The organism is Methylocystis sp. Uni0008 (assembly GCF_056838045.1).
Genome location: NZ_CM166370.1, coordinates 2,984,252 through 3,041,922, shown reverse-complemented (window position 1 = coordinate 3,041,922; position 57,671 = coordinate 2,984,252). Strand labels below are relative to the sequence as shown.

Genomic DNA, 57,671 nt, shown 5'->3' with positions numbered 1-57,671 from the left:
CCTGTGCGGATCGATCTGCGCGCGCAGGCGCCGGCCCAACTCGCGGGCGACGCGACGCTCGGCTTCCGCATCGAGCGCGACGCCGACCGCGCGAAAGACGCCGTCGAGATCGCCCTTCCTGTAAAGGGCGATCGCGACGCGACGCGCCGTTTCGAACTGGTCGAGATCGCGCCGGGCGAAACGAAGACGCTGCCTCCCGCAGGCGAGCAGGCGCGGCCTGGCAGCTTCTCGCGCGAGATGATCGTCGCCGCCGACCCGTCGGTCGTGAAGCTCGTCGCCGGATTGAATGCGCTCGTCGAATATCCCTATGGCTGCACCGAGCAGCGCCTGTCGCTCGCGCGCGGCGGGCTCGCGCTGAAAAGCTTTGGACCGATCCTGGCGGCGGCGGGGCTCGAAGATCGGGTCTCCGCCAATGTGAAATCGACGGCGCAGATCATCGATCAGGCGATCGACGCCGACGGGCTCGTCGCCTTCTGGCCGCGCGCACGCGGCACGGTTTCGCTCACCGCCTGGGCCTATGATTTTCTGGCGCGCGCCGAACGCGCCGGAGAGCCCATCGACAAGACGCTGCTGGATCGTCTCGCCAATATCCTGAAACTATCGCTGCGCTCGGATTATCCGCGACTGCTTTCGGGCGATGAATTGCGCGAGCGGGTCGAGGCGCTGTCGGCCCTGGCCGAAGGCGGCAAGCTCGACGAATCATATGTTGCCGAATTCGCGCGCCGCGCCGACTTTCTGCCCAATGTCAGCGTCGCGCAGATGGCTTCCGCAGCCGCGCTTCTCCCCAATGTCGACCAGCGCGCCGTCGCGTCGCTGATCGACACGATGTGGAGCCGCGTGAAATTCGCCAGCCGCAACGGCGTGCAGGTCTATGCGGGACAGGCGACGGAAAGCGCCTTGCCGATCATCCTGCCGTCCGAAACGCGCAGCATCGCCGAAATGCTGCGCGCGGCGGCGCTGACGGCTTCCGGAGATCCGCGCGCCAATGCGCTGCGCGACGCGCTGTTGCGGCTTGGCGAAGGCGACGGCTGGGGAACGACCAACGCCAACGCAGCCGCGGTCGAAGCGCTCGCCGAAGGCTGGCGGCGGCCGGCAGCGGCGATCGCGGTGAGCTTCAACGACGGCGGGCAGGATCGCGCGCTGACGCTCGACGCCAATAATCCTGTCGCCCGCTACGCATCGAAGAACGATGCGCCGCTGAAGATCGCCAACGGCTCCAACGCGCCGCTCGTCGCGATGATCGAGACGAGCTACACGCCGACCGAGCCGGGCGCGAAGGCCCAGCCGACCAGCGACGGATTCACCATCACACGGCAGAGCTGGCGCGTCGAAAGCGGCAAGCCGCCGGCGAAGATCGAACTGCAGGAGGACGTTCTGCAGGTGAAACAGGGCGACCTTGTCGAGGAAACGGCGGAGGTGGTCAATCCCGAGGATCGCACGCATATCGCGATCTCGATCCCGCTCGCCGCGGGCTTCGAGCCGCTCAACCCGAACATCGCGACGGCGCCCGCCGAAGCGCAGCCGTCGTTTGCGCCGACGCTGCAGCCGAGCTGGGTCTCCTTCGGCGACGACCGCGTGTTCTACGCCTACGATTCGCTTCCCAAAGGAACCTACCGTTTCGCCTTCCGCTTGCGCGCGCAGACGGCCGGCGCCTACACGCAGCCGCCCGCGCTCGTCGACGCGATGTACAAGAAAGGGCTTCGGGCGACGAGCGCCGGCGCGCGGGTGGAGATCGGGAAATAGGCGCATGTCGAGCGGATTAGCGCGAAGGATCGCCGCTGGTCTCATCGCGGCATTTGTCGCCGGCGCCGCGTGGCTGTCGCACGCGGCGCTGTCGCGCGCCGAACTCGTCTCTCCGCGTCCAAGCTCGATCGTTTACGATCGCAACGGCGCCTTCCTGACGCAGATCGGCGAGAGGACTCGCGACGCCGCGACGGGAGCGGCGCGCGTCGATTACGGCTATTGGCCTCTGCCGGCCGTCCCGCGAAAAATCGCCCGCGCGACGCTCGCCCTCGAAGACCGCCGCTTCTACGATCACCCCGGCGTCGATATACGCGCGCTGCTGCGCGCCGCATGGCGCAATCTGACCGCGCGCGGCAGACGCGAAGGCGCCTCGACGATCGCCATGCAGGTCGCGCGCATGCAGAACGAGAGGCCGCGCACGCTCGCCGAGAAGCTGATGCAGGCGGGAACGGCGCTCGCCATCGTCGCGCGTCACGGCCATGACGCGACGCTCGCCCATTATCTGCGGCTCGCGCCCTATGGACTCAACGGACATGGCGTCGCCTACGCCGCGCGCTTTTATTTCGACAGGCCGGTCGACGATCTCTCCTGGGCGCAGGCGGCGCTGCTCGCCGCCATTCCGCAATCGCCGGGGCGGATGAACATCACGCGCGAGAGCGGCCTCAGACTGGCGACGGCGCGGGCGCGTCATGCGCTCGCGCGGCTCGAAGAGGAAGGCGCGCTTGACGCCGCGCAGGCGGCGCTGGCGCGCGCCGAGCTCGATCATATGCTTCCGCTCGACGCCAAGCGCCGTCCCGAGACTCTGCATCTGGCGCTCCGCTACGAGGCGCTCGCGCGCGAGGGATTGGCGCGGCCTATTGCAGAAAGCGACAGGCGCATCCATGCGACGATCGATATGGCGGTCGAGCGGGACGTCCTGCATCTCGCGCGCCGCTATCTATCGAATTTCCGCAGCCGCGGCGCGCGGCAAGTCGCGGTCATGGTCGTCGAACGGGGAGCCAACGCCGTCATCGCCGACGTCGGCTCATCGGACTACAATGATCCGCAGGCGGGCGCTTTCGATTTCACGCGCGTGCGGCGCTCGCCCGGCTCGACGCTAAAACCCTTCATCTATGCGCTGGCCTTCGAGCGCGGCGTTCTCAAGACCACGGATCTTCTGAACGACATTCCCGAAGGCGCCTCGGGCGTATCGAACGCCGACGGACTCTATCTCGGACCGATGACGCCGCGCCAGGCGCTCGCCAATTCCCGCAACGTGCCGGCGACGAATCTGCTGCGTCGCGTCGGGCTTGAAGCGAATTTCAATTTCCTGCGCGACCTCGGCCTGCATGATCTCGAAACGCCGGCGGAGAGTTTCGGAATTTCAATGGCGATCGGCGCACTACCGACCCGCCTCGAGGATGTGATGCGCGCCTATGCCGCCCTCGCGGACGACGGGATGATGCGCGAGCTTGCGTTCACCCGGGATGAGGCGCGGCGTCCGCCGCGTCGCGTGCTCTCCATCGACAGCGCGCGGCTGATCGCCTCGATGCTCGCCGATCCGCAGGCGCGGCTTCCGTCTTTTCCACGTTACGGACCGCTCGAATATCCGTTCGCCGTCGCGGTGAAGACCGGAACGTCGCAAGCCTATCGCGACGCCTGGACGATCGCCTTTTCGCATAAATTCATCGTCGGCGTATGGATCGGTCGCGGCGACGCCGGCGCCATGCGCGCGATGACGGGCGTTTCATCGGCGGCGCGGCTCGCTCATGCCGTGCTCGCCAAGCTGCATGACGCGAGGCCCGGCGACATCGCGCCGGAAACCTTCGCGCCGCCGCCCGGCCGCGTCGCGATCGACCTTTGCCGCGCGGGCGATGGCGGCGACTGCGCGCAGACGCTGCGCGAATGGGTGAAGCCGGAAGACGCCGATTGGAGCCAGACGCAACATCCGCGTCCTCATCCCGAGGAGCCGCGAAGCAGCGTCTCGAAGGATGTTCCGGCAACAGCGCTCTGCGCGCCGGCCGCCTTCGAGACGCGCCTTTCAGGCGCGCCTCAGGGTGAGGAAGCGGATCATAGGTGCGACTCTGGAGCACTGAGCGTCGCGCCGCTCGTGATCGCGACGCCGGAACACAACACGCATATCTGGCGAAACCCCGAGCAGCCCGAGCGCCTGAACCGTCTCGCGCTGAAACTCGCGCCGTCAGGCGCTAATGCGCAGATCGTCTGGACGATCGACGGCGAACCTTTCGCCACGGCGCAAGCGGACGAGACCGTGTTCTGGCCGATGACGCCGGGCGCGCATCGGATTCAGGCGCGGCTGGCGCTCGCGCCTATCGCGTCGCGCGCGGTCAGAATCGTGATCGAGTGATGCTTGGGCGTGCGCCACTCGTCGTCGCCCTCCAGATCCCGGCGTGCCCGTCGATCCGTACTATACGGCGGGATCTCCCGCCTTCGATTCTTCAATTATTCTCACGAGCAGGCGATCCAGTTTTTTCTTTCGCAACCACGTCAGCACGGGCTTCGCCCTTGGATCTTTCTTTCGACACCGAAGTGTTTATGCTTGTTCTAGTGGAAACGAAAAAATTTCCAAATAAATTAATCGAAGCGGCAATAATTCCGGCCCCTGAAAAAAGTATAATTTTTGCCAATTGAAAATTTTTAAATTCGTGCATGTATTCCATCTGTGTGTAAATTGCCTGCACGGGCTCGCTCAGTGAATTGAAAAGCGCCCCCTCGACAGCCATGAACAACACTATGAAGATAAAACCCCAGGTTAATAGCTTTCGAGGCGTTGTGCGCGCGGCAACAACGCGCTGTCGGAATGCGTCCCGCGCGAGATACATGAAAAAAACCATTACCAAATATCCATATAACGTAGTATAGAGGTATAAGCCATTCTAACGAGCAGATCTCTGTCATATTCACTACATTTAACGTGACTAAATCTTGAAGGCGCGTAAGAGATGAAAGCCATCTCAAATTTGAAAAGCATAGATCTAGCCCTGGCGATATAAAGATTGGGAGAATGAGGCCAAGAACTGTCATGGTCAAAATAAAATATCCCAGGTTCCGCTCCTCGCGCGTGCGAGAAGCTATCTGGTCGACCAACGATTCATTGCTCTTATCTATCATGTAGACTTAACCGTGCAGAAAACCGATGGGCACTATCAGGAGCAGCGGCGTCTCGCGAAAGTCCGGAAGTCGCCAGGGGTGACGCGGCAGCCGCGTAACCATCCGGCCAGCCAGGCTCAGCAAGCAGCGAACCGCATGCCTGCAAGCGCTCCCTATTCGCCAGCTTGAGAATGGAGGACGCACATTGAGCGCTGCGTCGAATTCGTAATTTTGAGGCGCCTTAGGCTTTCGTCCGCGCATGCGCCGAATCTCCGCCGCTACTTCAGCCGCCTGCATCATGCGCCGCCTTCCCCTGAAAATGGAGTCGATAGACCGGCTGCCCCGGGATGAAGCCGGACGTCTCATGCCGCACGACGATCTTCGTCGCCGCGTCCGGCCCGATCGTATCGCCGTCCTTGATGACAGGCCCCACCTCGATCAGATAGCCGGCGAGATCGAGCATCAACCCGTTGAGTTGGCGCGGGTCGCCCTTAAAACCTCCGGCTTCGATTTCCATGAGGCCGAAGGCGGCGAGTCCGCGCGTCACGCCCGACACGCCGCCGTCGGCGTCGCGGCTGAGCTTGATCGCGACGCAAAACGGAATCGGCGGCTTCCGGTCGCCGGGCGCGATGGTTTCCGCGACAAGCGGCGCCGGCCAGAGCGAGTCGGAACGCGCCCAATGAACGGCCAGAGCGTCTTTTGTCGCGTCAATGACTGCGGCGACCAGCTGCCCGTGCAAGGCCGCGCGCCGTTTGGCGTCCGCGCCGCCGCTGAGACTCGCCAGCAAATGGGCCTTGTGTTTCGAGACTGCCTCCCAAGCGTCGTCAGGCCATTGCCACGCGAATTGCACGCAAGGGTCATCTGGACGCCTCCAAAAACCTCTGGCCAAATCGGCGTTGAGTTGATTCACTTGGTCATGTCGCAAGGGGATCGCGGCCATGGCGAAGGGAACGCCCGGATTTTTTGATGTCGACGAACGGCTGGCTGAGCTGTCGGCGAAGGGCGACGATCTGGAGCGCGTGAAGGCGCTTGTCGATTTCGAGATGTTCCGGGCGGCGCTGGAGGCGGCAGTCCCGCGGGCCGACCGCTCCAAGGGCGGGCGTCCGCCATTTGATCATGTATTCATGTTCAAGGTGCTGATCCTGCAAGCAATGCATTCTCTGTCGGACGAGCGCTGCGAATATCTGATCAAGGACCGCCTGTCGTTCATGCGCTTTCTCGGATTGGGTTTGGCCGACGCGGTTCCCGACGCCAATACGATCTGGACGTTCCGCGAGGCGCTGAAGAAGGCAAATGCGGCCGACCGCTTGTTCGAGCAGTTCGACGCAGCGCTGCGCGAGGCCGGCTTTCTCGCGATGTCGGGCCAGATCGTCGACGCCACGATTGTCGCCGCGCCCAAGCAGCGCAATACGAACGGCGAGAAGCAGGCGATCAAGGACGGCCGCATTCCAGAGGGCTGGAAGGACAAGCCGGCGAAGCTCGCACAGAAAGATCGCGATGCGCGTTGGACGGTCAAATATACGAAAGCCAAAGTGCGGGAGGAGGACGGCTCTGTTCCGCCGGTCGATCTCGCCATCCCCGCATTCGGATACAAGAACCATGTGTCGATCGACCGGGCGCATGGGCTGATCCGCAAATGGACGGCGACGCACGCTGCCGCGCATGACGGCGCGCGGCTGGAGGATGTGCTCGACAAAACCAACACGGCGAGCGAGGTCTATGCGGACACGGCGTATCGCTCGGCGAAGAATGAAGCGATGCTGTCGCGGCGCGGCTTCGTCTCGCGCATTCATCGCAAGAAGCCCAAGGGCAAGCCGATGCCGGAGCGAACGCGCATCGCCAATGCGCAGAAGTCGAAAGTGCGCAGCGCCGTCGAACATGTGTTCGCGCATCAGAAAGGGCTGATGGGCCTGTTCGTGCGAACAATCGGCCTGGCGCGGGCGCGGCTCAAGATCGGGCTCGCCAATCTCGCCTACAACATGCGCCGCTTCGTCTGGCTGCGCGAGAGAGGGGCGCCTGCGTAGCAAAATTAGCGGCAAAGACGGCGCCGCTCACCGGGCGACGCCGCTTTCGAAGCCCATGAACCGATTCTCCCCGGAAGGATGGCCTCGAGCCGCCTCACGCCCAACACCCAGTCACGAAAAGCCAGGTTATTGGAGGTGCCCAGCTTTCGAAATCGGGCACGGCGCGTCGACCTTCCCCACCCCGAACCATGTCGAAGAATGTGTCACTAACCTTGCGGGCATGTTTCAATCATGTTTTCAGTCTCGCGGACCATCCATGACACAATCTGGGAGCGGGTTGCATTCCCTCATGGAACACGTAATGTTTAGAGATCCCTGACTCGGATTCCCGAAGTGATAAAGAAAGTCGACCCATATTACTTCATTGTGATTGTCATCCCGATGAACGACCCAGTAGCCGCTGCTTTTATCATACTCAATATGTTTATTCCTGTTTTTTGAAATGTAGTCCTTAGATAGACTGACGTCTGGGTATTTTTTTAGAAAGAGCTGCACGTCTTGAGAATTTTGAACTAGTGCAATTGCCGCTTCATCTGACTGAAGCAGTCTACTATCCTCGCAAAAATAACGATCTCTAGCATCACTATATATTTGCACAGCAAACCCGACAGCGAGGATACACAACAAAAGAAAGAACGGCAGCGAAACCAACATAAATCCGGCGAGAGCAATCGTCTTCAACTCCTTGAACGCTCGTTTTTTTATAAAATGTGAATCCAAATTGAGCCCTCAATCCCGTACTTTTCACTGCTTGACCCTAACCGCTTCGCTTACGACTTCGCCAGCGCCGCGTTGCCCGGAAACTCCGCGCCCCCCGTCACGATGATCGCCAGAATTGATTCGGTTGTCGAGAAGGGCATGTCTTCTCTCGCGCGTGATTTACGATTCCCGGTCGCCGCCGGCGACCGAGGCCAGTTCATTCACGCTGATGCGAGGAATGTGCAATCGTCGATAAACAACGTCCGCCCTCAACCCGCGGCGGTGATGCGCTCGATTTCCGCGCCGCAGCCTGAAAGCTTCTTCTCCAGCCGCTCGAAACCGCGATCGAGATGATAGACGCGGTTGATCGTCGTCTCGCCGCGCGCGGCGAGCGCCGCGATGACGAGCGAGACGGAGGCGCGCAGATCCGTCGCCATGACCGGGGCGCCGTCGAGATGATCCGCCCCCGTGACGATCGCCGTATCGCCTTCCAGCTTGATTTGGGCGCCAAGCCGCGCAAGCTCCTGCACATGCATGAAACGGTTCTCGAAAATCGTTTCGGTGATGCGGGAGACGCCCTTGGCGCGCGTCATCAGCGCCATGAACTGCGCCTGCAGATCGGTCGGAAAGGCCGGGAACGGCGCGGTCGTGACATCGACGGGCGAAATGCCGGCGCCATTGCGCGTCACGCGCAGCCCCTCGTTCGTCTCGGTCACGCTGGCGCCCGCTTCTTCGAGGACATCGAGCGCCGCCTGCAGGAGGTCGGCGCGCGCGCCGGCGAGCATAACGTCGCCGCCGGTCATCGCCACCGCCATGGCGTAGGTGCCCGCCTCGATGCGATCCGGCATGACGGCGTGCCGCGCGCCGTAAAGCGAACCGACGCCCTCGATCTCGATCGTCGATTGCCCGGCGCCCTTAATGCGCGCGCCCATTTTTATGAGGCAGTCGGCGAGATCGACGACTTCCGGCTCACGCGCCGCGTTGCGCAATACAGTGGTTCCGCGCGCCAGCGACGCCGCCATCAGCGCGGTGTGGGTGCCGCCGACCGTGACCTTCGGGAAATCGATCTCGGCGCCGATGAGGCCGTTCTTCGCCGAGGCGACGACATAGCCATTCTCGATGTCGAGTTTGGCGCCGAGCTTTTCCAGCGCCATGAGCAGAAGATCGACCGGGCGCGTGCCGATGGCGCAGCCGCCGGGCAGCGACACCCGCGCCTCGCCGCAGCGCGCGAGCAGCGGCGCCAGCACCCAGAAGCTCGCGCGCATGCGCGAGACGAGATCATAGGGCGCGGTGGTGTCGACGATCTCGCGCGCGGTGAGATGAACCGTGCGGCCCGCGTCAATGGACTCGCCGGTGCGTCTGCCGGCGATGGCGTAATCGACGCCATGGTTGCCGAGGATGCGCTCGAGCAGCGTCACGTCCGCGAGCAGCGGCATGTTGGCGAGCGTCAAGGTCTCGCGCGTCAGCAGCGAGGCGATCATCAGCGGCAGAGCGGCGTTCTTCGCGCCGGAGATGGGAATCACGCCATTGAGCCGGGTTCCGCCGACGATCTTGATCTTGTCCATCACCCCTCGCTGTCGGTTTTCGGGTCCCGGCCGTCTTTCGTCTGCGCCGGGGCCCGCTGCGCGCGCTCCCGCGCCTTGCGGCGGGCGAGATTGGCGCGCAATGCGGCCGCCAGCGCCGCTTTCTTCTTCGGCGCCCCGCTAGGCTTCGGGCCAAAATCCGCCCCTTTTGGGGCGCGCTTTGGCTGCTCCTCGTCCTCTGCCATCTCGCGGTTCGGCGTTCTTCTGCGAAATCTCTGCGAATCTAGGGTGTTGCGGGCCGAGTCACAGCGTGCGCACGGCGAGCGTCGCGTTGATGCCGCCAAAGGCGAAGGAATTCGACAGCGCGACGCGAATCGGCATTTGGCGCGCGACATTGGGAATGGCGTCGACTTCGCATTTGGGATCGGGCTCGAGAAAATTGATCGTCGGCGGCGCGATCTGATCGCGTAGCGCGGAGATCGTCACAACGAGCTCCAGCCCGCCGCTCGCGCCCAGCGCATGGCCGTGCACGGGCTTCGTGGAGGAAACCGGCGGCGGCTTGTCGCCGAAGACGGCGCGCATGGCCTGCGATTCGGTGATGTCGTTGGCGTAGGTGGCCGTGCCATGGGCGTTGAGATAATCGACGTCGCCAGGCTCCAGTCCCGCGCTTTCGAGCGCAAGCCGCATGCAGCGGGACGGGCCTTCGACGTCGGCGCGCAGCGGATCGAAGGCGTCGCTCGTCGTGCCATAGCCGGCGAGTTCGCAGAGCGGCGTCGCGCCGCGCGCTTGCGCGCCTTCCAGCGTCTCCAGAATGAAGACTGCGGCGCCTTCGCCGAGCGTCATCCCGTTGCGCTTCTGCGAGAAGGGCCGGCAGAGATCGGGCGTCAGAACGCGCAGCGCCTCCCAGGAGCGAATCGAACCGTTGATCACGCAGGCTTCGGCGCCGCCGGCGATGGCGCGGTCGGCGCGGCCGGCGCGCAACATTTCAAAGGCTTCGCCGATCGCCTGAGTCGCCGAGGAGCAGGCGGAGGCGAGCGCGAAGGTCGGCCCCTTGGCGCCGTAGCGCATGCCGAGAGTCGTCGGCGCGGCGCTCGGGATGAGACGCGGCACGGTCAGCGTGTCCGGACGGCCGTCGAGCTTATATTCCTGATAGGCGTTGTTATCGATCGTCGAGGCGCCGCCGATGCCGGTGCCGATGATGACCGCCGTGCGCGGCCCGCCGACCTGCTTGCGCTCGAAGCCGGCCTGCGCGAGCGCTTCGTCGGCGGCGACGATGGAGAATTGCGTAAAGGGATCGCAGTAGGGAAGCAACTCGGCTTCGAGATAGGCTGCAGGATCGAAATCGGGGACCTGCGCCGCGATTCCGATTCGTCCGGTAAAGGGGCGCTGTAGTTTCACGGGCCGCACGCAAGAGACGCCGTCGCGCGCCGCCTGCCACAGGGCCGCCGCGCCGACGCCGGCGGCCGAGACCGCGCCCATTCCGGTAATGACGATTCTGCGCGCGGCGTTTGGTTGCGGCATCTGCGTTCAATCCCTCTTTGTTTCAATCACGCGCAGCCGCGCGCTGATCTGAAAACCCATTCCAGGTTAATGATGCGCGCGCGCCGGCGTCAAACAGCCGAGGCGGATGAACCCGGCGCTCTCGGGGGGCGCGCGCAAGCGACTGTCTTTCCTCGCTACTTGTTTTTAGCCGAGCAGCTTATTCAGCTCGGCGCGCAAACCATCGGCGACGTCTGGCCTAGCCAGCCCGAACGCCACATTGGCCGCGAGAAACCCAAGCTTGGAGCCTGTGTCATAAGTGCGGCCGTCGAAGCGCACGGCGTGGAAGGGCCGCGTCCTGGCGAGATGAATCATGGCGTCGGTGAGCTGGATCTCGCCGCCGGCGCCCTTCTCATGCTTTTCGAGCATCGCGAAGATTTCCGGCTCGAGTATATAGCGGCCCGAAATAATGAAATTGCTCGGCGCCGTTCCCTGCGGCGGTTTCTCCACCATGCCGGTGATTTCGAACGTCGCGCCGTAATCCTTGCCGCGCGCGACGATGCCATATTGATGCGTTTCTTCCGGCTTCACTTCCTCGACCGCGATGATGTTGCCGCCATGCTTTTCGTAAGCCGCGACCGCCTCCGCGAGACAGCGCGCGGTCTTGCCCGGAGCGGGAAGCGTGATCATGTCGGGCAACAGCACCGCGAAAGGCTCGTCGCCGATGATGTCGCGCGCGCACCACACAGCATGGCCGAGGCCAAGCGGTGCCTGCTGGCGCGTGAAGCTCGTCGCGCCGGCGGCCGGCAGGTCCGACATCAGAGCTTCATATTCCTTTGACTTGTTGCGGCGACGGAGCGTGTCTTCGAGTTCATAGGCCATATCGAAGTGGTCTTCGATGGCCGCCTTGCCCCGCCCTGTGACGAAAACGAAATGTTCGATTCCCGCCTCTCGCGCTTCATCGACGACATGCTGCACGACAGGCCGATCGACGACAGTGAGCATCTCCTTGGGCACGGCCTTGGTCGCCGGCAGGAACCGCGTGCCGAGGCCAGCGACAGGGAAAACAGCCTTGCGAATGCGTTTGTTCATGGAGAAGCCCGTTGAGAGTTGACGGCGGAGGGGTCATAGCGGCGATTCGATCAGGAAGCGACTCCCCGAGGACCGGCGAACGGCGTCTTGAAACCGCGGCGTTTAGCACGATTTGGCCTTTTCGTAGAGGTCACGGCGGCGGACGCAAAGGATGCCGGGCGTTTAGGCAAATGACGGCGTTGGGCGCCGAACATATGAGAGGAAGATTGCTGCATGACGGTTCTGGTTACGGGCGGCGCCGGCTACATCGGCAGTCATACGGTTCTCGAACTGCTCGACGCCGGCGAGCCTTCTCCCGTCGTGCTCGATGATCTTTCGACGGGTTTCCGCTGGTCGGTCCCCGATGGGGCGCCGCTCGTCGTCGGCGATTTCGGCGACGAGAGTCTCGTTTCGGATTTGATCGCGCGCCACAACGTCGATGAGATCATCCATTTCGCCGCAAAGATCGTGGTCCCCGACTCCGTCGCCGATCCGCTTGGCTATTACCTCAACAATACGGCCAAAGCGCGCACGCTGCTCGCAACGTCGGTGGCGCGCGGCGTGAAGCGATTCATCTTTTCCTCGACCGCCGCCGTCTACGGCGATCCGCTGCATAATCCGGTGACCGAAGACGAGCCGCTGAAGCCGGTTTCGCCTTATGGGCGATCGAAACTCATGGTTGAGTGGATGCTCGAGGATACGGCGCGCGCGCATGGCCTCGCCTATGTCGCGCTGCGTTATTTCAACGTCGCCGGCGCCGATCCGAAAGGACGTTCGGGACAGTCGTCTCCCAACGCCACGCATCTCATCAAGGTGGCCGTGCAGGCGGCGCTCGGCCTGCGCCCGGAACTGCAGGTTTTCGGACATGATTACCCGACGCCGGACGGCACATGCGTGCGCGACTATATCCAGGTCACCGACCTTTCGCGCGCGCATCTCGACGCATTGCATTACCTGCGCGAAGGCGGCGCCAATCTCACGGCGAACTGCGGCTATGAGCGCGGCTTTTCCGTTCTCGAAGTGATCGAGTCTGTGAAGCGCGTCTCGGGCGTCGATTTCGCCGTCGAAATGGCGCCGCGACGGCCCGGCGACCCGGCGGCGATCGTCGCGGCCAATGAGCGAGTCCGCCGCACGCTCGGCTGGACGCCGCAATACGACAACCTCGACGACATCGTTCGCCAGGCGCTCGAATGGGAAAAGCATCTGATGGCGCGCAGCGGCTGATAGAGGTCCGAATTCCCAGAACTTAAGCGATGGGTGAAGTTTTCATTGTCTTCGCCGCCGCGCGATGATAGTTAAGCAAATGCCTAAGCGTTCGGAGCGCCTCGATCTCATGTTCTCCGCGCTCGCCGACCCCACGCGGCGCGCGATGATCGAGCGCCTGGCGCGCGGGCCGGCGAATGTCAGCGAATTGGCGAAGCCGCTCAAAATGTCACTCCCTGCGGTCATGCAGCATTTGCAGACTCTGGAGCAGAGCGGCCTGGTGACGAGCCGCAAGATCGGACGCGTGCGCACCTGCCGCATCCAGCCGAAGCGGTTTGACGCCGTGCAGGCGTGGCTGGCGCGTCAACGCGCGGAATGGGAAGCGCGCTTCGACCGGCTGGACGCGTTCCTGGAGAAAAGCGAGGAAAAGGATGAACGATCAAAGCCTCGATCTTGAGATTTCCCGTTTCCTGAATGTTCCCCGCGCGCGCGTCTGGCGCGCCTGGGCGGATCCGGCGCTGCTGAAGGAATGGTGGTGCACGCGGCCCTGGACGACGGACGTTCGCGCCTTCGATTTTTATCCCGGCGGGGCGTTTCACACCTTCATGCGCGGACCGGATGGCGGCGAAAGCGACAATCCAGGCTGCTTCCTCGATATTACGCCGCAGGAACGCATCGTCTTCACGCCGATGCTGCGCGGCGGCTGGCGTCCCGCCTCGCCCTGGCTCGCCTTTACGGCGGTCCTGACCATGGCCGACGAGGGGGCCGGCACGCGTTACGTCGCGCGGGTGATGCATAGGGACGACGCCGAGCGCCGGCGCCACGAAGAGCTTGGATTTTTTGACGGCTGGGGCACATGCATCACCCAGCTCGAGGAAGCCGCGCAAAGAATCGCCTGACGCGGGACGTCCTCCGGCGTGCGCACGATGGAATTTTTTTATGATCCGCGCCGTGCTAAAGAAGGCGCGCACGGTCCCGTAGCTCAGCAGGATAGAGCAGCGGTTTCCTAAACCGAAGGTCATGGGTTCGAATCCCTTCGGGACCGCCATAAAATCAAAGATTTATTGAAAGCGATCTTCCCAGCGGACAGCATTGGGAAGCCTGTGGGAAGATCCAAAAAGGGCGATTTGATATCCACATCATGCAGCGCCCTACCCCCGCCGACCAGCGCCGATCTTCGCGCTGAGAGGGCGTCGCTGGCGCATGGGTTTGGTGCACGGGGCTGGGCTGCGCGAATCATAGCAGGATCGATGCGATGCGCGCGCCGCCCGAGACGCCTTTCATCGCAATTGGCGTGGTCGCGCCGATTCCTCTGTTCGGCGAGCGGCTCGCGCGACGTGCATCTGGTGCCGACTGGCCGCCGTATCTGGCACAGCGGGAAGTTAGCGTGACACGGATTCGCTGTGGCGGAGCAGTAGACGTGACGCCGCGACGATCTATCTTTTCAGCATGAACTTAGAATTATGGGAGGAGAGCAGGGGTTTAAGACCGCTTTGTTCGGGGCTCTTTGCGGAGCGTTTTTGCTGCGACTCCGTCAGTTTCGGCGGGGCTAATGCGGAAAATCGGAGCGCAAGTCTATGCCCGAAAAGGAATCTCACGATCCTCAGCCCGCGCCAACGCATCACGAGTTGGCGGAGTTGAAAGATAAATCTGTTTGGGTCAAGGGCGGTGTGGGTGTAGCGCTGTTTACCGCCATTGTGACGGCGGTTTTTCAGTTCGGGCAATGGTTTTACCAAGACCTATCCCGGAAGAAAGAGCAGGATATTGCGAATATTTTGGATGTCCAAAAATCTCTAAATGAATTTGTTTATCCGAGATTTTGGCGAAGCAAGCGTGTGATTGAGGCGATGGAAGAAAGCAGACAAAATACAGATATCCTCGGAATTCTGGCGGAATTCGATGGGCTCGAAGCTAAATGGCTTGACAACGAAGCCTATCTGAGAGCCCGTTTACAATTTTATGTAGACAGCCCTGCCGGCAGGCTGGCGCAATTTAAGCGCGACAGTATCAGTCGTGAAAACCCCGAGTGCGTTAACCCTGATGCTTTCGACAGAACCGGTGTTAATCGTGACAATGCGAGCGACGTCTTGCAGCTCCTGTCCCACTGTCAGTTCCTTGCCGGAGTAAGCATTAAGAAATTGCGCAAGATCGATGAGTGTCGGCAACTAACGGCACTAGGCGAACAAAGAAAGGAGTTCGAACAAAAGCTTGCTAAATTCCGATTGGACCAAGCTTGGTATCTGCAAGACATCCTCCAATGCGCAGTGGCAAAACAAGCTGAAATATCGCGCGGAACTTTATTAAGCAGCCTTGAGGATCGTGTGTCAGAGCTGGCCGGCTGGGCTCGGACTGATTGCGATCAAGCGTATCGCAAGTATATCGAAGAGGTTAAGAGATCTGCTCGGAATGATCGTTTCGCGGCGAAGATTAACGAGTGGGACGCTCTATCTCCAGCCTCAAAATACTGCAAACAGGCCGGCACCCGCTAACGGGGAATAGGTGTTTGCAAGGATGATTTGTCATGGATTCCGCTGGGGGCGCGCAAAGGCTTCATGCGAGGACAGCTTTTCCCATTTGACGCAGGGCGCTCCGGCATCGGCGGTGACGACCCGGCGCTGATCGAGCCGCCGGTAGCCGCCTGAAAGGCAAGTTCCGCCACTCGCTGAGTGGTGCCGATTATTCCGACACCGTTATCAGGCGACCAGCAAAAACGCCGTTAGCCGCCGTCGGCGTCGCCCGGTGCGCGGAATTAACCCATCTTATTCGTGACGGCGCGACTTTCGGCAGTCGTCGTGATGTCGGGCGGCATGGCCGCGCGGCGGCGTTGGGGTTTTTCACCCCTTCGAGGACCGCACTTTCTGGAACACGTTAGAGGGAGAGGAGAGACGAGCGGGGCACGCCGCCCCGTCGTTCACGGCCCTCCGGGCATGAGCAGCGCCGCCGGCAAGGAGCAGAAGAGATCGGCGTCGGGACAAGCGGCGGCAAAGGCGAGGCGCACGCGGCTCGCGGTCTCGATCACGCGCGCTGCGATTTTCAACAACCGCAGGCGCAGCGTCGAGAACTCGGCTTTCGCCAGATCGCGCGGGCTCGGGATCGCGTCGCGCACGCCGAGCATCAGCCAATAGGCGGCGGTGTGCAGGACGAGGCGAACCTGATTGGCGAGCGCCGAGCGGCATGAGGTTCGATCCGAGCAAAGCTGCGTCTTGTGAAGCTTGATGAGGTTCTCCGCCTGTCCGCGCGCGCAATAGAGGCTGTCGTAGAGCCATTGCGGCGCGCCATGCGCGAGATTGGTGACGATGAAGCGGATGTCGAGGCCGATCCGCGTCGCTTCGATGCGGGCGATCCCGCGGCGCTCCCTGTCCCAGGATTTGGCGCGGTGGCGCGTCTCGGCATAGCCGCGCACGACGTCCTTGTCGTCGAGGGCACGCTCGACACGGACGGCGTCCGCCGTCGCGTCCACCTTCTTGGACAGCGGCTTGGTTCCGGGAAGGCCGAAGACATAATCGACGCCATGATCTTCACACCAGGCCATCGCCTCTTGCCGCGCATAATGTCCGTCGCCGCGAAACAGGATGCGGGTCGCCGGCCAAGACTTGCGAATATGCCGCACGAGCCGGCGCAGGTGCGCTCTCACCTCGACGCCGGACGGGGTCTTGCCCGGGCGCAGGATCATGGCGACGGGGCGGCTCTTCTGCGTGTCGTAGACATGGATCGGCAGAAAGCAGCGCTCGTCGTAATGGGCGTTGAACAGCGACAATTGCTGGTGGCCATGCGCGATGTCGCATGTGTCGTCGATGTCGAGCGTGACCGAGGGCGGCGGGTCGTCGTAGGAGGCCATCCATTGGTCGACGAGCGCGTAGGTGAGACGGATCACGTCGCGCAGGGCGGGCGCATTCTCGAGCCGCGACAGCGTCGGCTGCGAGGCGAGATCGCGGCCCGTGTCAGGCAGGCGCCCGCAGGCGAGCTTGAACGCCGGATCGGAGCGCAGAAAATCGAGATCGTCGGCATCCTCATAGCCGCAGCCGATCGCGAAGATGCGGGCGCGAATCATATCGGCGAGCGTATGGGTGATTCGCGAAGGGTCGCGACGATCGGGAAAGCAGCGCGCCAGCCGTTCAGCGACGCCGAGCCGCCGCTCCGCCATGGCGAGCAGCATGACGCCGCCGTCCGAGGAGATGCGTCCACCGTCGAAAGCGGCTGTGACTTTCTTGCCTTGGACGGCTGGAAAGGAGAAGGCGGGAAACGTATCGTCCGTCATGGCGGGCGTGGCTGTGAGGTCGAAGCGGAACGGGTTGGTGTCAGCAACCGAATCCTACGCCGTTTCAGCCACCTATGCTACGCTCGCCAGCCTTCGAACCGCACCGTCACGAATAAGATGGGTTAACAGGCATCACAAAGCCGATCACGAACGCTGCGGTCGCCATGGCGGCTACCATTAAAATCGACACGCGAAGCTGCCTGCGCGCCGACTCCTGAGCGACTTCCCAATCAAAGTAAGTCGACATGATCCCCTCCATCCTGGTTCGATGGAAGCGTAGTAGCAAGTGCGGGCGACGCCCGAAGTGCGTCTGCGCACACGCAGCGTTAACCTCAATTTACGCGCCAGGCGTCGGCTGGTGGCATCCCACGGGCTAACGGTCGAGCGACGCCATACGGTCAGCGCAGCGCGCTAATTCCTGAGCTCTGACTTGCCGGCCAGTTATTCCAACGGTCATAACGCCTGACCGATATGCGCCCAGTCGCGCATTCCGATTTAAGCAATTTTGATCGGTGAGCATTCGCCGTGCCTCGCAGGCGGCGTTGATGATAGCGCCATAGTTCTCGAAGACGCGGTTGGAGAGCCAGTTCTGACGTAGATACTGCCAGACGTTCTCGATGAACACCCGCGCGTTAGTGCTCGCGGCCGTGGGCAGGGCTCCCAAGCGGGCGAGGAGACTCGCGGGCAAAGTCGAGCGCATGCAACGCAAAGCCACAGCGAAGTTTTCCCCAGTTAGAGAGCAGCGCAATCAGACTGCACCTTCATCACCGGTCGTCGACTCGGAGTTATAGCAGTGGGGACTATCCCGAAGCAGGCCCGAAAGCGGCGCGGCGGCGATGCCTTCGATCAATCTCATAATCCTGGCGCCGCAGGAGACTCCGCCTGGGCAAAATAAGCGGAGGCCTTGCGTAAAATCTCACTGGCTTGCCGAAGCTCGCGGTTCTCACGCTCCAGCGCCTTCAACCGAGCCCGCTCGTCCGTCGTCAGCCCGGCGCGGTCCCCCGCGTCACGCTCCGTCTGCCGGACCCAGCGACGTAAACTCTCGCCCGTGCAGCCGAATTTCGAGGCGATCGACGAAATCGTCTCCCATTCCGAGCCGTATTCGTCGCGATGCTCGTGCACCATTCGAACAGCCCGCTCTCGAACCTCAGAAAATAGGCCATGAGACTCGCGTGGGTTCGAGAAGCGTGTGAAGTCGCTCGTCACGACGATCTGTCTTCACCCGATTGCCAGACTTCACTGGAATCAGCGACGGCGCCACCACGTCGCAGCGATGGCCGAGGCTAGTGAGTTGGTGATGAACACCATAACCGCATGGTCCGGCCTCATAACAAAAAATCAGCGGCTTTCCGGGAAGCCTGAGACGGTTGCATAACTTGCTGATTGCGTGAGGATCATTGGCGATCTCGCCAAGGTATTGCACCGCCCCAGAGCGACCGCTCTCCGCCACCGCAATCGAGATCCGTTCTTTGTGAATATCCAAGCCAACAAATCGGGTATGATCCATTCGGCCCGTCTCCTATGCATGAGGCTCTCTGCCGGGCAGCCGGCTCAACCCTCGTACCGTTGCATATCGGATGACGGGCCACCCTCAGGCCCAGCAATCATAGGGTCTAGCTCGCTCAGAAGGTGAATAAGGACTAACGTCGCATTCAAAAGGAGACAGTCGATAGCGGACGCTCCAAACCACAGAATAGGGCTTGGCATGGCACACCGACTTCCCTTGGAGGGCGTACGAGTTCACCTTTCCGGCTCCGTTCCAGACGATTGCAGCATGGAGCAGGGTGATGCAATCACTCTTTTCGTTAGAAAGTTTCTCGCAGCTGTGTTGCGAGAAGGTGGAACTCTAATTCACGGAAGCCATCGGACTTTTCTAGAGCCGTTGGAAGTCGCTGCTAGATCCTTTGTTCGAAGCGGCGGAGCTAGAGACGCTCTCACGCTTGTCCGTGCTCAAACGTACGCAAGAACGCCCGAGCAGTTGGCGGAAATGGAATTGCAGCGAGATTATGCTGCGGTTCACGTAATTCCGGACGTCCCGGATTCGGATGATCCTGTAACAAGGCGAAGCCTGGTGCCGCTGAGGGAGTGGATGGGAGAGCGCTGCGATGTAGTGGTAGCAATCGGAGGCAGGCACTACGAAATTGGTAAGGCGCTCGCTGGCGTGCCCGAAGAGTTGGAGGAGGCACTCCGTCGTGGAAAACCCGGGTTTGTTGTGGGCGGCTTTGGCGGTGCTATTGCTGGTTATGCAAAGGATCACGATGAAATTTTTTCCAGGCTACGAAACGGACTTTCGCCTGCGCAGAATAGGGCTTTATCTCAGAATACTAACATAGAAGAAATTGTAGAGCATATTGTGTCACAGATAATATTACTGCCGTTGGTTCGAGAAACCATCCCAAGAGGACGCCTCTTTCGCATTTTGGCTCTTGATGGCGGAGGATTGAGAGGAACTTTTACGGCTGCGGTTCTTGCCAAATGGGACGACATGATAAAGAGCGGTGGCGGCAATGACTTGGTGAAACATTTTGACTTAGTTGCTGGGACATCGACTGGCGCGATATTAGCTATCGGTCTTGGCCTTGGATATAAGCCGGCTGAAATGCTCAAATTTTACATAGATGAGGGACCAAAAATATTTCCTAAAAATCGCAAGCTCCGCCACTGGCTTAGGTCCAAACATGAGTCGCGGACTTTGCGTGAAACACTTGAATCTATTCTTAAGACAAGAAAGCTGTCTGAAGATTCTTGCTGTAGATTAGTGATCCCCACGGTCAGAGCTAATCACGGCGAAGCTGAGGCTATAGTTACCGCGCACTCACGTAATCGTACAGCGTTTGCCTCTATAACCGCGGTAGACGCGGCTTTGGCTTCTTCTGCGGCACCCACTTATTTCGATGAAGCAATCGTCGACGGTGCTATCGCAGTAGAACGCTATCTGGATGGTGGAATCTGGGCGAACAATCCCGTATTGCCTGCCATTGCCGAAGCAGTACGGCATCTCAATATTCCTCTGGATCGAATTGACGTCCTAAGCGTGGGCACCATGGGAAATGAACAAGATTTTAGCGAGACGCTTGGTAAAGGGAAGGCCGGATGGGCTCCTACCAGTGCGGACTTGTTTTTCGCGGCGCAGGAACATGCCGCAGCAATGATCGCAGATAGCTTACTAAGCCCCGCGCGTCACCTCCGTATCAATCAAGAGACGCCTAGTGAGATCAAGTTGGATGATGCTAGCGCTATAGACGATATGGCGCTGCGGGGTTCCAATGTTGGGCAGAATTCGTTCATAGCCGTGCGTTCCCGGTTCCTAGATGGCTTCCACGCGCCTGACTGGCGGTTAGAAAAGCTGTGACAAAAGAACGAAATCTATCGTCAGGCCATTGGTCGTCAAAAGGCATAAAGCAATGGCCGCTGGCTGTACATATTGTCTGTGAACAAGTCCTCAGACCAGATGGCTCCTTGGTTGAAGGGGATCAGATAGCGCTTTTTGTCCAGCGGCTTTACGACCAGCTGTGCAGTGGTGAGCGAGCGGCACGCGTGCCGGTCCGCCTTTGGACCAACGAGTCGGCAAGCGGAAACGCCCACGTGCCCGCGCAGATTCCTTTGAATCATGCAACGAGGAATTTGGTCGTGGTTCTAGTAGACCAGCGCCTGTTCGAACGGAGGTCTCACTGGGAGCCTTGCATCAATGCCATGGCCCATAGTGCGAAGCGCGGAAGAGACCTGATTCTGCCTGTTTCGATCCATGCCGATGCCGCGCGCGTGGCTCGAGAGTTTTGTGATGTCAATCATGTGGTTGCGGAAAATCCTTTTAAGTTGGCAGAAGATGAGAAGATATTTGAGTCAGTTTACACATCAATTCTTAGGCTTCTCGTGCGGGAGCTGCCGAAAATCTTCCTATGCCACGCGAAGTCAGATGGGGAAAGGATCGCAAAGACAATCCGACAATATCTTTATGAGCACACCCAGCTTTCATGTTTTTTCGATATGCACGACCTCCCTCACGGGCATCGCGTCAAAGAGTCTATCGAAGACGCGCTCGAACAGTCGATGGTGCTCGCGATCTGGACGGACGGGTTACTCGACAGTCCGTGGTGCCAACTCGAAATCATCGAAGCTCGTCAACGGCAACGCCCGATGCTGGTCTTGGATGCCTTGTCTAAGAAACGTTCGAGAGTATTTCCGTTTTTAGGAAATATGCCAATCGTTCGATGGAAAAGAAATCCGGCGTTTATCGCAAGCCAGATGTTGCTGGAACTGATCAGGGCATATCATTTGAGGGAGATTTTTGAGTCTCTCAACCAAAACGCGCAGAATTTTCCGACGTTTGGCATCAATCCGCCGGACTTGCTGGATAACAAGCTTTCGAAGGCGAAATCGGAGGCTTCTAAGGGAAGCAATGATAGCGGTCACAAATCGTCGAGTTTATTCGTTTATCCAGATCCTCCGCTCAAGTCAGATGAATTAGGCGTCCTTCATCGATCATTTCAGGGGAAGAGATTTTTGAGCCTGATTGAATGGCATGCGCTTCATGCTTCGAATGCTCTTGGCCCCGCATGGAATCCGGCGAACAGCATGAGACCAGAGCCGCTATTGGGAATGAACGTTGGGATGTCAGTTTCTAGAGCGGATGACTGGGCACAGATGGGGTTGATGGCTAAACATCAAGAGAACCTGGCTTTCGATGTTGCGCTACAGTTGATCTTGCTGGGTTCCAAGGTCGTCTGGGGGGGCAACCTTAATCCCGACGGATTAGGAGCGCAGTTAAAATGGATTGTGCAAGCTTATCAGGCGGTAACCCGCCCTCCCCAAGATCATGTAGCGATGGTAGTTCCCTTTTCGCTTAATCCGGAGACGACCTTAGATTCGGAAACCCTTAAGGCCTGCCGAGCCTTTGCCGAAGTTCATGTGATGGGCTGTCCGCTGCCGTTGGATCAAAGCTTATATTCTTCCCCTGCTTCCAAGTCTGCTGAGGGACGAGCCCTGTCAGCCTTTGCTCTAAGTGTGATGCGAGCGGAACTGGCTAGCCGATGCCGTGCGCGTATTCTACTCGGAGGGGGATTACTCACGTTCGGAGGGCTCTATCCTGGTGTCGTAGAGGAAGCCTACGAAACGATGCGAGCCAAGCGACCTCTATATATAATTGGAGGTTTTGGAGGAGCCGCGAGCGCCGTGTATGATGCCATCGCCGATCCAGGCTCGAAAGGAGCTGAGCGAGTCCTTTCTTCAAGTCGAGAAGTCGGAGCGGCAGCAGACGCTAACGTTCGTCGTGCGCACGAGTCGCTAATTGCGTCAGCTAATAGAACTGAACTTAGCTTCTCTCCTGAATGCATCGTAGAGACTTTTTCGCAATGTGGGCTTGAGGGCCTTTCCAAGAGCAACGGGTTGTCGCGCGAGGAGAATGACCGTCTCTCAAGATCCCAAGACGTGCATGAAATCCTAAGTCTCACCGTAAAAGGAGTTAGCGCTGCTTATGCGGTGTGCCCAGATGGAAAAGTATAGGGCCATAGGACAAGATTAGGCTGGATCGACCGCTTCAATGCAAGTGCGGCGACGAGTCTTGTGAGTGAAGAAGTTATTTTTGCAGTTGAATCTCGTCCCAAGCGCTGAACACCTAAAGAACAACTCATGACATTTCAAATCCCCACGCTAATTTTGTCCTCCTGTCTTGTTGGAGCACTATATATGTATTGCGCGCCCACCCTTTGGTTATGGGGATGGCCAATGATTGCTGCAGCGTTTTTGATCTCCAGCGCGGGAATGGCATTTGAACGTTATGCCACCGGCACGCACTTTTATCCACGACGGCTGCGCCTTCGTCTGGAGCTTGAGCACGCTTTGCTCCTGGCGAGGGGTGAGGCGCGCGGAGAACACAATGAAGAAGAAATGTTACAGCGATTGCGCTCGGCAGAATCGCTGGCAAGGCGGAGTGCTTTCAGCGGCCAGATCGCCAGGCTGTTGCAGGTTTCATTTTCTGGAAAAGATGATGCAAGAAAAGGAATGGCAGACGACCTTCGCGCCATGGTGAGCGAATTGTCACAAGAATGTGGAAGCCGATTTCCGCTTCATTTTGTCGTCGTATTACCACACGAGAGTATTTTACCCCTCAGCGCTGCGATCGCGGTCACGAGCGTTGCGATAGTACCGCTTCCACACGCAGTGTCCGTATTCAGCCCGGGGGGATCTTTGGACGCGCTCTTTATTTTCGGACTTGTATTTTTGGCGCTTGGTTGGCTCTTACTGCCTGATGAGCTTTTTTCGGTCAGCGCTGTGATTTCGATCGCATTTCTTGGACCGCCCGTAGGAATCGTCGTTTTCGGACTGGCGACTGCGATATTTTGGTTGATTTGGCTAATCACAGCGAAGGTCCACAAAATTTGGTCAATGGCATCATTTCGGACAATCCTGGTATCGGATACCGCCCCTACATGGATCGGTAAGGTGGCAGCTGAACTTCTGTATTCTAGGTTCGGCCATCTCGTACATTTAATTCGCGACGATAAGGCAGAAAAACGAAAGCTACCGCTGTGTGGAAGTAATCATACCCTAGTCCTCGACCGCTTCTTCCTTGCAGACGCATTGACAGCTTTCGGAGAGGGGGCTGATCTGATTGTGATTGATACTGAGGACGAAATTTTAGCGGCAGAAGTTAAAGCGTTTACCAGTCTTCCCTCCTCGCGTTATCGAGCCTTAAACGTAGCCGGTACGCGGCCCCAGGGATACAAGTGGGTCGATCCCCGATATCTGCTCATTCTCCCATCCGACATGCGCGCTCGCCGAGCCCAGAATGTCGAATCAAATCGATTGGATGTGCGTAGTGGCAATTCGATTTGGGAGGATCGAGTTTTCCAGCTTGAGATTTTTGCGTGCGCATTGTTGGCATTCGTCGATCGCGGCATTCCGTTGGCGGTCTTCTTTGCCTTTGCGGCGCTCAGCCAGTTACTTCCCGATCGGTTGGGACCCCTAAGACGCGCTTCAATCTCTAGGTCGACCCTTCGCGTGCCAAGCTCGCTTGAAACTAGCCGTCGACTAATCCCTTGGAAGCTCGAGGCGCAGATTTGGGTCGGCGCAACAACAATCGCGCTGGTTATGTCGATCTATTTCTTTTGGCCGATCTATATTTTGTCCCGTGGCGATAAATTTGACGGTCTGGTTATGCTTTCCGTAATGTATGCGATTTTTTGGTTCGTTACTTACGCATGCCAAGCAATAGTCCGCACGGGCCTGCTTGGGTGCAAATGGTGGTTGGATTGGAATTTCAGGTTCCTCGTTCTACGCCGCAATTCACGGATCTACGGCTATGGGCACAAATTGTGTATCATGGCGACATGCGGCAAATACGGGCAAGTTGTCTCTCTACAAGACTATTCGTTGGATCAGACGGACGAAGGCTATGGAGAGTGGCGTGAGAGTATGAAAGGGGATTGGTTTCCTGTATTTTCGGAGATTAATTGGACTCTTAAGCCGAACGCTTTCCTTCATTCGTGGCAGCGTCAGGTAATTCTTGAGATTGAAACCGCTGACTTTGCCGTGTTTGATTGGGTTGAAGAGATCACGACCAATATGCAGTGGGAGCTTGACGTAGCATTGAAAGCATTACCCGCTCATCGACTCCTCGTAGTATGTAGTTCTGTCAACAAAAAAGAACTAAGTGACTTTTTCAAATCGCGCGCCGTACCTGAATCTAGCCGCCCCCATGTGCTTGAAGCATCGCGTGAACGAGACGATCAGTATATTTGGGCAGATCACGGCGACTTCAACAGAGTTTTCGCGCTATGCCTGCATCGGCTCCTTGAATGCCTGGTTGTAGAGCCGCGTTGTATAACTAATAGAGAACAAGACGGCGCTTGGCCCTATCCACGGAAGTTGGAGGAATAGTAAACCTGCCCCCCACGTTGGACCGCTATCACGAGAGCTTCGCGATGCATATGCTCTGCTCCCCAACATTGGATCGCCCGAAGTTAGAGTTTTCGGGCCCTATGCTCTGCTCCCAAACATCGGACCGCCCGAAGTTAGAGTTTTTGGGCTTTATTCACGATGACGGGCTGGGTGCGCCATCGGGCAGTTGCAACGTGGACACCTCCAATAACTGGGCTTTTCGTGACTGGCTGTTGGGTGTGAGGCGGCTCGAGACCATCCTTCCGGGGAGAATCGGTTCATGGCCTTCGAAAGCGGCGTCGCCCGGTGAGCGGCGCCGTCTTTGCTGCTAATTTTGCTACGCAGACGCCCCTCTCTCGCGCAGCCAGACGAAGCGGCGCATGTTGTAGGCGAGATTGGTGAGCCCGATCTTGAGCCGCGCCCGCGCCAGGCCGATTGTTCGCACGAACAGGCCCATCAGCCCCTTCTGATGCGCGAACACATGTTCGACGGCGGTATGCCTCCGCGGGGGGCCGCCTGGCGTTGATTGCGGTTTTTGAGATAGCTGCGTGACGGGTGGCGCGACGATCGTGTCCACTACTGTTACAAGCGGACACTATCGCCGATGTCGCGCAACGATGCCGATTCGCCGGCTCTCCGGCGCAGGCGCCGGTCCTGGTCTCTCGATGAGAAGCGCCGGATCGTCGACGAGAGCCTCGAGGATGGAGCTTCGATCGCCGAGGTTGCGCGACGGCACGACCTCAACACGAACCAGCTCTTCACCTGGCGTCGGCAGTTTGGCGTCGAGCTGGCCACGCCGCAGGAACGCGCACCGATCCTGCCCGTAACGATCACGCCGGACGCGACGTCGGAATATTCCGCTCCAGGGTCGACCGGCCAGATGGAGATCGTGCTCGCCGAGGGGGATCGGATCATTGTGTGGGCCGATGTCGAGACAGCCGCGCTGTCGCGGGTCGTGAAGGCGCTGCGCCGATGATCCCGCTGCCGGCGGGCTGCCGGGTCTGGATCGCGACGGGCCACACGGACATGCGCCGCGGCATGCAGGGCTTGGCGCTTCAGGTTCAGGAGCAGCTGAAGCGCGATCCGCATGCTGGCGATCTCTATATCTTCCGAGGACGCCGTGGCGATCTCGCCAAAATCCTCTGGCACGACGGGATCGGCCTGTCGCTCTACGCCAAGCGTCTCGACCGGGGAAAGTTCATCTGGCCTGCGGCGAGCGCGGGCGCGGTGTCGATCTCGGCCGGGCAGATGGCCTATATGCTCGATCACCCATGTTGATGCCCCTCCTGGTCAGGCCGACAGATTCTGAGATCGAGGCTGTCGATCATGTGGTTTCGAAGGTCTCGAACTCCCTCCAGGACGTTTTCTGCGTCGCCGAAGAGATACGCGCCATTGGGCTGCCGATCCACCATCAGCCGCTGTTTCCTAATTTGCACATACAGCCAGTTTACGGGGATGCTCAGCTTCGCCGCCAGCTCCTGCGCGGAAAGAGCGCCGGCGCTATGGGTCCATCGCGTGCGGGCGCGCGGGAGTTCGACGCGCGCAGCAAGCCGGATTTTCTGCACAGTGACGGGGAGAACCTTGTCCTCGCATGTCGGGGAGCGATGCCCTTCGCTCGTGAGAACGGCGGCGATTGCGTCGTCGTACAGACCCTCGCGCGCCAAGGTGAGCGCGCGCTCGCGCATTTCTTCGGCGCGCGCGAGCTTCGAGAGGGAGGCGACTCTCATTCTGACCTCGAGGCAGGTAACGGCGCCGCCACGCCAGACGATGCGGACGGTCGCGATGTCGTGTCCGCCCCGATCGAGGATGACCTTGTCGACGAGACATCGCAGCAGCGCCTTCCGGCGGGCGTCGGAAGTGGCCGGGTCGTCCCAAATTTGCGGCAGACGTCCCGCCAAGTTGATGACTTTGCCCTCCAAGGCTTTACCGATCCCGAGCCGCGCGCCGACGTCGGGTGAAGCTTGACGGTCGAGCGCCTCTTCGGCTGCCCGGACTTCGATCAAAGCCGCTTCCCAACGGCGTTCGAGCTCGGCGGCGACAAGACGATTATCGGGGTCCACGCGATTGAACTGTCGCTCGGCCAGTGACGCCTCGTATCGCTTCCGTTCGAGCTGGCGCTCGGCGCTCGTCCGCAGGGCGGCGTTCACCTGGGATCGTGCGCGACGGGCCTTCGACAGGGCATCGAGTTCCGCCGGCGCCAACGCCGTCAGAAACGCCTCGGCGACGGCGGCGTCGACCGGCGCCGCGCGAACGTGCTGACAGGTCGGCAGACCTTCGTTGGAGCGCAGATGATTGCAGACATATTCGCCGCCGCGACTCTTGTAACGGACGTACATCTTGTGTCCGCAACGTGCGCACCAAGCGATCCCATGCAGCAAGAGATCGCCGTCGCGAGGCGCGCCTCTGGTCTTGATGCGCATGTACTCGGCTCGGTTGTCTTTCAGGGCGGCGTTGATCTTTTCATAAGTCGGCCAATCGATGTAGGCGGGATATCGGTCCTTCACGACAATGCGCCATTCACCCACGGGGCGCGGCGCCTTCATCTTCGACGCGCCTTCGCGCCCGCCGGCATGCATCCGCGTCCGTCCATAGACGAAAGCGCCCGCGTAGGCGGGGTTTTTCAGAATCGAGGTCACGGACGAGACAGTCGCCCGCGCCCAGCAAGAATCGCCTCGCCGGTCGCGTCGCGGCAGATCGAGACCGCGCTCGTTGAGTTTGCGCATGACTTGGGCGGCGGCGCCGAACTTCAGAAACAGCTCGAACACCAGCCCGAGCCGGTCCTGAACCGCCATATCGGGATCTTTGACGACCACGCCGCTGGGATCGCGCGTCAGGCCGATGGGCAGATTGAGCGCGAGTTCGCCACGTTCGGCTTTTGCGAGCAGGCCGGCCGTGAGCCGGCTGCGAATGGTGTGGAGCTCGAGCTCCGAGATGGTCCCTTTCAAGCCGAGGAGCAGTCGGCCGTTGGCGCTGCCGGGATCATAGACGCCGTCGCGGTCGGCGATGAGACAGCCGCGCAGGCCGCAAATATCGAGAAGCGGATACCAGTCCGAACAATTGCGCGCGAGACGCGTCACGTCGATCGACAGGATCAGCCCTACCTCGCTGAGGCCGACGCGGCCGACGAGTTCCTTGAAGCCGCTGCGTTTGGCGGCGAAGGCTCCGCTGAGGCCGAGATCGGCGTCGATCACGTCGATGTCGGCCTCACGCCATCCGAGCTCGCGAGCGCGTTGACGCAGCGCGTATTGCAGCCTCAGGCTTTCTTGATTGCTCACCACCTGATGCGGCGTCGACTGACGGATATAAACGACCGCCTTGCGCGCCAGGTGAGCCGGCTTGACCAGTTCGGACATCATGGGAGAGCTCCGCCAGAATGGCCGCGACGTCGTCGACGACTTGGCGGCGCAGAGCGTTCGGCAACGTCGCCCAAAGATCCTTCGGATCCATGCTCATCGCCTTCGAGACATTCTGCGGCTGAAACGAGCTCGCGAAGCGCCTCTATACTCAGCTTAGTTTGATTCGTGTCCTGTTGATAGGGCTCCGTTACAGCTATTGGGATCAATAGACTGGCGCCCTTCAGGTATTCGACCTCGTATGAGGGGGACACGACGCCGCCAGGAGATCTCGCGCGCCCGATGACCCGAAACGATCGCCCGTAAAGCGGGTGTCGCGGGTCGCGGACCTGAACGACCGATGATTCATCAGCCTGCTCAGAGGGGATATTCCTGAATGCCTTCGCTGGAAGGGATCGACTGGCGAAATCCGCAACTCACCTTCAGGCCGCAAAGCGCGGGGTGAGGCGCAAAAAGCTGGGGTGACTGCATTTTGGGGCGCCACAAATCACGCGTTTTGTGATTCACTTCGCTTCATGGATGCTGCGGCCAAAGCCCTTTTCGACGAAAACGCTGCGCTGAAAGCGGAGCTGGCCGTGGCGCGGGCGAAAGCGTCGGAAGACATGGCGCTGATTGCCGCGCAGAGGCTTCAGATTGCAAAGTTGCAGCGCCAGATTCACGGGCAGAAGTCGGAGCGCTCGGCAAGGCTGCTCGATCAGTTGTCGCTCGAACTCGAAGAACTGGAAGCAAACGCGACGGAAGACGAACTGGCCGCGGAGCACGCTGTCGCTAGAACGACCACCGTCGCGGGGTTCACGCGCAAGCGGCCGGAGCGCAACACATTCCCCGAGCATTTGCCACGCGAGCGCGTGGTGATTGATCCACCGACCGCGTGCGCATGCTGTGGGGGCGCGCGTTTGCGCAAGCTCGGCGAGGATGTGACGCGGACGCTGGAGACGACCCCGCGTCAATGGAAAGTGATCGAGACTGTGCGGGAGAAGTTCTCGTGCCGGGACTGCGAGAAGATCACGCAGACGCCGGCGCCGTTCCATCCGGTGCCGCGGGCGTGGGCGGGGCCGAGCCTGCTGGCGATGATCGTGTTCGAGAAGTTCGGACAGCACCAGCCGCTGAACCGCCAGGCGGAGCGCTATGCGCTGGAGGGCGCGCCGATCGCGCTGTCGACAATGGCCGACGCGGTTGGCGCCGTCTGCGTGGCGCTCGATCCCCTCCGTCGCCTCATCGAGGCCCATGTAATGGCCGCCGAACGGTTGCACGGGGACGACACCACAGTGCCGGTGCTGGCGAAGGGCAAGACCGACACCGGGCGTTGCTGGGTTTATGTTCGCGATGACAGACCGTTCGGCGGCGCCGGGCCGCCGGCCGCGATCTTCTACTACTCGCGCGATCGGAAGGGCGAACATCCGCAAACCCATCTGGCGGGCTATGCCGGCATCCTGCAGGCCGACGCCTATGACGGCTACAACAAGCTTTATCTGGCGGACCGCAAACCGGGTCCGATCCAGGAGGCGGCCTGTTGGGTTCACGCACGCCGACCGTTCTTCGCCATGGCTGATCTCGAGGAGAATGCGCGTCGCAAGGCTTCCGGCAAGAAGGAGATACCGCTCTCGCCGATCGCGATCGAGGTTGTTCGTCGCATCGACGCGCTGTTTGCGATCGAGCGGGCGATCAACGGCAGGAGCCCTCAGGAGCGCGTTGCGGTTCGACATGCCTCGAGCCGCCCTCTTGTCGACGCACTCGAGACCTATATGCGCGAACAGCTTGCCCGGCTCTCGCGCGGGCATGATCTGGCCAAGGCGATCAACTACTTGCTGAAGCGCTGGGCGGCCTTCACGCTGTTCCTCGACGATGGGCGCGTCTGCATGTCCAACAATGCCGCCGAGCGCGGATTGCGCGGCATCGCTTTGGGAAGAAAGTCGTGGTTGTTCTGCGGATCGGATCGCGGCGGACAGCGCGCCGCGGCCATGTACGGCCTCATCGTGACGGCTAAGATGAATGGCGTTGATCCGCAGGCATGGCTCGCCGATGTCCTCGCGCGCATCGCCGCCCATCCCGCGCACCGGCTTGATGAACTGCTTCCGTGGAACTGGCGCCCGCCGGCTCAGCGGGCATCAGCGCTGGCGGCCTGAGCATGCACGTCAACAAGGTCGATCACGTCACGACCGTCGAGCGCGTCGCCGCACGTCTCGGTGAGAGCGTCGACTTCATCCACGACGTCGCTCTCGAAATGGATGCCGAGGACGGCGTCATCTGGGTCTACGGCATCGGAGACGACGGCGTTCTCGCATTCACCGACTTCGGCATCGAAACTCTCGTCGAACTCATCGAAATCCACAAGGACTTGAAATCGAGCGCGGACGCCTGACGCAGCGCGAGATCAGCCCCTGCGGCCCACGCCGGATGCATACCGACGGCGCTGCGCACTTTCGACTTCTGCGCATTGGCGATGCGCGTTCGCTCCGGCATCGGCTTGCCCTTGGGCTTCTTACGATGAATGCGCGAGATGAAGCCGCGCCGCGACAGAATCGCTTCATTCTTCGCCGAGCGATACGCCGTGTCCGCATAGACCTCGCTCGCTGTGTTGGTTTTGTCGAGCACATCCTCCAGCCGCGCGCCATCATGCGCGGCAGCGTGCGTCGCCGTCCATTTGCGGATCAGCCCATGCGCCCGGTCGATCGACACATGGTTCTTGTATCCGAAGGCGGGGATGGCGAGATCGACCGGCGGAAGCGAGCCGTCCTCCCGCACTTTGGCTTTCGTATATTTGACCGTCCAACGCGCGTCGCGATCTTTCTGCGCGAGCTTCGCCGGCTTATCCTTCCAGCCCTCTGGTATGCGGCCGTCCCTGATCGCCTGCTTCTCGCCGTTCGTATTGCGCTGCTTGGGCGCGGCGACAATCGTGGCGTCGACGATCTGGCCCGACATCGCGAGAAAGCCGGCCTCGCGCAGCGCTGCGTCAAACTGCTCGAACAAGACGTCGGCCGCATTCGCCTTCTTCAGCGCCTCGCGGAATGTCCAGATCGTATTGGCGTCGGGAACCGCGTCGGCCAAACCCAATCCAAGAAAGCGCATGAACGACAGGCGGTACCTGATCAGATATTCGCAGCGCTCGTCCGACAGAGAATGCATTGCTTGCAGGATCAGCACCTTGAACATGAACACATGATCAAATGGCGGACGCCCGCCCTTGGAGCGGTCGGCCCGTGGGATTGCCGCCTCCAGCGCCGCCCGGAACATCTCGAAATCGACAAGCGCCTTCACGCGCTCCAGATCGTCGCCCTTCGCCGACAGCTCAGCCAGCCGATCGTCGACATCAAAAAATCCGGGCGTTCCCTTCGCCATGGCCGCGATCCCCTTGCGACATGACCAAGTGAATCAACTCAACGCCGATTTGGCCAGAGGTTTTTGGAGGCGTCCACGTGATCGGGGGTTTGTTCCCGATCGCCCCGTGTGGGCGTTCCTCATTATAGTATCTGCGCCAATCCTCCATTTTCGACCGCGCGTCGTCAAGCGACAGGAACCAGTGCGCATTCAGGCGCTCGGCCCGGAAGCGACCGTTGAAAGCTTCGATGAACGCATTATCGGTGGGTTTGCCCGGGCGAGAAAAATCCAGAGGGACGCCCTTCGCATAGGCCCAAAGGTCCATGTCGCGCGAGACGAACTCCGAGCCTTGATCGACGCGGATCGTCTTCGGGTAGCCGATCTGCGCGCATGTGCGCTCCGCCGCCCGCACAACATTCTCAGCCCGGTAGCTGAAGCGCGGGTCGATGATCGGAGAGAAGCGCGAGAACGTGTCGACGACCGTGAGCACTCTGATCTTCCGGCCGGTCGCCAGCTGGTCGTGAACGAAGTCCATCGCCCATGTCTCGTTCGGTTGGCTCGCTGGCTTCCGATCGTCGCGGAGCTTCGCTTTGACGCGCCGCTTCGGCGGCTTCTTGCGCAATTGCAGGCCAAGCTCATTGTAGATCCTGTATGTATTCTTGACGTTGATGTTCCGATGTTCCAGCCATCGCGGCACGGCAACACGTGCACGCGGCGGTAGCCGTAGCGCACACGCGTTGCGCAGATCTCCTTGATGCGCACTTCGAGACCGGCCTGGATCGGGGCGACGGGATTTATAATGGTAGCTGGATGTGTCGAACTCAAGCACGCGGCAAGCCCGCCGGATCGAAACGTCCCAGTCCATGCAAATCCCCGCCGCCAGCTTGCGCTTGCGACCAGGCCTCAGAGCTTTCGGCGGATGACGTCCTGAAGCATCTCGCAATCAAGCGACAAATCGGCGACGATTTTCTTCAGCTTCGCGTTCTCATCCTCAAGCTGCTTTAAGCGCCGCATCTCCGGCGGCTGCATGCCTTCGTATTTTCGCTTCCAATTGAAATAGGTCGCCTGGCTGATTCCGGCCTTCCGACAAATATCGGCCACCGGCACGCCGTCAGCTCCTTGCTTCAGGATGAACGCCTTCTGCGCATCCGAAAACTTCGACGCTTTCAGCGTCTTCCGCTCCTCCCAACCGAAGGGACCATGCCCGGAAGACTCGAACGAAAAGCGATCCAGTTTCGCGGGAGCGGATCAAAATTCCTTGACAATTTGGTTGAAATCCCTTCGCTTGAGATCAAGTAAATCAACTCATTAGACACGGGTATCCGGTTTGGCTCTGGACGGGTCTGTTTTTGGCGCGCAACTTACGTTTCAGTTGCATCTTTTAACGGCTGGGCGACCATGATGAACGGCGTCGAATTAGTGATCCAATATTACGGCGCTGCGGGCGAGCCAACCTGCCGCAGCTTTGTTGGACTGCGACTGCCGAATCCCGTGGTGATTTTTTTGGTCGACTACGGCGCTGGAGCGTCCCGCGCGAATCAACTCTATCTGTCACAAGCCTTGGTTAGCGAGATTCTTGGGGCTTTTGGGGGGCAAGAGGTCCCGGCGCCGTGCGGAGGTTCTCCGGCGATCGTCGGCCGTTGCCATGCACGTGGTGAACCTGCGTGCCAGAGGCTGTTGGTTTTGGTCGGTGATGACTCCTCCGCGCCTTCTGCCGACGCCGAAGCTCTCAGCGACGAATGGGCGGCGGCAGGGAGCGGGCACGTAATTCTGCCTGTTTTCCCAATCTCAGCAAAAGCATACGTAACCACGCTGCTGCCAAAGAGCGCGTATACGGCGAACGGCGATTTCTGGAAGGCGCACCCACGCGAGTCCTTGCATGTGCTGCTCGCACGCGCAGGCGTAACTGTCGAGCAGCCCCGCCTCTTCATTAGCTATCGGCAAATCGACAGTGCGGCGCTTGCGGTGCAGCTTTTTGATGAGCTGTCGCATAAGGGGTTCGACGTTTTCCTTGACCATTTCCGCATTCCGCCAGGGGTGAATTTTCAGGCGCGGTTGACCGAGGAACTCGGCGACAAGTCGATGGTGTTGCTGCTCGAATCCGAGCATCTCTCTGAATCGCAGTGGGTCGCGCACGAAATCAGCGTCGCGAAGAGCTGCGGGCTCGGGTTGCTTGGTGTGTTGTTGCCTCGTGGAAAGCGTCAGCCGAGTCTTGATGAAGGCAATCGTTATGTCATTAAAGACGAGACGGACTTCCTCGGCGGGCGATTTTCGGCACAGGCAGAGCTTGATACAGAGCCACTTTCGCAACTCGTGAACCACGTTAAGACGCTACACGATCGCTCACTGGTTGCGCGACGGCGCATGCTCGAATTATCTTTCGAGGGCGCACTCCAGCGGGCTGGCTGTCGCAATGTCAATCGGCTCAGCGACGGTGCCTTCAACGTGCGTGTTCCATCGAAGGAGTATCTGGTGTGGCTAACCACGCGCCCTCCGGAGATTCGCGACTTCTATCGCGCGCACGGCTCGATGGCTGGTCCAGCACTTGGGGTCGTCATAGGGCTTTCGCGATTGATGGAACCAGCGCGCGCGAAGCGCACTGATTGGCTTGCTAACCTGTGCCAACTCAAACTCGCCGATGAAGGTCAGCTTTTGCAGGTGGCGCGCGATATCGCGCGAGGAAATCTATGACGAACGTCGAGCCCACCCAGAGGCTACGCGGACGTTGCCTTTTCCTCTCGGCCAGCGTTCCCGACCCGAAGCGCGATCAGCGATTTAGTCGGATCGCTGATGCGCCTTTCCATGTCGAGCAAGCAGTTGTCAGCTTGGCGCGTGCGGTATTTTGCGAGTGCGGGCGCCTGGTGTTCGGTGGGCATCCCTCGATTTCGCCGTTGGTCTCTATTGTTGCAGGGGAATATCGCTCACCGAATCTCGTGGAGGGCGTTGGCGAACGCGCGCCGCCGCAAGTTGTAATTTATCAGTCAGAGGTGTTCCGGGAGTCGATTCCACATGACACCGAGTTACTGATCCGGCTTGGCCTCGCGGAGGAGCGTTGGACCAAGCCAGTCGGCGGCGAACGCTTCGTCCCGGGCAGAGGATCAGGCCACGAGCAATGCCCGCGGAGTCTTGAATTGATGCGCCGACGCATGATCGAAGAGGCCGATCCCGTCGCGATGGTGTGTGTGGGCGGGATGGAAGGCGTGCTTCTCGAAGCTGAATTATTTCGCTCCATCTATAAACAGCGGCATATTTTCGCGCTGGCGCGTACGGGCGGCGCGGCCTCGATCCTTGCTGAGGAGAATCTGGCCATACCAATCGACAGAGAAGTTGCCGCTGAATTGCTCTCGCGCCGAGACGAGAAGTCTGAAGGACGAGAAGACGAGATCGTCGTCCAGCCGTATCCGTTGATCATGCAAATGATTATCGACCGGATAACCGATGAGTGAGAATCGCAGCACGAAGCATCTTGAAATGCTCCAATCCTCTATCGCGCGGATGGCGGGATACAGCTTCGTCGCCAAGGGCTGGAGCGTGACCTTGGCGACGGCCGTACTTGGCCTCGCCGCAAAGGATAAAGGGCCACAATTCCTCTGGATCGGCGCGTTCGCGGTGCTGATGTTTTGGGCGATGGACGCCTATTACTTGAGCCTCGAACGAGGCTTTCGCGCGCTCTTCGCAGCGGCAGTAGCGCGTTACGCTGGTTCAGAAGCGGAAACTTTCGACATGGAGCCAAGCTCGGGAGTGCTGTCAGTAATCGCCGCGGGGCTCCGACCAGCCGTACTGATCGTTCATCCTCCACTGTTAGCGGCATTTGTTATTGCATGGCGTTTCCTTGCGTCCTCAGCCTGATCGCGAAAGAGTGGTCAGCAACTACGGTATTCAGGGCGAGTGCCCTTCTCGCGCGAGTGGATTCAAGGGTATCCCTCCGCCGTGGCTTTCAATTACCCACATCTCCGGAGAGGCTTGCCCAATCTGAATCGGGCGTGATTCTGTCCATGACGCCGAAGCACTGGGGCGTAAGCGTGATCGGACGACCGCCTACCGGGACGCATTTGGAGTGGGTTAGGTGTCCACCATCGAACAGGTGGACACCAAATGTCGGCGGCGAAGGATGGCGTCAAGCGGCGCACGTGGAGCCTTGAAGAACGGCAGCGGATTGTCGCGGAGGTGACCGTGGATTCTGGAGCGAAGCGCAACGGCGTTATGAAAAGCGGATTTGGACGTCTTTGCCGAGTTCTTTGAGCATAGCCTGGAAGGGGGTTTTGAACCCAAGACATTTTCTTGGCGTCAGATTGGCGGTCATGACGATGTCCTGGATGTCTTCATCGGACACACGATCGATGTCGATATGACGGGGCAGCCAGCGTCGTAATCGGCCGTTGGCGTTTTCGACGCCGCCTTTCTGCCAGGAGGCATAGGCGTCGCAGAACCATGTCGCCATATCGCGCATGGTGCGCAGCAAGACGCTCGGCGATGATCGTGAACTCGCACCCGATCCCGCGCGCCTGCATCGCGATTTGCGTCGCGTGCGGCTCGCGCATCTGGGCGACCGGACGGACGCCCAGCTTCTCTCGGAGCTTGCCGAAACGGCGCAGGGTCTCGTCTGGGGTGGCAGATTGGCGTGGGCCGTCAAAGAGGTGCGCTCCAACCCGTTGACGCGGCTGAAATTTTTCGAAATGCAAGGAACGATAGAAGCCGCTGAGCGTTTGCTAAGGCGGGGTTGCTCGATCTATTTGTAGGAGGAGTTTATGACGGAAGCTATTGGTCCAATTTTTGCCGCTGGATTTCAAACAGTCACGAAGAGCGGCTAGCCGATCCACTTCCTGCCCGATGCGAACAACGACGCATTGCAGCGTGAGGGCAAGCCCCCGGTCTATCACTGGTTGCCGAATGCAGTCCGCTTGGCGCAAAAGGACAATGGGGGATTTCAAGTTCTCGTTTTTGCAATTTGTTGCCGCTAACCCCGGGGCCTGGCACCCCGCCTAATCGCGCGTTGATGAATCGCGCGCATCGGCGCCAACGAGCGGGAAGTGCTGGCCTTGCCCGCCGGGGCTCCGACCGTTGAATAGCGACGATACCCGCCGGAGTGGCCCGCTGCACGGCACCCCGGAGACCGCCCGGCGACCGCCGTCGCGCGCCGGGACCCCGCAACGCCCGCTTGCGCGATGACGCGAGGACGCCATGACCAGATCGCCCGAAAAGCCTGCCCTGAAGCCTGAGGCGATCGACCGGATCGCACGCATGACTGCCGACCTCGACGCCCATGGGGTCGAAGGTGTCGGCCGCCTGCGCGAGCTCCTCGTCGCCTCCGCCGCCAGCGGAGCCGAGGGTGCGCTCGGACCGGTTCCCGAGGGCCTTGCCAGAATCGAGGTCGAGCCGAAGCGCCGCGACCTGGTCTCCCTCGTCAGACCCCCGCGCAAGGACCTGACCGACCCGCCGCTGCACATCGTCCGCCGCGACCCGCAAGCCGACCTCATGGCCGGCCGCCTCGCCGACGCGCTGACGGGGCTTCGCGGCGCCGAGCGTCTCGGGCCCTTCGTCATCGACGACCGCCCAATCGTCTTCGAGCTCTGGCGCGAGGCGCGGCGCGTGGAGATCACCGAAGTCGGCGCTGTCGCACCCGCCTTCGTCCTCGGCAGCTCCCGCCGGCCGCGCATCTCGCTCGCGCCGACGACGACCCTCGACCTGCAGAAAGGCACCGTCTGGATTCGCGGCGACCTCATGGCTGCAGGCCTGCCGGCCGGCGCCTACGTCGGCATCAGCGTCAGTGACGGCAAGGTGACGCTCCCCTCGGTAACCTCCTCGACCGATGATGCGATCGTGATCGCGGCGCCGATCTCGGCAACCCTCGCGCTCGTCCTCGAGGCCGAGGAGGTCGCGCCCGCACCCGGCGGCTGCGCCTCCGGGGTGAAGCTCGGATTTCCCACCCTTACCCTCACCTTCGACCAGGGCTTGCTCGAAATCCACAGTACCGCGGGCTCGGCGACGGTCTGGGGACAGGACCTCGCCTTCGGCGATCTGACCGGGGTCCGAACCTTCGTCCCGCAGCTCTGGAGCCTGCTTCTCGGCTGCAAGGTCGATTCCGACCGGTTCGACGCCGGGCTCATAGGCTCGGCGATCGCCGATTTCGCCGGCGACGCCACGATCGGGGCGGCAGCGCTCGCCCTGCCGGTCGTCGTCGCCGCGCCTGCGGCGCTCGGCGCGGCGGCCCAGCCGCCCGGGTACTGGCTCGCCCTCGCCGGGGTGGTGGCGCGCTGGTACGCGCCGGACGAGCGTTACCACGTTCTCGACCCGTGGCTCGCGCTCACGCACCGGTCCGCGGCGCTCCTCGACGTCGATGTCGCCCCGCTCGCCACCCCGGTCCAGAGCGCCTACCGCCTCTGGGAGCTCGCCGGGACCGACGGCAAGCGGCTACGCTGGCGGCAGGGCTACGAGGCGCCCTTCCTGGTCTACTATGTCTGCGACGTCGAAACCGGCGAGCAGCTCCTCGCGACGGGCGCGGCCACGGTGGCGCTCGACCGCCCGCTCCAGGCGAACGGCCGGCCGGTGCCGACGCCGACGACCAACGGCGTCGTCCTCATCCGCGGGACCGCGAGCCGCGTGCGTTTGATGCTCGGCGCCGCGATCACGCCAAACCCCGCCCTCCGGCTCCTCGTCCTCCGCAACGCGGTCGTCTGGGCGACGAATGCCGTCTCGGTGATCGCGGAGGGGGCGCTCGCTGCCCGCCAGCGCGTCGACGCCGGCTCGCTCTCGGTCCAGTTCGGGGTCTACGCCTGGACCCCAACGCTCCCTGACCCCTATGTCGGCAACTTCCACATCTGCCGGCCACCCTTCGACCAGCCGCGCGCGCTCCTCGCCGCGGTGGTGCGCTGGGCGCACCCAGCCAACCCCGAGCTCTCGTTCGCCGGCGACATGGGCCTGCCCATCGTCTGTCCCAACGCTCCCTCGCTGGGCGATCCGCGACCGGCGCCGAAGTCGGACCTCAGCCCCGACATCGGCCTCACCCAGACCGAACAGGGCACGACGCATCCGACCGGACGCGAGCTCGAGCTCCTGAAGGCGGCGCAGGCCACTGAGCGGCGCCAACGGGAAGGCCGGGTTGCGAAGGCGGAGAAGCTGAACGCTGCTTCCCGCGCCGCCCTCGACGGAGAGCTTGCCGAGCGGCTCGGCCGCACGCCGCCGCTCTTCCTCCTCGACGTATCGACGAACCAGGACATGCTCGGCGTGGCGCTCTGGGGTGTCGCCGCGCGGGGTGAGATCCCTGGCGCCGCGGGGCCCACCACGGCAGCGGCCGGCAGTAGTTTCCCGGTGAAGGCGCTCGACGTCACCGCGGCGGTCGCAACGCTCCGCCTCGTCACCCTGCCGCAGATCCAGTGGGAGCCGGTTCGCACGCTCGATGAAGACCAGGACGTCCTGACGCTCGGTTGGTTCCCGACGCCGCTCGCGTCGGCGACCGACGGCGGCCCGACCGTCCTCGGCGCGCGGTCGGAAAAGCTCGTGCCCGTTATCCCCGAGCCGCTCCTCGACGCCACGAAGGCCGTCTTCGACGACGGCACCGACGTCGTCTTCCGCACGACGCTCCCCTTCGGCCTCGTCGCCGTCGTCTCGGTGAACCCGCAAGGGGCGGCCGACCGCAAGCCCGACAGCTACGAGATCACACGCCCCGACTTCCCCGACAAGGCCGCGACTGGCGGCCTCCAGATTACCGCGGAAGCCGAAGGGGGGCGCGAAACCGAGACTGGCATCTCGCCGTTCTTTGCCGGGGCGACGCGCCAGCTCATCAACGGCGTCGACCTCGCGAGCGGCGCGCTCCTCGGGCTCTCTGTGCTCTCGAGCACCGGCGATCCCGCCGGCGACGTCGAGACTATCTTCAACAACGACATGGCCGCGAACCCCAAGGTGCCGGTGACTCGGTTCGAGCTCTCGGGCTACGGCGGCTCGAACTTCAGCAAGTGGGAGAACCCCTATGCGATCTTCGCCGAAACCGCGAAGACCCAGTTCCAGGTCACCGTCGGCCGCACCGCGCTTGAGATCATCAAGGTCGCGAGCGTGCTGCATCCCTGGGGGATCAAGGTCACCCGCTCGGTCATCGTCGAGCGCCGCTCGGGCGGGGGTGTCATCCGCCGCGACACGGGCTGGCAGGCAACCTCGCCGGGCCTACTCGACTACCGCTACAGCGACCCGACGGACCCCGCTCCCGATCCGCAGGTCGCCGACTACGCCTTCGACGCCGGTATCTTCAAGGGACTCTACGGCATACGCGGCATCCGCCCGGCACCTGGCTTGCCGTTCTCGAGCGGCGGCGCGACGTTCGTGCCCTACTACTTCGACGCCGAGCTCGCGCTCGAGGGCCTCGTCGGACGCACCCCCGCCAACGGCATCCTCGGCTGGCTGCAGACCGCGCCGAACGGCGCGCCCGCGAGCCGCGACGCGCTGCGGGCGCTCCTCCAGTCGCAGGGGGCGGCCGGCGGGCCGGTCGATGCCTGGATCGACTTCGGTGCCAGCAAGCTGCCGTTCCGCGCCCAGCGGATCGAGATGGACGTGACCGACGACGGCGGCGCGCCGCTCTTCGTCGCCACTGTACGCGGCGTCCCGAAGCTGCCGACGACCGGTGCCTGGTCGGTCGTGCAGCGCCCGGTCGCCGTCGTCCCGCTCGACGGTGGCGAGGCGGTGCTGGTCTCCGAGACCAGGGGCGTGCCGATCGTGCGGCGCTACGCCGTGCGCTATCCCGCGGGCGACGCCACCGCCTTCGCCGAACCGCCGCGCGATCCCGCGGTCCTGGTTGGCGACTGGCGGATGGCCGATCCTGTGGACCTCCTCGTCCCCGCCGCGCCGCAGAACGAATACTGCCTTCTGCAAAGCGCGCCGACCCACGGCTTCCTCTTCCCGCGGCCCTACGCGCGGAACAGCGGCGCCGCACGCGTCCTGAGCGACGCGGCCCCCGAGCTCGCGGTCATCATCGCACGCGCCACCTCGAAGGGCGCCTTCCCGCCGCCCGGAAACGCGATCCGCCTCGCCGCTCCGATGCCGTTCGACGTCGGCCCCGGCGGCAGCATGGCGCTCCCAGGCGTCGTCAGCGTCGTGAACCACCCGACGCCCCTGCGCATCGCTGGCGAGAACGGCCACGGCTCGCTCCTCAGCTACGACGGCTCGACACTCGAGCTTGAGCTTACGGCCGACAAGTGGCGGGCGGAGTTCACCGGGCTCACCATGTGGTCCGACATTGCCGGCCTCGTCGGCGCCACTGGTGCGAAGCTTCGCATCGTCGGCTCGACCAATCAGCGCCCGCAGGTCGCCGAGATTGAGACGCTGGTCTACGAGCCCGTCGAGCGGATCCTAACCTACCTGCCAATCTTCGGTGCCCGCGACAAGCTCGGCCCGATCGACCTCGGCGCGTCGAACGCCAAACACGAGATCAAGATCGACATCGCGACGATTCAGGAGGTGCCGAAGAACGGGTTCTCCATCGCCGGCGGCAAAATCAAGCTCCTCCTCGGCGCGGGTGGCTCGACCGGCTTTGATATGGCGAGCGGCGGCGTGAAGGCGTCGGGCCAGCTCACCGCCGGCGCAAAGGGCGAGTTCCCGTTCCTAAGCGTCGGGGTCGCAAGCGCCTACATCGTCGTGCAGCTCGACGTGACCTTCTCGATCGCGAGCGTCGTCGGGGTCGTGAAGTCCGAGTCGCTAGAGCTCGTCGCCTTCGCCGGCGTCGGCGTGAAGGGCGAGATCGGCCCCTTCGAGGCCTATGCCTACCTTGGGATCGGCTTCGTCTTCGTCTACGACTTCGTGGCCGACGTCGCGAAATTCGGCGGCCTCGTCCGCTTCGAGGCGGGCGTCGACCTCAAGATCGTCAAGGTGAAGCTCCTCGCCGAGCTGAAGGGCGTCGTCTACAAGGCGATCCCCCCGGGCGGCGGAACGACCGAGAAGACTCTCTGCGACTACGCCGGAAAGGTGAAACTTCAGGTCGACATCTTTCTCATCATCTCGATCAGCGCGACCTACACGGTCAGCGACACCAAAGCGCTCGATTAGGAGGCTCCGAAATGGCTGCCCCGCGACTGACATTCGTTCCCTACCTCCAGGCCTGGCACCCGGCCTCCCGCACCCTCTCGCTTCGCGTCCTCGTGTCGCCGACCGGCAACCCGCTTGACCCGCTTCTCGCGGCGCATCCGGGGGTTCCTGCCTTCGCGGACGCCGTGATCGCGCTCCGCGTCCTCGTCTCGGATGCCGCCGGGCTACCTGTCAGGACGGCCATCGGCCAGACCGTAGACACGGCCCCCCGCGGCGCTCCCGACGCCCGGGCGATCTTCGAGGCGATCAAGGCGGCGCTCGAGATCCCGGATGGCCTGGCGGGCGACACCTTCGCGCCCCAGGCGCCCGATTTGACGCGCCAGCTCCACAAATACCTGCCAAAGAGCTACCGGCAGTCCTTCGAGTTCGTCCAGCCGCGCACCTCGCTCGGCGTGATCGACGGGCGCTACCAGTGCCTCATGCAGTGCCCGCCCGACGCGGTGCCGCCCGAGCTGCCGACCGACATCGGCTGGGGCGAGGCCATCGCCTTCAGCCTGCGCCGCCCGCGGCTCGCCGAGGCGCTCGGCCTCATCGTGCCCGTCGAGATCATGGTCGATCCCGCGCCGCGGCTCGAGAACGGCGGCTGGCTCTGGGTCGAGCTCGCGCCCGGGGGCGACTATGCCGGACAGGCCGCGCTCCCGGATTTCCAGCGCTCGTTCGCCACCCGCATCCCGGCGCTCGCCTCGGCCGAGACCCGGCCGATCTTTACGCCCGTCGTCTTCCCGGTCTCCGACGACGTGATGGCCGCGGCGGCGCTCGGCGAGGTGGGCCGGGTCTTCGCCGAAGCTGTCCGCTTCGACGACGGCTTCTCGAAGATCGTCCATGCCCGCCAGCCGCTCGGCGTCGACATGCTCGACGAGGATGGCACCAGCGCTTCCGCTCCACGCGACGAGGGCGTGCAGCTCGGCTGGGACGACGAGGATATCCTCGAAGGCCAGAACCGCGCGCTCGGCGCTTCGCCCGACGGCCAGAACAACGTGGTCGCCCCGCGCGGCATCCTCGGCTACCGCGTCGACGTTCGCCCGGCGGTCCCCGAGGGGTCGCCGCCGGAGAGCTGGACCTCGCTCTCCCGCGTCCTCTCGCCGCTCGATCTCGGCGTCGACTTCGGCACGGAGGAAGAGGAGCGCTGGATCGAGGTGCATCCGGGCGACATCGAGGGCCAGCTCTGGCTCGCGCCATGGTTCGCGATCTGGCGCGGCGGCTCGATCGTCATGGAGACGACCGACGAGCAGCGCCTCATGAACGCGGCACCGCCGCTCGGCGCGCCGCCCGAAATCGACATTCCGGTGGGCCTCGCTGCCGCCGACCTGCGCTACGGCCGGCGCTACGAGTTTCGCGTCCGCCTCGCGGATGCGACCGGCGGCGGCCCGGCGCTCGCCGACGATCCCGTGCGCGAAGGCGAGGCGCCGGTCGCATTCCTCCACATGAAGCGACATGTGCCGCCACGCCGTCCGCTCGTCGATCTCCCGCCGATCCCCGCCGACGGGGCGGTGGCCTCCGCCGAGGTCGCGCGGCCGCCGCTCGGCTATCCAGCTGCGTTGTTCGCCGCCGGCGTGCCGGCCCGGGCCGAGCTCCTCGCGCAGATCGCCGCGAACGACGCCGAACCGGCCAACGCGACCCCGCCGGCGATCCCCGACCCGGACACGCCCTGGCTCCGCATCCGCGTGCTTCTCCGTGCGCCGACCTACGACCCCGCAGCCGACGCCCGTGGCTGGATCGAGTGGTACACGACGAGCCGGCCCTTCCCGGCCGACCCGGCCCAGCCCCTCGCGCTCGCCTTCGACTGGCGCTCGGCGGCCGACTACCGCGAGATCGACGTCTCGGCCCAGCTCGGCGCCGAGGGCTCGGTCACCGGCGCGCTCCCCCTCGTCCGCTCGCGCGACATCCGTGTCGAGGTGGCCGCACTCGGCCGGAACGATCTTGCCTACTTTGCCGCGCAGTCAGCCCGTCTCGGCGACGTCGACGCGATCGAGCTCCACGCCGTCGCGGCCGCCGAGACCGATCCGATCGTCACGCTCCCGGACTCCGACCGCCTGCGCTCGGTCTTTCTCCGCCCCGACCCGGTCGGCGAGCGCGCCGCCGTCTCGGCGACCGTCGCGCAGAACGATCCCGGAAGTTCGCTCGTCGGCCGCCTCGCGATTGCGGCGGACCTCGTTGCCGACGACGCGATGCTGATGGGCCGACAGGGCGAGCGCATTGCCTTCGGCTGCGCCGGGCTCACCCACGACGCGGCACCCGATGCGAGCAGCCTCGAGTTCGCCGACCCGAGCGAGCTCGCCGGCCAATGGGTGAACGTCGCGCAGATGGTGCTCGACCGCGACTGGACCTGGCGCGGCCAGGGCGCGCCGACCGTGCGGATCCGCCGCCGCATCTCGCTCCCGGGCGCGCCTGGCAACGCGCCGGCATGGGGCGATGTGGGCGAGATCCAGCTCATGAACACGATCAACGTCCAGGCCCGCACCCGGTCGGAGCGCGGATACATCCGGCTCGTCTTCCTAGACGCCTTCACCCCGCCGGTGGGCCAGGACGGCCTGCCCTACGAGGTCGGGGTCGAGTACCGGATGCAGCTCTTCTTCGAAGGCGGCACCAGCACGCTCCAGACCGTCGCCTCCCGCCTGCCGGTGGCAACCCGGCCGCGTCAGGTTCCGAAGGTCGTCGCCGCGGGGCTGGCGCTCACTGAGTACCGCCCGAACGAGGAATATTCCGCCACCGGCTCGCGGGTGAAACGGCTCTGGCTCGAGTTCGACGCGCCGCTCGCCGACCCGCGCGACGCCTACTTCGTCCGCGCGGTCTATCAGACGCCAGATCCCATGCTGCTGCCCGACTGGGAACCGGTGCGCGACCCCGAGGTGCTCGAGAGCGTGCCGCTCGACCCCGAGCCCGCCCGCGTAATCACGCCGGGCCAGCCGCAGGATCTCTCCGGCCTGAACGCGATGCAGCGGCTCGATCCCTCGGGCAACTCCGACCGGCACTTCCTCGTGCCGCTCCCGCCCAACACCGACCCGGCCTCGCCCGAGCTCTTCTCATTCTTCACCTACGAGATCCGCGTCGGCCACGGCCCGGGCACCCCGGCCGATCCGTTCTGGTCGACCGCCCAGGCCCGCTTTGGCGAGGCGATGACCCTCGAAGGGGTGCAGCACCCGCCGCCCGAGATCGTCTGCTCGGTGACGGTCGGCCCCGGCCGGGCGATCACCGCCCGCGCACCCTTCGCGACTCCCTACCTCGGGCTGAAGCAGGTGACTCCGTGGCAGCCGAACACCGAGATCTGGTTCGTCCTCTACGCGCGGCTCCTGCAGGCCGACGGCGCGAGCTGGCGCAACGTCCAGCTCGACATCCGGCCCGGCCGAAAGGCCCGCAAGCGCCAGTCGGTGCCGATGGCGCCGCAGGCCGAAGGCCGGTGGACCGACCAGGAGGTGCGCGACGCGCTCGCCCGCGCCGGCCTCGACCCCGAGACCCCGCTCACCGTCCTCGCCGTCGAGAGCCTGCCCGAGCCGAACGGCAGCTTCACCGACCCGCTCCGCGGCGACCTCGGCCAGGTCCGCGTCCTGCGCACCTCGCCCCTCGCGAGTGTCGAGGAGGACTGCTGCCTCCGAGCCTGAAACGCACCCCGAACCGGCCTCGTGCGAAGGTTATCTCTATTCGAACATCGGCTCGCTGACGGATTATGGAAGGGCTCAGTGCGAATGTCGGGATACATCTTATTGTTAGAAATTCCCGGTTCGCGTCGGGTTTGGGCATCTTAACGGTTCTTCCTCACTTCCTGTTGCGGCAGTCACTACGCAGGAAGTAGGCGCGCCCAGAGGAGTTCTGGTCCAGCTCGACCATACATCGTTCGTTTTAGCGCTTTCAAACGATTGATCTGTCCTTCCGTCTGGCCGTTGCTCCACGGCTCAGTGATCGCATTTCTGTAAGCGCCGTTGCCGTCCCATTGATTTTTTAAGTTCGGGCGGATTTTCAGATGTGAGATTCTTCTGAGGGACAACCTGTCTCTGGAAGGATTCGAAGATGGACGAGAGCGCGAAGGCGAACGCGATTTATGGCCCGGATTTGTCGGGCGTGTGGATTTTCATCGTTCACGTTCGGGCAATCGGCTGTGGTCGAAGGAGCTGAAAGGCCGGATTGTAAGAGAGAGCCTCGCGCCTGGAGCGCGCGTTGGCGACGTGGCCCGCAAATATCGGATAAGCGCACAGCAATTGACGCAGTGGCGTCGCCAAGCGCGCACCAGACTCCCTTCGCGGGAGCGTGGATCGAAACATCACGGCGCTTATCCTTTGCCAGATTGACGATGGTCGCTCCCTTCGCGGGAGCGTGGATCGAAACTTCTCTGCGGCAAGTTCGATGACCGGAAGCCATTGTCGCTCACCATCACCGTGCGATTGTCGAAGCGGTTGGCGTCGCGGCGTCGCGTACCCAAAGCGATTTCTTGTTTCCGCGCTTTACGTGTAGTGTTATGTTATAACGTATCGCTTGATGAGGACCGAACCTATATTCAGCGCTATGCCATCCGCTGGCGAGGAAGAATCCGCGCCGCGTAAAAGCACGGATGAAAAAGGCCGCTTTCAGCTAGGCAATACGGTCGGCTTTAGACCTGGCAATCGTGGCAGGCCAAAAGGCTCGCGCCACAAAGTGACCGTTCTCTGTGAAAAGCTCATGGGCGACGACGCGACAGAAGTTGTGCGCGCAGTGATCGCTGCGGCACGCGGTGGCGACATGGCTGCCTGCAAGATCATCCTGGATCGTATCGCCCCGATCCGTAAAAGCCGTCCGATCCGTTTCGCTCTACCGGATGCACGCAATGCCGAGGATGTCTCGGCGGCGCTTGAAGCTGTCGTCGGCGCCATGGCGAATGGCGACTTGACGCCGGACGAGGCGCAGATGGTGGCGAACGTCCTGGAGATTCGGCGAAGGGCAATTGAAACTGTCGATCTGGAGAACAGGCTGCGCGTCTTGGAGTCAATGACCGATGGCCAACACTCTTTCGAAGGCGGCTAAGTCCATCGACTTGGCCGCCTCCGTTCGCGCTTGCAATGCGACTCTGACGCAGACGCAGAGGCCATCGACGTTTTTTGAGCGCTCCGGCTCGATCTTGCACAGCTCTGAAGGACAGAGCCGATGACAGCCAGTTTTAAGAAACGCCTGGTTGCAATCGAGGTGAAGCGAAGATCCCAGCTGACGAACACCGTGAGCGTTACTTATGATGAGGATACGGCGGATGTTGAGGCGGGACCCACGCGCTTCACTCTCACGCGGCGAGCCGACGAAACGCCCGCCGATTTCGAGCGGCGCGTGAAAACCGACGCAGGAAGACTCGGCGCGCGTTTGGTCGCTATGACGCGCCAGAGATTCAAGGAACTCATTGCCCATGTGGACGAAGAGTATTAGCCATCATCGAACGCGGCTTGCCTTCCTTCCGGACCGGCTCTCTGCCTCTTGGATAACTTGCTTTCCAGCTACTTTCTTGGTGCCTTACGAATATGCCATGGGTAGGCACTCGGGTCGGGCGCGCCGCCGTCAGTCAGGATGCAGACGCTCTTGCCCTTTGAATCACGCGACGATCGACGCCAAGCTCACGCGCGAGGCCAAGTACTGTCGCGCCTTTGGAGAGCTTCTCGCGCACGGTCTTTCGCTGATCTTCCGTCAAGCGCGCCGGCCGTCCTGGCAGTCGACCTTCCGCCTTGGCGCGCGCAAGCCCGGCCTGCGTCCGTTCAACAAGCAAGTCGCGCTCGAATTCAGCCATGGCGGCAATGACGCCCATCAGCATCTTGCCGGCGCTCGACGTTAGGTCAGTCGCGCCAAGCGCGAGGCAGACAACTTTGACGCCACGCGCAGCAAGGCTTTCAACAGTCTGCCGCACGTCCAGCGCATTCCTGCCGAGCCGGTCGAGTTTTGTACAAACGAGCATGTCGCCCGGCTCCAAGCGCTCAAGCAAGCGTGCGAACCCCGGCCGCTCATTCGCGGTGACCCCGCCGCTGATCGCCTCTTCAACGATCCGATGCGGCGGAATGTCGAACCCGGCCGTCCTGATCTCTTCGGCCTGGTTTTGAGTCGATTGCTCCCGCGTCGAGACGCGGCAATAGGCGAATGTTCGCGACATGGCGCGCCCCTCAAATGTGCGCTACTAGGCATTACTTACGCACATGCGCGCAACACTTCAAGCGCTCTATTCTGCGCAGTGCGCCTCGGGCATGCGCGCAAACGATCGTTTCCGCACGGCTGGGTTGAGAGAGAAGAAAAAGACGGCTCAGGGGCGCGCGTCATTTCCGCCCCGCAGAGCCCGGAATTAGGCTGTGCAGCACATCAACGACGCCGTCTACTTCCGTATAGATCGCATTCCCCGGGAGGCGGTCGTTCTGACGTCGGCTGGATTGGGCCCGGGCTTTGGCATTCTCAAGAAGCGCCGCCGTACGCGCATAGGTATCGGCCTGGCCCTTGCCATAACCCGAGATGTGCGCGCGCAAATTACGGATGATCGTGTCCCGGTGTTCCCACGCGGTGACCTCTTGAAAATGCATCAGCAGCCACACCTCAAAGCACGGTACGGACGGGACGGCTTCAAAGACAACTTTGCCCCCATCGCTGTTCTTGAATTTATTTTTGTGGGCTTCGGCCTTCGCGATAGCATTCGCGTAATTCGGATGGTCGTCGCGATCAAACACGGCATAGACTCGCTCGAACTCCCGGCTTTCCTTGAACACTTCCATGGCCGATTCCACCACCTGGAGGCATTCTGTCCCCCTGCCATGCGTGACATGGACGTGGGCGGATGGAAGCCGGAAACGCTGGCGAATCTCGTTAAAGTAGTTGGGCTCCGTCTTGCTGCCCTCGCAGACGATCAGAACCCGCTCGTAAGGAGGCCGCTTGGGTTTTCCGCGCTTGTAGCTCCGCGCGCCGCGCGACTTATTTCCCACGGAACACGATTTCTTGAGGGTTGAGGATCGGGATCGCCCCGTAGCGGCCCGACAGGTAGCCCTTCTCAAACGCTTCACCCTTCCGCACCGAGAAATCAGTGAGGGGAAAGAGACGGGAGGCTTGCCCTTGATCTTTTTCTGCAAACCACACCTGGTCACGCCGGAGGATGTCCGCGCTCAACAGCGTGGTATCATGCGTCGTGAAGACGAGCTGGGCACCCCCAGTGTTGATGGTCGGATTATAGAACATTTCAACGAGCTGACGGACCAACAACGGGTGCAAGCTGCGGTCGAGCTCGTCGACGCACAGCGTGCGGCCAGCCTGCATGATCTCAAACAGGGGGCCGGCGAGACTAAAGAGACGCTGGGTCCCGTCGGATTCGTCATCAAGCCCGAAGACGGCCGATCCTTTCGGGGCTTTGTGAAGGAAGAGAGGCACGTTGATTTCGCCTGGTTCCGGCGGCAACACCTCCATTTCTCCTGTCAAAGTATCAAGTTGAAAACTTCTGGCTTGCGCGGTGCGCTTGTGGATATCGATCTTGGAGATACCGATATCCGCCGCGTGTAGCAGGGTCTGCACTCGGTTCTCGGGCGTTTTCAGAATGTGATTGATCGTAAAGAGGGGACTTGGCGCACCACCCCGCTCAAAAACCACGATGTTTGAAATCCATTCATAGACCGGACGCAGCTGTTCGCTGTTGAGCTGGGTCGCCGTAGAAAGAAACAACGCGTTCGACCGTGTCGCTTTCTTCCAGAGATCGCGCTGCCCTTGGAAGGATGGGCCGAAGTTGTAGTGGTCCGTTTGTTCCTCGGAGCTGAATTCGCGGGAAAACCATGTCTGAGGCTTGCTCGACCGGTAAACTAGCAGCCACTCGCTCAAAATTCGTTCCGGGTGCGCTGTGAATCCGTACTGATAGCGGAGGCCATCCCGCAAGAAGGTCACTTCCATTTCGATAGGTTGACCTTTGGTCTCTTCGTCTAGGGCGAACGGTTGCAGATTGAGAGTTTGCGTCGGTTGAAGCTGAGCTGAGTCCACGACAATGCCCCGCAGAAGCTGGAACGCACGCATGAGATTGCTTTTGCCACTGGCGTTCGCACCGTAGATCGCAGCTGTACGCAGGATACCGGGTACCTTGAAAGGTACACCTTTCGGGATGGGAAGAACGTGCGAGTCCTGGTGTTCCTTATGAGCGGCCGACGCCACAAGGGAAAATACCGCCTTTTCCTTGAAGGAGCGGAAATTCTTGATACGAAACTCAACGAGCATGCGTTTATGGCCCTTTATAAGCGGTATATTTGGACATAATCTGCAAAAAATCCACTAATTTTATGAATGGATGCCACTTTTGAGCGAATCCGGTAGCTTGACAGCGTCCACCACGAACCCATGATTGCATGGTGCGATCGATCCTTGACCCCGCAAGTACGCGCCCGTCGCAGGGATTAAATCAGGAGCGCGTTCGTCCGCGTCGGGGAACTTCGGTCACCGGGGGTTCCTCGCGTCCCATGCCGCCTGACCGTGCCACCCGTCCTCGGCGTCCTCCGCATCCAAAGCTCCGCTCATGGTGACGATGGTGACGATGAATCTGTTAGCCCCCTTACACGCGCGCGCGTAAGCGCGTTAACGGACGGAGCGTCACCAACTTCACCATGAGCCAAGCAGTAAGCCAATCTCGGACGAAGCGCCGACGATATATGCCAGACAGAAACACCACCCCCGGTGACCAAAGCGCCCGAACCTCAATTCGAGACACCCATTCCTATCTCCGGTTTCAGACGCAGCCCGCAGAACGCTTGCCCGTCCTTGCGCTTCTTTTTCTCAAATCCGAGCTGCTCAAGTCGCTTGCTGAAAGAGCGGTCCGTTTCACTCGGGATCGGCTGCTCGGCGGACGCGGCAAAACCTTTCCATGACTCATAAAGCTTCGACAGCGGCTCCCAGTTGCCCGGAACAAATTCGCAGCACTCATAGAGCCAAGCGGCGACGGCGTCCTCTTCTGCGAAATATGCTTCTGTCGCTTCTCGCGCGGCGGTCGGCTGCGCAAGTCCGATGCGCTGCCATTCCAGGCAACCTTCGATCATCCACTTCAAAATGCCGCCCCATTCGGCTTTAAGCTTTTCGGTCAGCTCTGGATCGCGCCGTTCTTGCGGAATCGTGACGTCGAAAGGAATCATGTGAAAGCGCCGCTTGATCGCTTCATTCACAGCTCGCAGCGACGGCTTGTAGTTGCCGGCGATCATCAATTTGAATTGCGGAACGAACGTGAAAAAATCTTGTCGCATGAATCGCGCCGCGATCGGGTCGCCGCCAGTCAATTGCTTGATCCTGCTTTCAGCCCAACGTCGCCCCTCTTCAGTCTCGATCGCGGTAACCAGTCGAGCGCCGCGCAGAGCCGCCAGTTCAGTAGGATGACGGTCCGAATTCGACGCGACGAATGTTTCAATCGGCGCCGTCTGATGATAGTCGGCGAGAATGCCGGCGACGGTCGAGAGCAATACCGACTTGCCGTTGCCGCCATGTCCATGCGCGAAAAATAACGCATGATCGCGCGTAACCCCTGTCAGCGCATAGCCGAGAATGCGTTGCTGATAGGAGATAAGCTCCTCGTCGCCGTTGAAGATCGTATTCAAAAACTCCATCCACAGCGGACAGCTGTCATCGCTCGCCGCGACGCTCGTCATCTTGGTCATGTAATCTTCAGGACGCGCAGGCCGCATCTCTCCAGTGCGCAGGTCGACGACGCCGTTCGGCGTGTTTAACAACCAAGGATCGGCGTCCCATTGATCGACTGCAGCCGCTAACCGACGGTCGGCTTTCGCTAGGGCTTCTACCGCGTATACGGTTTGAGCGCTGGCGATTTTTCTCGCTTCATTTTCCTTGTTGTGATCGACCGCAGCTTCGCGGCATGTAACCCGCACAGCCTCACGAACGCGCAATGTTCTATCCTCTCGCCAGCATCCCTCTTTGAAAATCAACCATCGCGCCCATTTGGCGACGAACCGCAAATATTTTCTATGTTGCGCGGCGAAGGCGAGAGCTAACGCCTCTTCAGAATTCATCGGCGCGAGAATGGACTTGGCTTGTGACGACTCGGTTTTCTTGTCGTCGGACGGACTTGCGTTGATAGGCTCTAACCATTTCTTCAACGCATCGACGCGCGCCATTTCAAACTCCGCAGCTTTGATCCAACTACGATTAACTTCGCCTTCAAGCCGCCCTTCGCTTGTATATCTATTCGCAATACCTTCGGGATATTTTTCAAGGAGCGCCAAGACATCATCAGGCGCGAAACCTTGTCGATAAAGCGCATTGACGACGGACTGAAACACGTTGGACCGTTCTCCGACAGGAGCGTCCTCTTGAATCCTTTTCATTGTTTTGGAGCCGGCGACTTCTTCGAGACTGTCACTCGCAGCGAACGCACGTCGCGGATAATCATACGAGTCGGCGAACGTCTCTGCGCCGTCAGCTTGCTTGGGCCTTTCAGGCGCTCCGACGTTCAATCGATCGATGATCGGATCGATGTTTACGAGAGGCGCACCGACGAATCCTTCTAGCTCAGTGCCGGTGACCGTAATGTATCGCGCCGCTTTTCGATAGCTTTCTAAACTGTAATCGCCTTGCGATCGCTTCGTATGGACGTAACTCCCATGTCCGTAGCCGATGACGCGCAGTCCCTTTCCAGACGGAGAAATCTCGACATACGAATTGCACGCCTCAAGCAGTTTTCGGGCGTTCGGAACGATGGCGACATTGCCGTCAGAGTTGTGACTAAGACAGCCATCCATATCGAAGGCGCAGAAGCGCGTGCCTGTCAGGACGAAGCCGATGCCGTCATATCCGCCCATCCGAAAGGCGTCGCAGGCTTGCTCGTAAGTCGCCCACGTCCCTTTATCGCTGACGCCAGCACGCTCGCCTGTGCGCGCATTATATGGCGGCTTTCGTCGCTTGCCGTTGGCGTCCGTCTCATATTTCCACACCACCCAATTGGCGAACGATTCGAGCGGACGCAGCGCCTCGGGCAAGCTCAGTAGCTTCGTTCTGTCGCCAACTGACTCGGAGGTCGAAATCGTCGGCGACGCAATTGATTTGCAGGCCGTTCTTGGGGTATTCTTGTTCTGCATCATCTCGAACTATCCAAACGAGCGAACCTTGACGCCGCCGCCTTTGCCGAGGCGGCGGCTACATTTTCGGTTAGATGCTCCCGCTCAGCGGGCCGCCGCTCTCTCGCGGCTAGACGGTCTCTTCAAGGACTTCGCCGAGAATGCAGCCGACGCGGCGCGCCGAAATGCGGACGATGCGGGGCTTGCCGGTTCGTTGGGATTCACGCCGTAGCGTGTCAGGATGAACGTTGAGCAAACGGGCGGCTTCTTTGAGAGAGATGACGCGGCGACGCTCGACGGCGCTTAGTTCGAGCTTATCGCGCTCGGATGCGGGTGACGCTTTCAAAGCAGCTTCCTCTTGCAGAAAAACTCGGCTCCGCGCCGAGGTCTGCCGATAGAGGTAAGCGTCAAAAAATCCGCCGTCCAAATCCGCCGCGCACTTTTCGGCGGAATTAAATTTCAAAGATGCCGCTGGTTTTTTTGAGCTTTCCGCCTGTTCGGGCGGCGGAATTAAAACGATTCCGGCGGAATTACTGAGCGACAGTCCGACAGCGCCGGCCGCGCTTGCCGACCGGAACACGGCCCGCGCTACGCAGTTCACGCAATCGCTCGCGCGGCAACGTCATGCCGAATTGTTGGATGATCGCCGCAAGCTGTTGGTTCTCGCTCATCGGCCCGAGCGTCGCGAGATGATTGACGATCTCGTCTTCGCGCTTTCTGGCAGGTCGCGTTGGCGGGCGCCGGCGCGCGGCGGGCTCCACGGTGGTCGAATGGCCGTTTGACAGCAACCAGCGAGCAACCGACGCTGGCCAATCTCCATAGGTCTCCCGCACGCTCGCGAGCGTGAAGAAGAGGCGAGACTTGCCGCGCTCGAAGAGCAGAAGACGTGCGAGGAAATCGACGGACGATCCGGCGGCGAGCGCTTGCGGATTCAACGCGCGTTGCTCGGGTTGCGGCAAACGGTGATCGAAGAGAACTTCGACAGGATGCAGATGTCCGAGTCGAAGTTGCTTCTGCACTTCTTCGAGGATTTCCCAGCATATCCCGTCTTCGTCGCACAACGCCTCGGCTTCCTGGTCAGGGTCCATCAGCTCCGCCATGAGTTGGCGGATTCCGATCAGGTCCGAAAGGCGATAGGATTCCTTGTCCATATACGCGATTCCTCATCTCGCGTTGTGGTCAGGGCCGATGCGGCGTTCCAGCGCCGCATCGGTCCGTTCTCTTTCCGTCAGGCCCGTAAGTGAACGACGTTGCTCTCGCGGCCTTCGATGACGTCCGCGATGAAATCGCCCCACTTCGCCAGCGCCTTCCGCTTTTCCTCGCGATAGGCCGCGCGGTTGTAAACGCCGGCGACAGAGGCCCGATGGCCACTGAAATGATTCAGGCACGCTTCGACGACGTGCGGTTGAATTTTCAGTTTGTCGTGCGCCATCGTCGAGAACGTTCGACGAAGATCGTGAAGGGTCCATGCAGCCATGGGCGGTCTGCCCTCGGCCTCGCGCAGTTCGGCGATGCGAACGTCGAGACGGGCCTTACAGGCGGACCAACCGGAGAATCCGCCTCTACCTCGCCCGAACACGAAATCACGATCATCGTCACGCTCGCGGCCACGTAGGACGGACAGCGCCGCGCTGCTCAACGGCAGGTCGAAGGGCTTTTTGTTCTTGGTCCTGTCGCCCGGCAGAGAGATCAGCGCCGCGTCAAGATCGACTTCCTGCCATTGCAAAGCGCCGATCTCATCGCGGCGCATGCCGGACAGGACCAACAGCCGAACGATGTCGCCAAAATCGTCATCTTCCAACGCCCGCCAGACGTCGCGAATCTCGTCTTGGGCAAGCGCGCGCTCTCGTGATTCCGGTTTGGGCGGCCTATGGGTCTGCGCAACCGGATTGACGTCGATGAGACCTTCGCGCATCGCCCACGTGAAGAAAGCGTTGAGCGTCGCATGCACGTGAAACTTGTTCGCCGGTAGTCCAGCGATCAGATTGGCGATGTGGGTCCGATTGATTTTGGCGAGGGGCTCGCCGTGCAATGGTTTCGCGTTGACGTTCAAATGCCGCACGATCTCTCGATACGACCGCGGGCGCATCTCGGCCTTCTGGTAGTCGAGATATCTCTGGACCACGGCTTTGAAAATCGTGGCCGATTGCGAGCGACTCTCGGCTTTGTCGGCAGCTGGGTCGCCGCCCAAGCGCACGCGTGCGCTCAGTTCGGCGGCCGTCCTGCGCGCCGTTTCGAGGCCCATCGCCGGGAATGAGCCAAACGATAGGCGGCGCTGTTTATCGCCAAGTTTGTATTGAAAGACCCAAGTCTTCGAGCCGCCAGCTCGCAGGCGTAGACCGAAGCCGCCGAGGGACTCATCGAAAACGATTCGCTCGGACCTACCGTCGCTCAGGGCGAGCGCGGCGACGGACCCTGCCGTGAACTTCATTGTAGCCCCTGGGAAGATCATGGGAAGATTCGGGAAGCTTCTTCGTGCTTCCTACTGCTTCCGAGATACTGATGGTATCCGAGCTTTTCAAGGGGATTGCGCCGCTCGTGCGTCTTCCCGCGTGTTCCTGCATAAGCCAGACAGCGGGTTCCTAAACCGAAGGTCAGGGGTTCGAATCCCTTCGGGACCGCCAATAGACCAAATACGTGATGGCCTCGCAGACGATCAACGCCAGCCCCTAGAACAGCGACGCGCCGGCTGCGACTCGGGCGTTTGCCAACGAAACGAATCAACAGGACTTTCGATGACGGAAAGAGGCGAAGCAAACGACACCGCCGCCAAGAGCCCCCGCCGCAGCGTTCGCATCGTGGCTAATCTTATTGTGATCACGCTATGCCTGCTTATGGTGGAAGCGGGTTTTACTTTGTACTATTACCGAGCTGAAGGCAGGCTGACCGATCCACAAACACGTGAAGAAGCGCACAATACGTTTGTGGCGCAAATGGGCTCGAATACGAATGTCAGATGTCGCTACATGGACACGGTCTACCCGCACCCCTATCTGACCAACGTTCACGTCGACAATCCGCCGTGCGAGAACACGAAATTCGAGTTAAACAACATCGGGCTGTTTGGACGTGATTTCCCTTACAAGAAGCAGGCCGACGCCTTTCGCATCATGATCAGCGGCGGCTCGGTAGCCGCCATGTTTGGCCAATTGCATAAAGACAAGCCGAGATTCCTCGAAGAAGAACTGAATAAGTGTTACGTTCCTCCGAACGGTCAGAAAATCTTCGAAGTCTACAATGGCGCTGATGGCGGCTGGAAGCAGCCGCAGCAAGCCATCATGACGCTTCTTTTCGGCGAAGTTTTCGACGGTGTCGTGACGCTCGAAGGCTTCAATGAAAAAGACATGTTGCTCGAAAAATGGACGTCCTGGTCAAAGCGATTTGAATGGCCGTCGAACAACTTCATTCTCGTGAACCCCATGGCGTCCGGCAGCTATTTGCAGCTCCTCGGCGGCGCGGCGCTCAACTCCTTTTATTCGCTCTATTCAAGCACGCCGCTCTTGCGGTCGTCGAACGCGATATACTTTTTTGTCGACGCGGCCCGCGCGAAACTTAACGACTCGCTCGTGAAAAACATGGCGTCGTTGCATAAATCGCATCTGACGATTTTCTCGGTTCCCAAGGAGTGGAGCTCTGACCAGGTTTTCGAATACAACCTGGATCAGTACAAGAAATATTTCAAAACCACCGCCGCCCTGGGCCAGGCGCAGGGCGCAAAGGTCGTCTTCTTCATTCAGCCCTCGCCGGTATACGGCAAGACGTTGACCGAAGAGGAAAAGGGCGTGGTCGGCGATCTGAGCTACAAGGACCTCTATCTCAAGATGACCGACACGCTGCTCAAGCTGAAGCAGGATGGGATCGCCATCCACAGCCTGCTGGACGTCTTTTCCGGAATTCCAGAAACGATCTACGCAGACCATATTCACTTTTACGCCGACCCGGCCACGGGAGAAAGCGTCGGCAATCGCATGATCGCCAAGGCGATCGCCGCCCGGCTCGCTGACGAATGGCGGTTCGAAAGAAAATGCGCCGATTGACGCGCGCGCTCAGCGCGTCGTCGGGAAAGACTGCAGCACCGATTCGATCGGCCCCGAATCCACCGTCATGCCGCCATTGAACGGATTGTCCATTGCGGCGATCAAGAACACGACGGATCCCATGAAGAGTGCCATAGCGCCGCTGAGGATCAGATGGACGTGGAACTCCATGTCGAAAATGCTGACGAGGCCAAGCAACAGAAATCCGCCGAGACACATCACCCACCAGAGCTCCTTTGGAATGCCGCCGTCGCCGGCGGCGATCAGATAGCGGCGATGCTCCACAAGCGCGTTCAGACGGGTGAACGTCTCGGCCTGAATGATTTCCTCGCTTTTGAGCTTGGGCTGAAAGTTCATGACCTGACCGAATAGCGCGGCCAGTCCAGGCGAACGCGCATGGGGGTCGGGCGGGACATTAGGCGGCGGATGTAAGGCGTCGATCGCCTCGTGCGCGTAGCTGCGAAGCTTTTCCTGAAGCTCGCCGCGGGTCGGCTGCGGAAACCCGTCGAAATCCTGATGCAGGGCGGCGATCGTCAGCGCCTCCTTTGAGATGACGTCGCCGACTGCGGAGAAGTCCTGATAGGCCTCAACCGCGAGCAAGCCGAGCAGAATCCCGTATAGCGTGGCAAAAGAGGCCAGCGTCAGGCCGACCATCTCATTGGCGTTGCGGCGGCCGTGAATCCATTGGTGGGCGAAGCGGTGAAAAAGAAGCACCGCCAGCCAGGTCACGGCGAGGGAGCCCAGGCAGAACAGCAGCGCCATTTGCATGACGGAGAGATGCTTGAAGAGTTGCGGCACCGGCGCCTCCTTCCTCGGCGGCATTAGCAAACGCCGGCGGCGAATTGTCAAAGGCCCTATCGATTGGCGAGCCACAAGATCAGACTGATGACGACGCTCAGAACGAGCGACGTGGCGAAC

46 protein-coding genes, 1 tRNA gene and 3 pseudogenes (2 of these 50 running past the window's edge) are annotated in these 57,671 nt (G+C 61.3%); 25 read left to right on the top strand and 25 right to left on the bottom strand.

The window, feature by feature from the left end; translation table 11 throughout:
* On the top strand, positions 1–1,743 hold the final stretch of the coding sequence (locus AC0X69_RS15230; RefSeq protein ID WP_482608624.1) for an alpha-2-macroglobulin. Its footprint begins 4,107 nt before the window's first position; only the last 1,743 of its 5,850 coding nucleotides appear in the window; the start codon falls outside the window, past its left edge; its stop codon occupies positions 1,741–1,743.
* Between the two features lie 4 nt (positions 1,744–1,747).
* Entirely contained in the window at positions 1,748–4,090 is a 2,343-nt protein-coding gene (locus AC0X69_RS15225; RefSeq protein WP_482608623.1) for a transglycosylase domain-containing protein, read from the top strand.
* 91 nt (positions 4,091–4,181) lie between these two features.
* Here the strand turns inward: AC0X69_RS15225 and AC0X69_RS15220 are convergent, their stop codons facing one another.
* Positions 4,182–4,577: a hypothetical protein gene (locus tag AC0X69_RS15220; RefSeq protein WP_482608622.1), complete on the bottom strand. Its 396-nt coding sequence runs from the start codon at positions 4,575–4,577 to the stop codon at positions 4,182–4,184.
* A 539-nt stretch (positions 4,578–5,116) separates the two neighbouring features.
* Positions 5,117–5,620: a DUF4261 domain-containing protein gene (locus AC0X69_RS15215; protein ID WP_482608621.1), complete on the bottom strand. Its 504-nt coding sequence runs from the start codon at positions 5,618–5,620 to the stop codon at positions 5,117–5,119.
* A gap of 151 nt (positions 5,621–5,771) precedes the next feature.
* Here AC0X69_RS15215 and AC0X69_RS15210 point away from each other — a divergent pair, with 151 nt between their 5' ends.
* Positions 5,772–6,857, top strand: coding sequence for a transposase (locus tag AC0X69_RS15210; RefSeq protein ID WP_482608161.1), 1,086 nt, complete (start codon positions 5,772–5,774; stop codon positions 6,855–6,857).
* A gap of 968 nt (positions 6,858–7,825) precedes the next feature.
* Here the strand turns inward: AC0X69_RS15210 and murA are convergent.
* The 4 genes from murA to galU form a co-directional block, all read right to left on the bottom strand.
* Positions 7,826–9,121 carry a UDP-N-acetylglucosamine 1-carboxyvinyltransferase gene (gene murA / locus AC0X69_RS15205; protein ID WP_482608620.1) on the bottom strand — a complete coding sequence of 432 codons (1,296 nt, stop codon included), beginning with the start codon at positions 9,119–9,121 and terminating at the stop codon, positions 7,826–7,828.
* On the bottom strand, positions 9,121–9,324 hold the full coding sequence (locus tag AC0X69_RS15200) for a hypothetical protein (protein WP_482608619.1): 204 nt from the start codon (positions 9,322–9,324) through the stop codon (positions 9,121–9,123). Before AC0X69_RS15200 ends, murA begins: the two co-directional genes overlap by 1 nt.
* A 58-nt stretch (positions 9,325–9,382) precedes the next feature.
* Positions 9,383–10,600 carry a beta-ketoacyl-[acyl-carrier-protein] synthase family protein gene (locus tag AC0X69_RS15195; RefSeq protein ID WP_482608618.1) on the bottom strand — a complete coding sequence of 406 codons (1,218 nt, stop codon included), beginning with the start codon at positions 10,598–10,600 and terminating at the stop codon, positions 9,383–9,385.
* Between the two features lie 165 nt (positions 10,601–10,765).
* A complete protein-coding gene (gene galU, locus AC0X69_RS15190; protein ID WP_482608617.1) occupies positions 10,766–11,650 on the bottom strand; it encodes a UTP--glucose-1-phosphate uridylyltransferase GalU in 885 nt (294 codons plus the stop codon).
* 213 nt (positions 11,651–11,863) lie between these two features.
* Here galU and galE point away from each other — a divergent pair, with 213 nt between their 5' ends.
* From galE to AC0X69_RS15165, 5 genes are all read left to right on the top strand, one after another.
* Positions 11,864–12,853 carry a UDP-glucose 4-epimerase GalE gene (galE, locus tag AC0X69_RS15185; RefSeq protein ID WP_482608616.1) on the top strand — a complete coding sequence of 330 codons (990 nt, stop codon included), beginning with the start codon at positions 11,864–11,866 and terminating at the stop codon, positions 12,851–12,853.
* 79 nt (positions 12,854–12,932) lie between these two features.
* A complete protein-coding gene (locus tag AC0X69_RS15180) occupies positions 12,933–13,289 on the top strand; it encodes an ArsR/SmtB family transcription factor (RefSeq protein ID WP_482608615.1) in 357 nt (118 codons plus the stop codon).
* On the top strand, positions 13,264–13,731 hold the full coding sequence (locus AC0X69_RS15175; RefSeq protein ID WP_482608614.1) for an SRPBCC family protein: 468 nt from the start codon (positions 13,264–13,266) through the stop codon (positions 13,729–13,731). Before AC0X69_RS15180 ends, AC0X69_RS15175 begins: the two co-directional genes overlap by 26 nt.
* Positions 13,732–13,803: 72 nt before the next feature.
* Positions 13,804–13,880, top strand: a tRNA-Arg gene (locus AC0X69_RS15170).
* Between the two features lie 529 nt (positions 13,881–14,409).
* Complete coding sequence (locus tag AC0X69_RS15165; RefSeq protein WP_482608613.1) at positions 14,410–15,321, top strand: hypothetical protein; 912 nt, start codon at positions 14,410–14,412, stop codon at positions 15,319–15,321.
* A gap of 422 nt (positions 15,322–15,743) precedes the next feature.
* On the opposite strand, the gene AC0X69_RS15160 is transcribed toward AC0X69_RS15165, so the two are convergent.
* From AC0X69_RS15160 to AC0X69_RS15145, 4 genes and pseudogenes are all read right to left on the bottom strand, one after another.
* Positions 15,744–17,090 carry an IS1380 family transposase gene (locus AC0X69_RS15160; RefSeq protein WP_482608612.1) on the bottom strand — a complete coding sequence of 449 codons (1,347 nt, stop codon included), beginning with the start codon at positions 17,088–17,090 and terminating at the stop codon, positions 15,744–15,746.
* Between the two features lie 106 nt (positions 17,091–17,196).
* Positions 17,197–17,337 carry a hypothetical protein gene (locus AC0X69_RS15155; protein WP_482608611.1) on the bottom strand — a complete coding sequence of 47 codons (141 nt, stop codon included), beginning with the start codon at positions 17,335–17,337 and terminating at the stop codon, positions 17,197–17,199.
* A 641-nt stretch (positions 17,338–17,978) separates the two neighbouring features.
* A pseudogene (locus tag AC0X69_RS15150) lies at positions 17,979–18,215 on the bottom strand (transposase); the annotation flags it as partial.
* Positions 18,216–18,237: 22 nt separating this feature from the next.
* Entirely contained in the window at positions 18,238–18,597 is a 360-nt protein-coding gene (locus tag AC0X69_RS15145; RefSeq protein ID WP_482608610.1) for a hypothetical protein, read from the bottom strand.
* Between the two features lie 267 nt (positions 18,598–18,864).
* Between AC0X69_RS15145 and AC0X69_RS15140 the strand changes: the two genes are divergently transcribed.
* The 3 genes from AC0X69_RS15140 to AC0X69_RS15130 all read left to right on the top strand — a co-directional run bounded on the left by AC0X69_RS15140 (position 18,865) and on the right by AC0X69_RS15130 (position 24,968).
* On the top strand, positions 18,865–20,442 hold the full coding sequence (locus AC0X69_RS15140) for a CBASS cGAMP-activated phospholipase (protein WP_482608609.1): 1,578 nt from the start codon (positions 18,865–18,867) through the stop codon (positions 20,440–20,442).
* A 233-nt stretch (positions 20,443–20,675) separates the two neighbouring features.
* The gene (locus tag AC0X69_RS15135; RefSeq protein WP_482608608.1) at positions 20,676–22,592 is read left to right on the top strand and encodes a TIR domain-containing protein; all 1,917 of its coding nucleotides are present in this window, start codon (positions 20,676–20,678) and stop codon (positions 22,590–22,592) included.
* Positions 22,593–22,814: 222 nt separating this feature from the next.
* Positions 22,815–24,968, top strand: a complete 2,154-nt coding sequence (locus AC0X69_RS15130) for a hypothetical protein (protein WP_482608607.1) — start codon at positions 22,815–22,817, stop codon at positions 24,966–24,968.
* Positions 24,969–25,305: 337 nt separating this feature from the next.
* Here AC0X69_RS15130 and AC0X69_RS15125 read toward each other — a convergent pair.
* Positions 25,306–25,461: pseudogene (locus AC0X69_RS15125) on the bottom strand (IS5/IS1182 family transposase); the annotation flags it as partial.
* Positions 25,462–25,572: 111 nt separating this feature from the next.
* Between AC0X69_RS15125 and tnpA the strand changes: the two are divergent.
* Together tnpA and tnpB are read left to right on the top strand one after the other, a co-directional pair.
* Positions 25,573–25,944, top strand: coding sequence for an IS66-like element accessory protein TnpA (gene tnpA / locus AC0X69_RS15120; protein ID WP_256035853.1), 372 nt, complete (start codon positions 25,573–25,575; stop codon positions 25,942–25,944).
* Positions 25,941–26,246, top strand: coding sequence for an IS66 family insertion sequence element accessory protein TnpB (gene tnpB, locus AC0X69_RS15115; protein WP_482608606.1), 306 nt, complete (start codon positions 25,941–25,943; stop codon positions 26,244–26,246). Before tnpA ends, tnpB begins: the two co-directional genes overlap by 4 nt.
* Here tnpB and AC0X69_RS15110 read toward each other — a convergent pair.
* Positions 26,234–28,324, bottom strand: coding sequence for a recombinase family protein (locus AC0X69_RS15110; RefSeq protein WP_482608605.1), 2,091 nt, complete (start codon positions 28,322–28,324; stop codon positions 26,234–26,236). The genes tnpB and AC0X69_RS15110 overlap by 13 nt on opposite strands.
* Before the next feature lie 512 nt (positions 28,325–28,836).
* Between AC0X69_RS15110 and tnpC the strand changes: the two genes are divergently transcribed.
* Both tnpC and AC0X69_RS15100 read left to right on the top strand, forming a co-directional pair.
* Entirely contained in the window at positions 28,837–30,447 is a 1,611-nt protein-coding gene (gene tnpC / locus AC0X69_RS15105; protein WP_482607327.1) for an IS66 family transposase, read from the top strand.
* A gap of 2 nt (positions 30,448–30,449) precedes the next feature.
* Complete coding sequence (locus AC0X69_RS15100; protein ID WP_256032252.1) at positions 30,450–30,683, top strand: hypothetical protein; 234 nt, start codon at positions 30,450–30,452, stop codon at positions 30,681–30,683.
* Between the two features lie 44 nt (positions 30,684–30,727).
* Here the strand turns inward: AC0X69_RS15100 and AC0X69_RS15095 are convergent.
* The 3 genes and pseudogenes from AC0X69_RS15095 to AC0X69_RS15085 form a co-directional block, all read right to left on the bottom strand.
* Positions 30,728–31,660: pseudogene (locus tag AC0X69_RS15095) on the bottom strand (transposase); the annotation flags it as partial.
* Entirely contained in the window at positions 31,632–32,504 is an 873-nt protein-coding gene (locus AC0X69_RS15090) for an IS3 family transposase (protein ID WP_482608604.1), read from the bottom strand. The pseudogene AC0X69_RS15095 and the gene AC0X69_RS15090, both read right to left, overlap by 29 nt.
* A 38-nt stretch (positions 32,505–32,542) precedes the next feature.
* Positions 32,543–32,746 carry a transposase gene (locus AC0X69_RS15085; RefSeq protein ID WP_482608603.1) on the bottom strand — a complete coding sequence of 68 codons (204 nt, stop codon included), beginning with the start codon at positions 32,744–32,746 and terminating at the stop codon, positions 32,543–32,545.
* 294 nt (positions 32,747–33,040) lie between these two features.
* On the opposite strand from AC0X69_RS15085, the gene AC0X69_RS15080 reads away from it, so the two are divergent.
* The 3 genes from AC0X69_RS15080 to AC0X69_RS15070 are packed head-to-tail and all read left to right on the top strand — an operon-like array spanning position 33,041 to position 35,488.
* Positions 33,041–34,330 (top strand): toll/interleukin-1 receptor domain-containing protein, encoded by a 1,290-nt coding sequence (locus tag AC0X69_RS15080; protein WP_482608602.1) that lies wholly within the window; start codon positions 33,041–33,043, stop codon positions 34,328–34,330.
* Complete coding sequence (thcA, locus tag AC0X69_RS15075) at positions 34,327–35,085, top strand: Thoeris type III anti-phage system protein ThcA (protein WP_482608601.1); 759 nt, start codon at positions 34,327–34,329, stop codon at positions 35,083–35,085. The genes AC0X69_RS15080 and thcA overlap by 4 nt, the downstream gene beginning before the upstream one ends.
* A complete protein-coding gene (locus AC0X69_RS15070) occupies positions 35,078–35,488 on the top strand; it encodes a hypothetical protein (protein WP_482608600.1) in 411 nt (136 codons plus the stop codon). The genes thcA and AC0X69_RS15070 overlap by 8 nt, the downstream gene beginning before the upstream one ends.
* A gap of 352 nt (positions 35,489–35,840) precedes the next feature.
* Here the strand turns inward: AC0X69_RS15070 and AC0X69_RS15065 are convergent, their stop codons facing one another.
* A complete protein-coding gene (locus AC0X69_RS15065; RefSeq protein WP_482608599.1) occupies positions 35,841–36,089 on the bottom strand; it encodes a transposase in 249 nt (82 codons plus the stop codon).
* Between AC0X69_RS15065 and AC0X69_RS15060 the strand changes: the two genes are divergently transcribed.
* From AC0X69_RS15060 to AC0X69_RS15035, 6 genes are all read left to right on the top strand, one after another.
* Positions 36,088–36,378 (top strand): hypothetical protein, encoded by a 291-nt coding sequence (locus AC0X69_RS15060; protein WP_482608598.1) that lies wholly within the window; start codon positions 36,088–36,090, stop codon positions 36,376–36,378. The genes AC0X69_RS15065 and AC0X69_RS15060 overlap by 2 nt on opposite strands.
* A 442-nt stretch (positions 36,379–36,820) precedes the next feature.
* Positions 36,821–41,668, top strand: a complete 4,848-nt coding sequence (locus AC0X69_RS15055; RefSeq protein WP_482608597.1) for a hypothetical protein — start codon at positions 36,821–36,823, stop codon at positions 41,666–41,668.
* A gap of 11 nt (positions 41,669–41,679) precedes the next feature.
* Positions 41,680–45,306, top strand: coding sequence for a hypothetical protein (locus tag AC0X69_RS15050; protein ID WP_482608596.1), 3,627 nt, complete (start codon positions 41,680–41,682; stop codon positions 45,304–45,306).
* 459 nt (positions 45,307–45,765) lie between these two features.
* A complete protein-coding gene (locus AC0X69_RS15045) occupies positions 45,766–45,990 on the top strand; it encodes a transposase (protein WP_482608595.1) in 225 nt (74 codons plus the stop codon).
* 187 nt (positions 45,991–46,177) lie between these two features.
* A complete protein-coding gene (locus AC0X69_RS15040) occupies positions 46,178–46,699 on the top strand; it encodes a hypothetical protein (RefSeq protein WP_482608594.1) in 522 nt (173 codons plus the stop codon).
* 120 nt (positions 46,700–46,819) lie between these two features.
* Positions 46,820–47,089 (top strand): hypothetical protein, encoded by a 270-nt coding sequence (locus AC0X69_RS15035; RefSeq protein WP_482608593.1) that lies wholly within the window; start codon positions 46,820–46,822, stop codon positions 47,087–47,089.
* A gap of 133 nt (positions 47,090–47,222) precedes the next feature.
* Here AC0X69_RS15035 and AC0X69_RS15030 read toward each other — a convergent pair whose 3' ends face one another.
* The 7 genes from AC0X69_RS15030 to AC0X69_RS15000 all read right to left on the bottom strand — a co-directional run bounded on the left by AC0X69_RS15030 (position 47,223) and on the right by AC0X69_RS15000 (position 55,147).
* On the bottom strand, positions 47,223–47,801 hold the full coding sequence (locus tag AC0X69_RS15030; protein ID WP_482608592.1) for a recombinase family protein: 579 nt from the start codon (positions 47,799–47,801) through the stop codon (positions 47,223–47,225).
* Between the two features lie 160 nt (positions 47,802–47,961).
* Entirely contained in the window at positions 47,962–48,615 is a 654-nt protein-coding gene (locus AC0X69_RS15025) for an RloB family protein (protein WP_482608591.1), read from the bottom strand.
* The gene (locus AC0X69_RS15020) at positions 48,605–49,882 is read right to left on the bottom strand and encodes an AAA family ATPase (RefSeq protein WP_482608590.1); all 1,278 of its coding nucleotides are present in this window, start codon (positions 49,880–49,882) and stop codon (positions 48,605–48,607) included. Before AC0X69_RS15020 ends, AC0X69_RS15025 begins: the two co-directional genes overlap by 11 nt.
* A 473-nt stretch (positions 49,883–50,355) precedes the next feature.
* Complete coding sequence (locus AC0X69_RS15015; RefSeq protein ID WP_482608589.1) at positions 50,356–52,740, bottom strand: phage/plasmid primase, P4 family; 2,385 nt, start codon at positions 52,738–52,740, stop codon at positions 50,356–50,358.
* A 106-nt stretch (positions 52,741–52,846) separates the two neighbouring features.
* Positions 52,847–53,062 (bottom strand): hypothetical protein, encoded by a 216-nt coding sequence (locus tag AC0X69_RS15010; protein WP_482608588.1) that lies wholly within the window; start codon positions 53,060–53,062, stop codon positions 52,847–52,849.
* Between the two features lie 184 nt (positions 53,063–53,246).
* On the bottom strand, positions 53,247–53,867 hold the full coding sequence (locus AC0X69_RS15005) for a hypothetical protein (protein WP_482608587.1): 621 nt from the start codon (positions 53,865–53,867) through the stop codon (positions 53,247–53,249).
* A 77-nt stretch (positions 53,868–53,944) separates the two neighbouring features.
* On the bottom strand, positions 53,945–55,147 hold the full coding sequence (locus AC0X69_RS15000) for a tyrosine-type recombinase/integrase (RefSeq protein ID WP_482608586.1): 1,203 nt from the start codon (positions 55,145–55,147) through the stop codon (positions 53,945–53,947).
* Between AC0X69_RS15000 and AC0X69_RS14995 the strand changes: the two genes are divergently transcribed.
* Positions 55,137–56,753: a hypothetical protein gene (locus AC0X69_RS14995; protein ID WP_482608585.1), complete on the top strand. Its 1,617-nt coding sequence runs from the start codon at positions 55,137–55,139 to the stop codon at positions 56,751–56,753. The two genes, AC0X69_RS15000 and AC0X69_RS14995, sit on opposite strands and share 11 nt — an antisense overlap.
* A gap of 9 nt (positions 56,754–56,762) precedes the next feature.
* On the opposite strand, the gene AC0X69_RS14990 is transcribed toward AC0X69_RS14995, so the two are convergent.
* Positions 56,763–57,551 (bottom strand): bestrophin-like domain, encoded by a 789-nt coding sequence (locus AC0X69_RS14990; protein ID WP_482608584.1) that lies wholly within the window; start codon positions 57,549–57,551, stop codon positions 56,763–56,765.
* A 56-nt stretch (positions 57,552–57,607) separates the two neighbouring features.
* Positions 57,608–57,671 carry the 3' portion of a DUF2905 domain-containing protein gene (locus tag AC0X69_RS14985; RefSeq protein ID WP_482608583.1) on the bottom strand. The gene runs 137 nt beyond the window's last position, so the window shows 64 of its 201 coding nt (coding positions 138–201); its start codon lies beyond the right edge, outside the window; its stop codon occupies positions 57,608–57,610.

Excerpts from the sequence above, each read along its gene's own strand:
- AC0X69_RS15225 (WP_482608623.1), top strand. The coding sequence starts at position 1,748 with ATGTCGAGCGGATTAGCGCGAAGGATCGCCGCTGGTCTCATCGCGGCA.
- AC0X69_RS15220 (WP_482608622.1), bottom strand. The coding sequence starts at position 4,577 with ATGGTTTTTTTCATGTATCTCGCGCGGGACGCATTCCGACAGCGCGTT.
- AC0X69_RS15210 (WP_482608161.1), top strand. The coding sequence starts at position 5,772 with ATGGCGAAGGGAACGCCCGGATTTTTTGATGTCGACGAACGGCTGGCT.
- murA (WP_482608620.1), bottom strand. The coding sequence starts at position 9,121 with ATGGACAAGATCAAGATCGTCGGCGGAACCCGGCTCAATGGCGTGATT.
- AC0X69_RS15200 (WP_482608619.1), bottom strand. The coding sequence starts at position 9,324 with ATGGCAGAGGACGAGGAGCAGCCAAAGCGCGCCCCAAAAGGGGCGGAT.
- AC0X69_RS15195 (WP_482608618.1), bottom strand. The coding sequence starts at position 10,600 with ATGCCGCAACCAAACGCCGCGCGCAGAATCGTCATTACCGGAATGGGC.
- galU (WP_482608617.1), bottom strand. The coding sequence starts at position 11,650 with ATGAACAAACGCATTCGCAAGGCTGTTTTCCCTGTCGCTGGCCTCGGC.
- galE (WP_482608616.1), top strand. The coding sequence starts at position 11,864 with ATGACGGTTCTGGTTACGGGCGGCGCCGGCTACATCGGCAGTCATACG.
- AC0X69_RS15180 (WP_482608615.1), top strand. The coding sequence starts at position 12,933 with ATGCCTAAGCGTTCGGAGCGCCTCGATCTCATGTTCTCCGCGCTCGCC.
- AC0X69_RS15175 (WP_482608614.1), top strand. The coding sequence starts at position 13,264 with ATGAACGATCAAAGCCTCGATCTTGAGATTTCCCGTTTCCTGAATGTT.
- AC0X69_RS15165 (WP_482608613.1), top strand. The coding sequence starts at position 14,410 with ATGCCCGAAAAGGAATCTCACGATCCTCAGCCCGCGCCAACGCATCAC.
- AC0X69_RS15160 (WP_482608612.1), bottom strand. The coding sequence starts at position 17,090 with ATGACGGACGATACGTTTCCCGCCTTCTCCTTTCCAGCCGTCCAAGGC.
- AC0X69_RS15155 (WP_482608611.1), bottom strand. The coding sequence starts at position 17,337 with ATGTCGACTTACTTTGATTGGGAAGTCGCTCAGGAGTCGGCGCGCAGG.
- AC0X69_RS15145 (WP_482608610.1), bottom strand. The coding sequence starts at position 18,597 with ATGGATCATACCCGATTTGTTGGCTTGGATATTCACAAAGAACGGATC.
- AC0X69_RS15140 (WP_482608609.1), top strand. The coding sequence starts at position 18,865 with ATGGAGCAGGGTGATGCAATCACTCTTTTCGTTAGAAAGTTTCTCGCA.
- AC0X69_RS15130 (WP_482608607.1), top strand. The coding sequence starts at position 22,815 with ATGATTGCTGCAGCGTTTTTGATCTCCAGCGCGGGAATGGCATTTGAA.
- tnpA (WP_256035853.1), top strand. The coding sequence starts at position 25,573 with ATGTCGCGCAACGATGCCGATTCGCCGGCTCTCCGGCGCAGGCGCCGG.
- tnpB (WP_482608606.1), top strand. The coding sequence starts at position 25,941 with ATGATCCCGCTGCCGGCGGGCTGCCGGGTCTGGATCGCGACGGGCCAC.
- AC0X69_RS15110 (WP_482608605.1), bottom strand. The coding sequence starts at position 28,324 with ATGATGTCCGAACTGGTCAAGCCGGCTCACCTGGCGCGCAAGGCGGTC.
- tnpC (WP_482607327.1), top strand. The coding sequence starts at position 28,837 with ATGGATGCTGCGGCCAAAGCCCTTTTCGACGAAAACGCTGCGCTGAAA.
- AC0X69_RS15100 (WP_256032252.1), top strand. The coding sequence starts at position 30,450 with ATGCACGTCAACAAGGTCGATCACGTCACGACCGTCGAGCGCGTCGCC.
- AC0X69_RS15090 (WP_482608604.1), bottom strand. The coding sequence starts at position 32,504 with ATGGACTGGGACGTTTCGATCCGGCGGGCTTGCCGCGTGCTTGAGTTC.
- AC0X69_RS15080 (WP_482608602.1), top strand. The coding sequence starts at position 33,041 with ATGAACGGCGTCGAATTAGTGATCCAATATTACGGCGCTGCGGGCGAG.
- thcA (WP_482608601.1), top strand. The coding sequence starts at position 34,327 with ATGACGAACGTCGAGCCCACCCAGAGGCTACGCGGACGTTGCCTTTTC.
- AC0X69_RS15070 (WP_482608600.1), top strand. The coding sequence starts at position 35,078 with ATGAGTGAGAATCGCAGCACGAAGCATCTTGAAATGCTCCAATCCTCT.
- AC0X69_RS15060 (WP_482608598.1), top strand. The coding sequence starts at position 36,088 with ATGGTGCGCAGCAAGACGCTCGGCGATGATCGTGAACTCGCACCCGAT.
- AC0X69_RS15065 (WP_482608599.1), bottom strand. The coding sequence starts at position 36,089 with ATGCGCGATATGGCGACATGGTTCTGCGACGCCTATGCCTCCTGGCAG.
- AC0X69_RS15055 (WP_482608597.1), top strand. The coding sequence starts at position 36,821 with ATGACCAGATCGCCCGAAAAGCCTGCCCTGAAGCCTGAGGCGATCGAC.
- AC0X69_RS15050 (WP_482608596.1), top strand. The coding sequence starts at position 41,680 with ATGGCTGCCCCGCGACTGACATTCGTTCCCTACCTCCAGGCCTGGCAC.
- AC0X69_RS15040 (WP_482608594.1), top strand. The coding sequence starts at position 46,178 with ATGAGGACCGAACCTATATTCAGCGCTATGCCATCCGCTGGCGAGGAA.
- AC0X69_RS15035 (WP_482608593.1), top strand. The coding sequence starts at position 46,820 with ATGACAGCCAGTTTTAAGAAACGCCTGGTTGCAATCGAGGTGAAGCGA.
- AC0X69_RS15030 (WP_482608592.1), bottom strand. The coding sequence starts at position 47,801 with ATGTCGCGAACATTCGCCTATTGCCGCGTCTCGACGCGGGAGCAATCG.
- AC0X69_RS15020 (WP_482608590.1), bottom strand. The coding sequence starts at position 49,882 with ATGCTCGTTGAGTTTCGTATCAAGAATTTCCGCTCCTTCAAGGAAAAG.
- AC0X69_RS15015 (WP_482608589.1), bottom strand. The coding sequence starts at position 52,740 with ATGATGCAGAACAAGAATACCCCAAGAACGGCCTGCAAATCAATTGCG.
- AC0X69_RS15005 (WP_482608587.1), bottom strand. The coding sequence starts at position 53,867 with ATGGACAAGGAATCCTATCGCCTTTCGGACCTGATCGGAATCCGCCAA.
- AC0X69_RS15000 (WP_482608586.1), bottom strand. The coding sequence starts at position 55,147 with ATGAAGTTCACGGCAGGGTCCGTCGCCGCGCTCGCCCTGAGCGACGGT.